A 56,450-nucleotide genomic window follows, 5' to 3' on the forward strand; every position below is an offset into this window, starting at 1 on the left:
CATCCGACATGGAACCATGACAAGCCTTATGACTGCCGCATGTTCTGAAAAAGAGTCAATATCTCTTGCTCATATAAAGAACTCCTTATATGTAAATCCATATGGAGCAGGCACTTACTATTTTTCAGGCCTTGGCGGACATGACCCGTCTGCGGATTCTGGCCCTTCTGCGCGAGATGGAACTATCCATCGGCGAGGTGGCGCAGGTGCTCGGGCAAAGTCAGCCCCGCGTGTCACGGCATGTTAAAATCCTTGCCGACGCAGGGCTGATTGAGCGTCGTAGGGAAGGAAGCTGGGTGTTTCTGACGCTAGGGACGCCGGAAATTCTTGAACCTGTATTCATGGCGTTGGATCGTTGGACTGTGAGGGAGCCGGCGGAAATCCGGGCAGATCGTATTCGCTTGCAGGCGATCCGGGATGTCCGCGCTATTGCAGCGGAAGACTGGTTTGAAACCCATGCCGCGGAGTGGGACGCATTGCGCTCTCTGCATGTGTCGGAACGGGAAGTCGAAACTGCGATTGTGAAGACGCTTTCAGCGTTTCCGATCGGGCGGCTCGTGGATATAGGCACCGGAACCGGCCGCATGATGGAGTTGCTGGGAGGGGGAGCCCAAACGGTCATTGGGTTTGATCGCAGTCCCGCCATGCTTCGTCTGGCCCGAACCAAACTGGCGGCGGCGGGTCTGGAGCAGGTCGATCTGCGCCAGGGAGATTTTCAGGCTCTTCCCTTGCCAGAGCACTCTGCGGATGTCGCGATCATGCATCAGGTTCTGCATTACGCGCAGCATCCGGCGGCAGCCATTGCAGAAGCCGCCCGTATTCTTGATGGAAACGGTCGATTGCTGATCGTCGATTTTGCGTCCCATAGCCGTGAAGAACTTCGCACGCGGGACGCGCATGTCCGCCTCGGCTTCACGGATGCCCAGATGGCAGCCTGGTTTCGTGCTGCTGGTTTGGTCCCTGCGGAGCCGGTTGCTCTTGAAGGCGAACTGACGGTCAAACTCTGGCTTGGCCAACGTCCTAACTGATCTCAAATATTGAACTAAGGAGCTGGCGTGATGGCCGCACAGACAGGGCCTCTGCCCGCAATTTCGTTCGAGTTTTTCCCTGCAAAGTCGGAGAAGGCAGCCGCGACGCTGTTGGAGAACGCAAAAACGCTTTCTGCTTTTGGCCCGCAGTTCATGTCCGTGACGTATGGGGCAGGCGGTTCAACACGGGACCGCACCTTGGCCACCCTGAAAGATATGGTTCGGGAAACTGGCGCGCCAATGGCTGGGCATCTGACCTGTGTGGGGGCCTCCAAGGAAGAGGTCGATGCCGTGGCCCGGGCATACTGGGATGCTGGTGTGAAGCACATAGTGGCCCTGCGTGGTGACCCGCCGCCGTCAGCCGGGGGCGTCTATGAGCCTCATCCGGAAGGTTACGCGGGGGCTGTGGATCTGGTGCGCGGACTGAAGGAAGTTGCGCCGTTCGAAATCTCCGTGGCGGCATACCCGGAAACACATCCTGCGGCACTTAGTCCGCAGTCGGATTTGGAGCATCTGCGGGCGAAAATTGATGCTGGCGCGGACCGGGCTCTAACGCAGTTTTTCTTTGAAGCGGACACATTCTTACGCTTCCGGGACCGGGCGGCTGCCGTTGGAATCGAGCAGCCGATTGTGCCGGGTATTCTCCCTGTTGGAAGTGCTGCACAGGCCTGGAAATTTGCCGAGATGTGCGGTGCAAACGTGCCGAGGTGGATGCGCGATCTGTTTGATGGGCTGGATGAGACGCCACAGACGCGGACGCTTGTGGCTGCGACCATTGCTGATCGTTTGTGTCAGACTTTGAGGGCCGAAGGTGTGGAGCAGTTCCATTTCTACACATTGAATCATGCAGATACAGCGTCCGCTCTCTGCCGCCTGCTCGGGCGTCGTCCCCTTTGAAGAGGCGGGGGCTGGATTTCCAGCCCAAACGGGGTGACAAAAGGGAATGACACGATTCCCGATCATTCTTCTCGACTACGATGGTACGCTGGCGGAAACGCAGCCGGCCATTCTTCGCAGCCTGAAAGAAGCCTTCGAGGCCAGTGGTTACGACAGTCCGTCCCCTGATGCTCTCAAGGCGGAACTGTCGAAGGGTGGGACGCTTCAGACGCTTTTTCAGGCTATCGTTCCGGACAGTGAAGACGAAGATGCCGGGGCATTTGTCCGGCATTACCGTGCCAGTTATCCAAGGGCCGATCAGGAAGAAACAGTTCTGTTCGATGGGGTGAAGCCGGTTCTGGAAGCTCTGAAGGGCAAAGGCGCAACGCTTGTTGTCCTGAGTAACAAGCATGCGCCGACAGTTCATAAAAGCATTGAGCGCTTTGGCCTGTCGCGCTGGTTCAGCGGCGTTATAGGCTCAGAGCCGCAATATCCCCATAAACCTGATCCCCGCGTCATGACGGATCGGGTGCGGCCTCTGTTCCCGGAAGCGGATTCTGCTGAATTCCTGATGGTAGGGGATACGCTGGCGGATCTGACCTTTGCCCGCAATACGGGTATCGCCTCCTGCTGGGCGAGTTATGGTCATGGTGCCGCGCAGCCCTGCATTGATCTCAGACCGGATTACCGGATTGATCGCGTTTCCGACCTTCTGAACGTCGTCAGCCTGTAACGGGGAAGCTCAGCCCTGGGAGGCTCAGCCCCTGGAAGGCTCAGCCCTTGGGGGCTGGGCCAATACTGCCGCGTTTCACGAGTTCTGTTTTGAGAATGACATTTTGACGGCCGTCCTGCTGCACTAGAAGGCGAACGGCTTCCGTGCCCTTTTGCTCATGGGGCTGGCGGATTGTGCTGAGATCTGCGGTCGCTGCGGCGGGAATATCGTCAAAACCAAAAATGGACACATTTTGCGGAATACTCAGCCCTGCCGCGCGAATGGTCTTCATGGCGCCGATAGCGACACGATCGCTCATCGCGAGGATCGCTGTGGGGCGTTCTGGCCGATTGATGAGAAAACGGGCGCCTTCTGCACCAGCCTCTTCGGAATTGATGGGAATTTCCCAGGCTGGAACAGTCTCGGGAGCAATCCCGGCTTCCTGAAGGGCAGTCAGGTATCCCTCCAGGCGCATGGCGATCGTACTGTGTGCGATGTTGGCCCGGCGTTTTGCTGTCAAGATACCAAAATAATCGTCATGAGCCGTCTTGAGAGACAGGATGCCAAAGCTGCGATGGCCAAGCTCCAGAAGTGTTTTGGCGGCTTTGTAGGCAGCATCCCGGTCATCAATGCCAACATACGGAATGCCATCAAGCCTTGGTTGATCGACGACAACCAGCGGGACATTGCGCTGCTGGGCCATCATGACGCAGCGGCTGTCTGGGGCGACGGAGTACAGGATGTATCCATCAACAGCAGCGTTGCCCAATGAAACCGGCGTATTCATGTTACGAAGGCTGCTGCCAGCGGAAATCAGCGCCAGATCGGTTTCGAGCTCGTTACAGCTTTTGGCCACGCCATTCAGAACGGTCAGGACGGCCGGGTCGGAGAAGGCGTAGGGGAGGTCTTCGCTGAAAAGAAATCCGAGCGCACCTGAATGTCCTGTCGCAAGCTGCTTGGCTGCCGGATCGGGGCCTGTGTAACCCATCTCCTGTGCCGCTGCGAAAATCTTCTCACGCAGCGCCGCAGACAGCTGACCGGGGCGAATATAGGCATTGGAGACTGTCGTGTGAGACACCCCGACCTGTGCTGCTACATCCTTGAGGGTAACTTTGCGGCGGCCGTGCTGACGGGTGGTTTTCATACGCTGTCCAATAATGAAAACGGATCTTTCACGCAATCCTGTGGGATATTGCGCTGATCCGTCAGGGCTAAGACCCTGAAAACAAATATTAGCCTGCGGAGGTCCATTCCGTCTTCACAATTACGACAGCACAATCCGGAAAGATCATTCTTTGGGTTTGGAGGTGGTGCTGGCCTTCTTGGCGGGGGGATCGAACATGGCACGGCATTTGGGGGTAAGCTGATCCAGCTTTTTCTTCATGCAGGCCGTGATCTTGGCTTCATTCGGGATGGCAAAGGTGCAGAGCCGAATGGCATCTCCCTGACAGGCCTGTTTCTGCTCGTCGCGTGTCGCAGCGTGGGCGGACCCAAGGACCAGTCCAACCATGCAGGTCAGTGTCATCAGGGAACGGATTGGATAGCAGGTCATGAGCCATCTCCTTTTTGATGTAAAAGCGTCCGGCAAGAGAAGCGGTTTCCAGTCTGAATACACGCCCGTCAAGAAAATGACAGAAATACATAAATAGACCGGAAACAGTCCTTTTTACACTGACCGCGGCAGGGGGCGAATAATACGGGCAAATCGTGCCCCATCCTGGGATGCTGCCTGAATACTCGCTTGGCGAAGTGGGGCTGCTGCAGACGGTGCCACGGCCTGGCCGTCCGGTCGAAGGGTCATCAGGAGCATTCGGGCGCGGGCCGCATCGGGTGTATCGGCCATGCAGTAACTGATGGCACGCGATTCACGCTGAGACTCAATCAGGCCGCTGCGCCGTAGCGTTCCCAGGTGCTGGCTCAGTGTCGGCTGTCCGATTCCCGTCATGCTTTCGATTTCGCTGACGGCATGCGGGCCATCCAGCAAAGCAGAGAGGATTGTCAGGCGTTGAGGTTGCGCGAGGACGCGCAACCATTCTGCAAGATTACGGCTTTCTTCGAGAGCAAGGAGGGTCATGAGCGGGGCCTTTTCGGTTGAAGGAACCAGCTTGGTCCAGCTTTCTGAACGGCTTCCTGTGTCTGGAGCGGGGGCGCAATAGCCGGTTCGCCCGGTTGCCATCCTTCAGGGGTCAGAATGTTTGACCGATCGACTTCCTGCAGGGCGCAGAGGACGCGCTGTAGTTCGGCAACGGAACGTCCGACGCTGGCGGGATAGGTGAGGATCGTGCGGATGATCCCTGTCGGATCAATAAAGAAAACCGACCGGACCGTGGCACTGTTCTGTGCCTGTAGATCCATCATGCCGTAAGCACGGGCCACTTCCATGGAAGGATCTTCCACGATCGGGAAGGGAACACGCACGTTGTACTGTTCTTCAATAGCGGACACCCACGCCAGATGTGAGGGCAGACTGTCTGCGGACAATCCGAGCAGAACACAGCCCCGTTCCCGGAAAGCGGGTTCCTGTCTGGAGAGGGTGATGAATTCGCTTGTGCAAACGGGAGTAAAGTCTGCCGGGTGGGCAAACAGCAGAACCCAGCGTCCGCGCAGGGCGCTCAGAACGAATTCACCGTGTGTCGTACGGGCAGTGAAATCCGGAGCTTCATCCCCGATGCGCAGGGTAGGGAAGGGAAGATCGTCAGTAATGGGGCCTGTCATGGTCCTGTTCCAGCTTGTCCGGGTCTTGACGTGTTATAGTTAATGACTTTATTAAACCAATAATAAGTTTTTTGGAAACGATAAACTCCAGAGGTGAAAACGTCATGCGCGATGCTGCCATTGAAGCTGCGACAGCCCAGATCAGGCGTGTGCAGAACGGTGAGGTTCCATCTCCTGTAGTTTGCACGTTCTTTGATGAAGCGACAAATACCGCCAGTCACGTCGTTCACTGCCCGGTGACGCGCCGTGCAGCCATTATCGACAGCGTGCTCGACTATGATGCCGCTGCCGGGCGCACATCCAACGGCTCTGCACAGGTGATTGTGGACTATGTCCGCCGCGAAGGGCTGACGGTGGACTGGCAGCTTGAGACCCATGCACACGCTGACCATCTGTCGGCAGCCCCATGGTTGCAGGAACAGCTTGGCGGAAAACTGGGAATTGGAGCGGACATTATTCGCGTCCAGAATGTTTTCGGCAAGATTTTCAATGCCGGAACACGTTTTGCTCGTGATGGGTCCCAGTTTGATCGACTGTTCAAGGACGGCGAGACTTTCTCGCTTGGTGAAATTCCCGTTACGGTTTTGCACGTCCCTGGTCACACACCCGCTGATATGGCGTTTGTTATCGGAAACTCCGCTTTTGTGGGGGATACGATTTTCATGCCAGATTTCGGGACGGCTCGTGCGGATTTTCCGGGGGGCGATGCCCGTGAGCTTTTCCAGTCCATTCGTCGTTTGTTGTCCCTGCCGCCAGAGACGCGCCTTTTTCTCTGTCATGACTACAAAGCACCCGGCCGCGATGACTATGCCTGGCTGACGACGGTTGCGCTGGAGCGCGAGTGCAACATCCATGTTCATGATGGCATCAGTGAAGACGAATTCGTGTCCATGCGTACAACGCGGGATGCCACACTTGCCATGCCCAAGCTGCTGATGCCGTCCGTACAGGTCAATATGCGTGGCGGCCATATGCCCGAGCCGGAAGCAGACGGCATCAGCTACATCAAAATTCCCGTCAACCGCCTCTGAGCGAACCCTGTTTTTCCAGTTTCATTATCACCGGAGAGGTTACAATGCCGACAAACCATATCACGGAACGCTATGCTGTTTCCCCTCAGGTCGCACCGCAGGACGTTGCTGTTCTGAAGAGTGAAGGCTTCCGCAGCATCATCTGTTTCCGCCCGGATGGTGAAGCCCCGGAACAGCCAGAAGCCAATCTGGTCGCTGAGGCTGCAAAAGCGGCGGATATGGCGTTTGTTACCATTCCGGTTAAGGCAGGGACTGTGCCTGATGACTCGCAGATTCAGGCAACCCGTGCAGCTTTGACATCCCTGCCAGCCCCAATTGTCGGGTATTGTCGCTCTGGCACCCGTGCTGCCCAGATCTGGGCTCTGGCAGAGGCTGGCTCTCGTCCGGCCAGTGACATTCTTGCGGATGCCGCGCGTGCAGGGATTGATCTGGGAGGGCTGAAGTCTCGTCTTGAGGCTGTGCCAGCGCCTTCCATGCCATCTCGTGAGGGGGCACGTCATTTTCAGGTTCTGGTCATTGGCGGTGGAGCCGGTGGTCTGTCTGTCGCGGCAAGCCTGCTCAAGCGCGATTCCGCTCTTGCGCTGGGTATTGTGGAGCCCTCCGAAGAACATTTCTATCAGCCGGGCTGGACGCTGGTGGGTGGCGGTGTCTTCAAGGCCGCGCAGACGCGCCGGCGTGAACAGGATCTGATTCCGAAGGGCGCGGTCTGGCTAAAGAATGCGGTAGAACTTTTCCGTCCGGAAGCGCGTGAGGTGGTTCTGGAGGACGGGACGGTTCTGTCTTATGATGCCTTGATCGTTGCAACCGGCATTTCCCTGAACTGGGATGCAATTCCGGGTCTTACGGAAACGTTGGGCAAGAACGGTGTCACGTCCAACTACCGCTATGATCTGGCGCCATACACCTGGCAACTCGTGGAGCAACTGAAGGGCGGCAAGGCTATCTTTACGCAGCCTCCGATGCCGATCAAATGTGCTGGTGCCCCGCAGAAAGCCATGTACCTGGCCTGTGACGCATGGCGCCGTCGGGGTGTTCTGAAAAGCATTTCGGTCGATTTCAATACAGCAACGCCAGGCCTGTTTGGTGTAAAGGAATTCGTTCCCGCCCTGATGAATTATGTGCGTGACTACGATATCGCTTTGCATCTTGGCTCCAAGCTGGTGGCAGTAAACGGGCCGGAGCGCATTGCCGTGTTCGAGCGTAAGACGGAAACCGGTGTTGATCGCGTGGAATGTGCGTTCGATATGCTGCATGTCGTCCCGCCACAGGTCTCCCCGAAAGTCGTGCGTGAAAGCGCCATCGCGGGCTCGGACGGGTTCGTGGAGGTCAATCCCGAAACATTGCAGCACGTCCGTTACCCGCAGATTTTTGCTCTTGGAGACGTGATCGGTACGTCCTGCGCCAAGACGGCGGCGGCTGTGCGTGTTCAGGCTCCTGTCGTGGCAACAAACGTACTGGCTTTCCTGAAGCGCAAGGATCCGGTTTCAGGATATGATGGGTATGGCGCGTGCCCGTTGACGGTGGAGAACGGCAAAATCGTGTTGGCTGAGTTCTCCTATGGGGGCAAGCTCGCTCCGACAATGCCGAAATGGCTGCTCAACGGTCAGAAGGCGACCCGTCTGGCCTGGTGGCTGAAGAAATACGTTATGCCCGCGCTGTACTGGAAGGGAATGCTCAAGGGGCATGAGCTTTTTGTCGCTCCCAAGCCCTTGAAGTCTAGTAAGAAATGATCGTTAGCCAGAGCAATGCATATCGCGATTGAACTGTTCTGTGGCGTCATTATCGGCTTCACGCTTGGATTGATTGGCGGGGGTGGGTCCATCCTCGCTGTGCCTCTGATGGTTTATGTAGTGGGGGTAAAAAATCCCCATGTCGCTATCGGAACCAGCGCTTTGGCGGTGGCTGTCAACGCGCTGGCCGGGTTGGTCAGTCATGCGCGACAAAGAACAGTCAAATGGCGGTGTGCGGCTGTTTTTGCACCATTTGGCGTAGTTGGTGCCCTGGTTGGCGCAGCTTTGGGGAAAGAGGTGGATGGCCAGAAACTGCTTCTGTGCTTTGCCATCCTGATGATTGTCGTGGGTGTCCTGATGCTCCGGGGGCGCCGCAATCCGGGAATTGCAGGAGCTGCCTGCAACCGCGACAACATGCCCAAAGTCATGGCCAGTGGGCTTGGGACAGGTCTTCTTTCCGGCTTTTTCGGTATTGGAGGTGGGTTCCTGATCGTTCCCTCTCTGGTCGCCTGTACAAGAATGCCTATTCTGAATGCGATTGGCACATCGCTGGTTGCAGTCGCGGCTTTTGGTGCAAGTACAGCCCTGAGTTACATGCTGTCAGGGTATGTTGACTGGGTTATGGCCGCTCTCTTTGTAATCGGAGGCGTTATAGGGAGTACGCTGGGAACGTCTGCGGCACGTCGTCTGGCCGGGGTGGGTAGTACCTTAACCACGTTCTTTGCTGGCGTTATCTTTGTCGTTGCGGCCTATATGATCTGGCGGAGTCTTGTCGCTCTTTGACTTACTGCAAAGAACGGTTTTGATGTTTGCCTGACCCAAAGCCTGTCCGACTGCATCGGGCAGGCTTTTTTTGTGGAAGCATCATGGGGTTGGTGAATTTCGCAATTTAATAAAGTTACCATAAATCATCGCTCGTTTAATCCGTTTCGAGAGATAGGTTTGTCGCAAAGAATTTGCGGGATCTGTGGCTACATCTCTGACCGGCATCCCATTGGCGTAGCGGTCTTTTCCGTGTTCCATTCCTGAACCGTTATGACATACTGCAAAGACTGTCAGAGCGGGGAGAGCGAATGGTGGCGGATGTTGGTCAGAGACTGCGGCTTGTTCGTGTCTCAAAAAATCTATCTCAGCGGGAACTGGCCAAGCGTACAGGTGTCACCAATTCTACAATTTCCCTGATCGAATCAGGCGATATGAATCCCTCAATCGGTACTCTGAAGCGCGTGCTTGATGGTATCCCTGTTACGCTAGGAGATTTTTTCAGCTTCCAGACTGAGGGGCAGGAGCAATACTTCTATGAGGCCAGTGATCTCACGGAAATCGGGCAGGGGGGCGTCTCATTGCGACAGGTTGGCAGCAACCTGTTCGGACGCTCGCTTCAGGTTCTGCATGAGCGCTACGAGCCTGACTCGGATACGGGTGTTGCCTATGCTCACGAGGGGGAAGAGGCAGGCGTTGTTATTCGCGGCCAGGTCGAAATCACTGTAGAAAATCAGACCCATATTCTGGGGCCGGGTGATGCCTACTATTTCGAGAGCCGCAAACCTCACAGGTTCCGCTGCATTGGTGAGGAGCCCTGCGAACTGATCAGCGCCTGCACGCCTCCGACGTTCTGAATAAAATACCCTGTCAGCTTGCCTGAAAAAGGTGGGAAAGACGCCGGGCTTGTCTCTCATGGAATGCTCACAATTTCATGAGGGGTGTTTTTTCCGAGAAACGCACCAATCTTAAGCCTTGTGAAAAGCCTCTCGATTTCGTTAAGGCTAGAGACAAGACCTTTTTTCAACAGGGAGGCCGGGTATGTCCCAGTCATCATCTTTAGCGGTAAAGGAAGTTTTTCCGCCGCATCTCGGAGATATGAGGGCAGGGCGTTCGCCTGGTCGACCCATCAATCTTCTGCTGAAAGACACGATTCTGACAGCAATTGCCACGGTCCTGACCGAAGAAGGGTATCAGGGCCTGACGATTGGTAAGGTGGCCAAGGCCGCAGGCGTCTCAACTGCAACCGTTTACCGGCGTTGGCCTACGAAGCAGGCCATGTTCTTTGACGCAATCCGTCAGTGGAAGACCAGCCTGACTCCCGATGTCGATACGGGAAGTTTTCTTGGAGACGTCGATCAGCTTGTAGAGGCACGTATCCGGTTTCTGGCGACACCACTTGGACGCACGTATGGCACCCTGCTGGGTGAGGCAGTTCACAACCCGGAATTCGGAACTGTCCTGCGCGAGGTCAGCATTGAGCCCGCTCGTCTGGAAATGCGCCGCTTTCTGGAGCGCGCAAGACAGCGTGGTGAAGATGGGTTCTGCTACCCGGCCGAGACGGTTCTGGACATGCTTCTCAGCACAATACACTTCCGCGCAATGGACACATTGTGGAACTGTCCGCTGGAAACAGAGGCCAATATCCGGGATATCAAGGGGCTGGTTCGCTGCATGATTGGAACCCGCCAGTAAGCGGGCTTTAATCATGTGCTTCCAGATCAGAAGTTACTTGAAATACGGCCACCGATAAACCGCGGGGTACCGGGGATATAGAAGTATGTTGTTGTCGCCATCCCGCCACTTTCGAAATACTGGCGGTTCAGGATGTTCGACGCGTAAACCGTAGCCTCCCAGTGCCCTGAAGCGGGGTGCAGGGTGGCGTGGGCGCCCAGCAGGAAATACGGCGGCAGGCGATAAAAGCCAGTTCCTCCAACTGCAATGGCCTGACTCCCCCGATAAGACCAGTCAGGCCCGATATCGAGGCCCAGCTTGTCTGTGAGGGGTTGCCGCCATTCGGCCTGGCCGTTCAGGGTCAGTTTGGGCTGACCGTTATCCACGCCTGCAAAATTATTGGTTATGGCTTTCCACACGCCGGTTTTGGCGTAATAGGCATTTGTTGCGGCGCGATTGACGTTCGGGAAATCCTGATAGTTGCCCCGCTGCCAGCCAATATTCTGCGTCACAAAGACGTGCCGCACAGGGTGCATTTCCAGCGTGCCCTCAAAACCCCAGCTCTCGGATTTTGGAACATTGGTAATCTCGCTAAGCGGACCATAATTCGGAATCAGAACTGTGCCGACGACCTGTTGCCCATGGAAATCATTGTAGAAGGCCGCGCCGTTCAGGCGCAGTTTTCCCGGAATCGGATCGCTTTTGAAGCCGACTTCGTGGGTCAGCACGGTTTCCGGCCCGAATGGGTCAAGCTGGGCTTGAATCTGGGTATTGTTTGCACTGAATCCGCCCGGTTTGAAGCCTTTGCTTAGCTTGTAATAAACCATGGTGCTTTGCAGCATCTGCCATGAGACGCCAACCTGTCCGGCAAACTGGGCCGAGGCCGTACTCTCAGGCTGAAAGATATGAGTCGATCGGCCGAAGATTTCCGATTTCAGACCTGTCAGTGAGCGATCATCAACTTCGTGGAGCAAGCCTCCGAACAGCGTCACGTTATGCGGCAGACGATAACTGATATGGCCAAACTCGGACGTGCTTTCCTGGTTCATCCCAAAGTTGGTGGACATCATGTAGCCGCGGGCGGAGTAATCCGTGTAATCGAACAGAAAGCGCTGTTTCATCCGGCTGCGCTGATAGAATGCGCCGACAACCCATTGCAGACGGCTGGACGGATCACGGGATGAGAGCCGCAGTTCCTGCGTAAACGCGTTGGCGCTAATAGTCCGATAAGTGTCGGCCTGTGAGGCAGATGTTCCGTCCTGATCCGTGTATTCGCCCTGACGTTCTGTTTCGAAGGCGCTGATGGATGTGATTTTGGCAAATCCCAGATCGCGGTCGATATGAAGATCCCAGCCCCAGAACTGATTATGCTCGCTGGGTTTGAGACTCCGTGGACGGCCAATAAGATCCGCGAACTGAGGCCGGAGAGACCATTGCGCCTGCTGCCGTCCCAGAGAGGGTAATCCCTGTGATCCAATCAGACGATGAACGGGAATCCCGGTCACGACTTCGCTGTCATCCTGAACGAAATGGCCGGATAGCAGAACTGTTGTTTTGCTATCCGGGCGCCAGCGAAGTTTTCCGCGTAAGGCCCAGGAGTCTGCATCCCCCAGGTGAGCACCCGTAACGGGATTGGTTTGCCATCCGCCACCTTGCCGGGTTTGCCCGGCCAGACGAAAATCCAGCCCTTTGGCCAGCGGGCCAGAGACATAGGCTTCGCTTCGACTGCGGGCGTAGGAAGCGATGTCTTCGCTGGCGCCATAATGCCAGGTGCTCGTCGGGTCTGCCGTGCGGAAGCGGACTTCACCGCCCGTGTCAGACTGTCCATGCGTGGTGCCGACCGGGCCCGGTGTAACCGTTGCATCTGCCAGATCGAACATCAGGCCGCTGGCCATGGTCGAAAAGGTAAATGGCACGTCATCGAAATAGGTTAGAACGGTTGGAATGTTGTTCTGGGTAAAGTCGTTGAAGCCCACGCCGCGAAGATAGAAGTTTGTGGAGGCTGTGCCGTTGATGGACTGAATCGTCAGATTGGGAGCAACACGCTCAACGTCGCGTAACGTTATAACACCGCGCTCGATCAGGCGCTCTGCGGTCAGGCGCGTATCGGCATCCGGCTGTTTCTGGGCGGCTTGAAAAGCAAAATCCGTTCTTCTGACGCTGACCTTGATGGTCTCGTCCGTGTGCGCCTCAAGGGCTTTGGGAGTGATGTGCCGGTGCGATTTCTGGCTGTGTGGAGGCGTCTCTGCGAAGGCGGACGTGGCGCTCAGAAGGCTGGCGCCGAGAAAAAGAACCCTGCGAAACGACATGGGAAAAGTAACTCTTCTGAAAGGGGAGATACCGGCACACGGCAGAAATTGTGGCTTTTATATCTCACCCGAAAGCCAGAGCAAGCAAACAGGGGGAAAAGAGTCCGCTTCGGCTTGATACGTTATGATATAACATAATACAAAGCTGCCGCTGATTATCTTTTTCGTCTGTTGAGGACTGCATGCTGCCTTTTGTGTCTGCCCGATCTTTCCTTGTGCTCCTTGGGTGCACGACCGCCCTTTGTGGTGCTGCTCATGCACAGGACGCAACGGCAGGGACAACGACTGCTGAAACTGAAACTTCCCGGTCCAGCTTCGGTCATTCCGACAATCAGCACGGAACGACAGTGACGGAGACAAGCCGGACGGGCGAAGATGATATTGTCGTCAACGCCCATCTGGAGCGCGCGCGTGACGCACTTCAGTCCTCTACGGGGGCGACTACCTATCGTTTCAGCCGTCAGGATATCGAAACCAATCCGGGTGGTGACAATGCACCGCTGACCTCTGTTCTGCTTCAGGCTCCGGGTGTCGCGCAGGACAGTTATGGTCAGATCCATATCCGTGGCGATCATAATGAAGTTCAGTTTCGTCTGGACGGTGTAGCACTGCCGGAAGGCATGAGTGTCTTCGGTCAGGCGCTGATGACCCGCTTTGCACATTCCATGTCCCTGACGACCGGCGCACTCCCCAGCGAGTACGGATTTCTTCAGGCTGGTGTGATCGATATCAACACCAAGAACGGCTATTCCGACCCAGGTGGCAGCATCTCCATCTACGGCGGTGCGCGCGACTATTTCTTCCCGTCACTTCAATATGGCGGTCACGAGGGCAAGTGGGACTGGTTCGCGACAGCTGATTATGTCCACAATCGTGTTGGCATTGAAAATACGACCCCCAGTTTCAACGCGATCCATGATCTGACCAATCAGTATCACTTCCTCGGCCACGCCCGTTACACGGTCGACGAGAATACCCGGATCAGCCTGACGGCAGGTGTTTCCAATGCTGAGTACCAGCTTCCGAACAATCCGGGTCAGCAGCGTCAGTTTGCCAACCCATCCTATCTTGGAAGCTCTTTGTCCCAGAACCAGTACGGTACAGGAGACAGCGGAAGCCTGAGCGAACATCAGAAAGAAATTACCGATTTTGGCATGCTGTCCCTTCAGAAGGATATGGGCCGTCTGAGCTTCCAGACGTCTGCCGTTCTGCGATACAGTTCCCTGCGATATTCGCCCGATCCTCTGGGTGATCTGGTTTATAACGGTATCGCCCAACGTGCGGCCCGTTCCGTTTTCTCAACAGGCACCCAGACGGATGCGACCTGGCAGGCGGCGAAGAACCATACCGTCCGCTTCGGCTATCAAATCTATGTCGAACGCAACACGTCCAAGTCTGACTCAACCGTTTACACACAGACGGGTGAAGACGACGACGGTAACGCCGTTTACTCCGGCGATACGGCGAACATTCATGAGGGTTCAGGCCGGACTGGCTGGATGTATGGACTGTATGCCCAGGATGAGTGGCGCCCGATCAAAAACCTGACCATCAATTATGGTCTGCGATTTGATGGTGTGGATGAATATACCCATTCAAAGCAGGTCAGCCCGCGCATCAATATCGTTTACAAGCCGTGGCATGGTGGAACCTTCCATGCGGGCTATTCCCGGTACTTCACGCCGCCGCCGTTCGAACTCGTGACCGGAACGGCCCTGTACAAATACACAGGCACCTCTGCGCAGCCTGCGAACTATAAGAACAGCACGGTCAAAGCTGAGCGCGACCATTACTTTGATGCTGGTTTTTCCCAGACGATCCTTCCGGGCTGGCATGCGTCGTTTGATGCCTACGTTAAACTGGCGAAGAACATGATCGACGAAGGACAGTTCGGCTCGCCGGTCATCTTGTCGGTATTCAATTACCGGCGTGGTCAGGTGCACGGATACGAGTTCTCAACGGATTACACACGCGGCCCATTCAGCGTGTACGGCAACTTCTCCTGGTCGCGCGCGATCGGCAAGGATGTGGTGTCCGGGGAGTGGAACTTCGATCCGGACGATCTGTCCTACATCAAGAAGCATTGGGTCCATCTGGATCATGACCAGCGCTGGACGGCGTCTGCGGGAACAAGCTACACGGCGTTCTACAAGACCGGCCATCCGCTGCGTCTGTCAGCGACAATGGTGTACGGAAGTGGCCTGAGAGCCGATGGGGCAACACCGAATGGTGCGTCGGTTCCGCAGTATGCGACGTTCAACCTGTCTCTGGTTCAGTCCTTCAAGGATCTGTTCCATGTTCCATTCTTGAAGCAGACGCAGCTTCGTCTTGATGTGACGAACTTGTTCGACAAGACCTACCTTCTGCGTGATGGCAGTGGCATTGGTGTTGGTGCGCCGCAATATGGTCTGCGTCGGACAATCCTGACGGGTATTGATCAGCGGTTCTGAATAATCAGAAGAGGCAGGCACGAAAGTGTCTGCCTCTTTTTTTGGCTTCCCGGCTATGAGCGGAATTTATTCCGCCACTTCGATATCCAGCACAAACGGATCATGCCGTATCCACGGTGGTCCGTTCAGATTGAGGATATGGGGAATTTGCGAAAGAGGAATGGCTTTGGAAAAATGCCATCCCTGAAAGAAATCACATCCCATAACGGCCAGGGCATCTGCCTGTTCGGCTGTTTCCACGCCTTCGGCAACCACAACGCGCCCCATGCTGTGGACGATATCAATCACGCCCCGAATAATGGCGGTGTCAATCCCACGTTCCGTCACACCTGCCGTAAAGACCCGATCAATTTTGACGTGGTCGAAGGTCACGGTGCGGAGATGGGTAAGAGACGCAAAACCGGTTCCGAAATCATCCAGAGAAATCTGGATACCGGCTCGGTGCAGGTTCTTCAGTTCGTCCAGAATGTGTTGGTTATGCATTCCGAAAAGGATTTTTTCGGTAATTTCGATGGTAATTTTTTCGGCAGGCACAGCATGGCGCTGCATTTCCCGAAATAGTCTTTCAGTGAAATTATAATCCCGGAAATCCTCTGACGTGACGTTGATGGCAACGCGTTCAAACGGGATCTTCTGTTTTGTCAGATGCTGAATGTCCGTCAGGGCCTGACGCAGCACAAAATCACCAATGGCAATGCTGAGTTCAGCATCTTCAAAAGCTTCATGAAAATAGTGCGGGCCAAGCAGACCCCGTTCGGGATGATCCCAACGTAGCAGGGCTTCAAAGGAAGGATGGCGTTTGTTGTCTCGGGGGAGCACGAGCTGATAAAAAAGCTTGAACTGCTTTTTCTTGAGAGCAAGCTGAATAGCCTTTCTCATGCGGGAGCGCCTTTCGGTCTTCTCCTTCATGAACTGGGCGTATTTCTTGATGCGGTTGCGTCCTTCAGCCTTGGCTTCGTAAAGTGCCAGATCCGCACATCGCAGGATCTCACGTCTCCGGCTGTCATTAAGGCGTGAAACGGCATAGCCCAGACTGGCGCTGCAATGATGCGTCAGGCCACCGCCCCTGAAACGAAAGCGCATCGTCTCAAGAATCTTCCTGAGCCGGATTTCAAATGTCTGCGGCTCATCTGATACCATGATGATGGCGAATTCATCGCCTCCAATACGCGCGATAAAGCAATCTGTTGCCTGAAAGGCTTTGAGTCTGTTGGCAATACGCTTGAGCAGCCGGTCGCCGGATTCATGGCCTGAGGTGTCGTTAATGGCCTTGAAAGTATCAATATCGAGAAGACACAGGCAGACATACCGATTGTCTGGATGATCGTAGGTGAAAAGATCTTTGAGGTATTGGGAGAATGATGTGCGATTGGGAATATGCGTCAGGAAGTCCGTATTAACTGCTACCTGAAGCTTCAGCTTGTTAGCCGTAAGTCGTTGTTCGGCATTTTTCCGGGCGGTAATGTCGAAGCGGATCGCAACGTAGTTTGTGACTTTTCCATTTGAAGCACGTCGCGGAACAATTGTTGTATCAACCCAGTAAAGCTGACCATTTTTCCGGCGGTTGCAGATTTCGCCATGCCAGACGTTACCCTGTGCAATCGTCTTGTACATTTTCTGGAAAAAGCTTGAATCGTGAATGCCGGAATGGAGCATTCGGTGATCCTGATTGATCAGTTCTTCTCGTGAATACCCGCTGATTTCAATAAACTTATCATTGGCAGAGAGGATCTGTCCGCGCGTATTGGTAACGGCCACAATAGCTGAGCAGTCCAGGGCGTGCAGAACAAAAGAATCATGTGCGCTTTCGGACCACGTTTGAAGTGATTCGAGGTAAGTTCCAAAATCAGGGGGGGGTATCACAAAGTCTGTCCCGCTTGTCCATACGATGCCAGTGTTGCGAGAAAACACTAACAAAACGCTAAAGAATAATTTCTATGGCTCTGTCTCTGACAAGAGGCCAGTGCAGTCAAAGTGGTTTGCCAGAAAGGTGAATCCTTTAGAGCAGAACAGTTTCAAATGCCAGAAACGCTTTACCCCATAGCCGTATCCTTTAGCCGTGCGGAGGAGGGCAGGGAGGTGTTGCTATTCGAGGGGGCAAGGTAATCCTGTAACTGCCTTGCCCGGATATAGCTGGTTGCAACAGCCTGTTTTGACGTCAGATTATATTGATAAAATGCGATGTGAGCGTGGAGAGCGCTGCTCCTGCTCTGAGGCTCTGTGTCTGGTGGCTGTCGTGTTTACAGTTCAGCCCATTGCCGCAGAAGGTTATGGTAGGTGGAGGTCAGGCCCAGAACTGCTGGGTGATCATCGGGCAATGCTTTGCGGGTTTCGATGATGGAGCAGTCAAAATCATACAACAAAGCGCGCTTTGTATCATCCCGAACCATAGATTGAGACCAGAAGAAGGACGCCCAGCGGCTTCCACGCGTAATACGATTGACGCTGTGCAGACTGGTGGAGGGATATACGACCATATCGCCCGCTGGCAGTTTGATGCTCTGCTGGCCATATGTGTCCTGAATGACGAGTTCTCCGCCATCATAATCTTCCGGGGAGGACAGGAATAGCGTGGAGGAAACATCTGTTCGAATGCGAAAGCCTGCCCCAGGAACGGGCCGGATGGCATTATCGACATGAGCATTGAAGTGCATTCCGGTATCGTACCGGTTGAAAAGGGGGGGATAAACCCGCAAGGGCAGGGCCGCACTGTTGAACGTCGGATTACGCCCCAAGGCGCGGAGAACGATTTCCCCTAACTCTCGGCATATGGCTGAATCTTGTGGAATTTGAAGGTTCAGTTTTGCTTTTGCAGACTGCTCTCCAGCCGTAACGCGGCCGTCCGTCCATTCTGCCGTCTTCAGGCGTTCACGGCAGTAGCGGACTTCCTCGCCGGACAGAACATTTGGAACGTGGATGAGCATGTTTCTGAAGTTTCCCTGTGGTGAAATCTGGCCCTTTACGGCCCAGTCCAAAATATTTTCTGTAAATAAGAATGACTCTCATTGTTGTTTTTAGAGCCCTTTGAAGATCCCCGCAATCCACAGCGTGTTTCATGTGTTTGTGTATCCGACGAAAAGCTCAGAGACGTAGGAAACGGATGGAAACCGTACGGAGTAGGATATATTCTGCTTCAGAGCGTTCGATTAAAAACACCTTTGAAAATATTGCGAATACGTTATTAGTCAGCCTACACTCCGGCACTTTTTTTGAGTGACTGGATCATCAAAATGCCTATCGTCCTGTCTCTGTGGCGTCGTTCCATAATCGCCCTGTCCTGCTCCTGCATCGGGAGTTTTATGGGGGCGGGCGCGATGGCCTCGGGAGTAGCTTCTGATGTGCCTACGGCAAGCCATGTGCTGCATCCGATTGCCTTCAGCGATGAAGTCAAAACGCGGCAGACCCTTGTAGCTGTTGCGCTGGGACGGGAACCGGCCGATCTTGTGATTCACAATGCTCGGGTACTGAATGTCTATACTCTGAGTTGGGAAGACGGGCAGGATATTGCTATCGCCCGCAAACGCATTGCATGGGTTGGGCCAGCCGGGCAGTGGAAGGGCCATGCGTCTTCGGTGTTTGATGCCAAGGGCCTTCCGGCAGTACCGGGCTTTGGAGAGTCCCATAAGCACATCGAAAGCTCGATGTTGTCCCCGGAATGGGAGGCGGCTCTTGTTATTCCCCTTGGAAATACCTGGACGACCGAGGGCTCACATGAATTTGCCAATGTGAGCGGCGTGCATAACGTGGAGTTCTGGCTAACGCCTGAACGGCTCGGAAGCCCACTGAAAATCTTTCCTGCTTTGGGATCGGCTACGCCGCCTTCCGCTTTTGAACAGGGTGGGGGCAGCTACGCCTATCAGGAAATTGCGGACAATATTCGCAACAATCCACGGGTTCAGGGACTGGATGAGGTCATGGACTGGCCTGCGGTATCCAACCCTGCACACCCCGGGCATCAGCGTATTTGGGAGAACATTCAGGCGACGTTTGATAATCGTGGGGTGATCGACGGTCACGGTGCCGGTTTGTGGGATATGGATACGATCAACGCTTTTGCGGGCGCGGGTCTGTCCAGCGATCATGAAACCCGGTTGCCGCAGGAGGCCTGGAACAAGCTTCAGCACGGTTTGTTCCTGCAATTGCGGGATGATAATATTGAGCGGGCTATCCCCTATTTCGTTAATAAGGGACTGAAAAGCTGGAGCAATGTTTCCCTTGTCACGGATGATCGGAATGTTGCGGATACCCTGAAGCAGGGGACGATGGACTATCATATCCGGCTGGCCATCAAGATGGGCGCTCCGGTAGAAGCCGCTTATGCCATGGCGAGCTTATATCCGGCGCAGCACGGCCATATGGACCAGATTGTCGGATCAATCACGCCGGGTCGCTATGCCGATGTGGTTCTTTTGTCGTCCGTCCGAGATGTCAAAATTAAATATGTTTTTGCGAATGGAAAGCTGGCGGCTCAGGATGGGACGTATCTTTTTCCCGTTCCTAAAATCACATGGCCGTCCTGGGCCTCTGATACCATTCATATTGGCAGGAAGCTGACGGCAAAGGATTTTGAAATCCTTGCCCCTCAAGGCAGAACGACACACGTCACAGCCGCCATCCAGGCACCGTTTTATACTGACCCCGTGCAGAAGACCGCGACTTTATCCGTTGTGAACGGAGTTGTTCAGCGCGATATTGCCCATGACATCATCAAAGTCGCGACTGTGGATCGCTACATGGGGCAGGGACGTCTGGGAAAGATGTTCTGGACGGGCAATGGCCCAAAGACGCCAGACAGTGCGATTGCGACATCTGTTTCTCATGATCTGCATAATATCACCGTCATGGGGACGAGTGACGAAGCCATGGCGCTAGCCGTCAATCGCATTGCCGAACTTAAAGGAGGCATCGTGATGGTGTCTCACGGCAAGATTCTGGCAGAAATGCAGTTGGAAATTGCAGGTCTGATGACGAGCCGGTCCATCCCGGATGCAGCGGCCAGCATGGAAAATGTCTATGCCAAAGCGGATACTCTGGAATGGATTGGAACGCCGGGATATCCGCGGAGACTTCTGATATCCATGATTACATGCAGTCCCTTCACATGGCGGCTGGTTGTTCCCTATCCGGGTAATCCCAGCGGGCTTGTGCTTCTTCAGACGGGGCAGACGATGCCGACGGTCTGGTAAGGTATGAGGAAGGTTCGCAGCCTGGGACGGTTTTTCAGGACTGTTCTTTGCAGCTTGCTCATTGTGACCCTTTTCGGGTTGGCCTCTGTTGCTGAGGCTGACCCTGAATCCATGACGAGAGTTCTGGTGTCATTGGATCGACCTGATGCGGCCACCGTCATGATCGATATGGATCTGACAGTTCTGCTTGGTGATCCCGCTCGTTATTATGCCTTGGCAATCGGAAAAGGGCCGCAACACGAGGCAGAAGTGCAGCATGTCGCTGCTCTTATTACCCGTGTTCTGCCCCTTTTTGCAGGATCGAAACCGTTACATCTCTCGTTTGTAAAGTACGGCTTCTCTCAGAAAAGTCAGGCAGAATACATGGATCTGGCAGCAGACAAGCCTGCGCATTTCCAGTTTGATGTTGCGCTACCTCCGGAGGGAGGGGCTTTACAGCTTCGGATACCGCTGGGCGCCCAGATTGATTACCCTGTTGCATACACGCTCCAACTTCCTGAGCGACATTTTACACAGACCCGGTGGATGGATGCGGGACAACATGAAAGTCTGTCCTTCGAGTATCGTGGCAAACTTCCTACTCATCACGCTGATCAATCTGCCAGTTTTGATCCAGATACGTTGGCGTGGTGGCAACAGCTTCCGATTTATCTCAAGCTGGGCTTCAGGCACATTGTTCCTGAAGGAACGGATCATATCCTGTTCGTTCTCGGGCTTTTCTTTCTTGGGATTAGTTGGCGGAAACTGCTTTCACAGACCACGGTCTTCACCGTTGCGCACGCGACAACACTGTTTCTTTCGACCTATGGGATTTTCGAGCTTCCAAGTCGTTTTGTAGAACCTGCGATTGCGCTGTCTATTTCATTTGTTGGGTTGGAAAATGTCTTCAGCCCCCGGTTGGGCATAATGCGGCTTTTGGTGGTTTTTGCGTTCGGGCTCATTCATGGCTTCGGCTTTGCCAGCAGTCTGAGCGAAGTGCCTTTCCCCAAGCGTGATTTTATTGGTGCCCTTTTAGGGTTCAATCTGGGGGTCGATGCAGGGCAGCTTTTTATCATCCTGCTTGCGACATTGGCGGTGGGCTGGTTCAGAAAGCGCCCATGGTTCAGAAGCCGTATTGCGATACCTGGCTCGCTTGTGATTGCCGCTATCGGTCTGTTCTGGGCAGGACAACGCATTCTTGCGTATAACCTATTGTTTTGAAGTATTTCTCGAGGACATACGGGCCACTGGCGTGGTGCCTCAGGCGTAGGAACGATCTATCACGGACACAGTGTAAACTGATCCGACAGTCAATCCCGGTATATTGAGGTGAGATTGTTGAAAGCTTGGCCCCAGCCCATTTACACACTTAACAGCAGATAGCACTCGCACTGAAGTGGTCAAAATGAGCTTCTCATTCTGTGTGAGGAACTCAGTTTTTAGCTGAATACCTTGGTGTCCCGTACGGGATTCGAACCCGTGTTGCCGCCGTGAAAGGGCGGTGTCCTAGGCCTCTAGACGAACGGGACTGGAGGCGTGAGCGGGTGTATAAGGGGGTTCCGGACCCCCGTCAAGCGGCTGAAACGTCAGAAATGAAAAAAGTTAGATTTTTTCTTTCCTGCCAGGTTTCGACCCTCAAATGTCCCGCCAGATGCAGAAGCGGCATTGCTCGATCTTCCAGAAGGGGCACGAAGGGTTTGTCTCCTGCACGGAAGACGAGCGCCTTCAGTCGGGTCCCTCCGTCCTCACCCTGGAACATCAGACGCAGCGTATTACCGTCTTTGCCGATCCGATCGCTTTTGACGCATCGTACATTGCTGATCGCCAGAACGGGCTCCTCGTTACCTGGTCCAAAAGGAGCCAGTCGCTCAAGCTGGGAGGCAACTTCAAGCGAAGCACCGCGCAGGGTTAGAACACCGTCGATGCGCAGCGCTTCCTGTACAGGGAGCGCGTGTGCTTCGGAAAGAGTGGTATCCAGAAAGTCATGGAATGCTGGAGCATTGTCGCTTGTCAGGGAAAAGCCTGCTGCCATGGCATGACCGCCACCTGTGACCAGCAGACCGGATTGCCGTGCCGTAATGATGGCATTTCCAATATCGAGGCCCGGTACGGAGCGGGCAGAGCCTTTAATGATGCCATCTGTATAAGCCCCCACAAGGGCAGGGCGATTAAAGCGTTCCTTCAAACGTCCGGCGACAATACCTACAACGCCGGGATGCCATGTTTCCCCATGCAGAAAGATAACGGCGTGCCCGTCTTCTATTTGCTGCTCGGCCTGCTCCATGGCCTGCGCCAGAATACCGGCTTCAACTGTTTGACGCTGTCGATTGACGCTGTCGAGCTCATCCGCCAGCGCTCGGGCTTCAATGACGTCGTCAGACAGAAGAAGGCGCAGACCCAGATTGGCTTTCGCAATCCGGCCACCCGCGTTGATCCGTGGGCCAAGTGCGAAACCGCAGGCCATGGCACTGGCTTCTTCCTTGACGCCAGCGACGGAAGACAGGGTTGCCAGACCGAGCCGTTCCCCACGGCCCATGACGCGCAGTCCCTGCATGACCAGAGCGCGGTTCAGGCCGGTCAGAGGCATCACGTCACAGATGGTGGCGAGGGCTGCGAGGTCGAGGCGTTTGAGAAGGTCAGGCGGCTGACGCCCGTCTGTGAACCAGCCTTCCTGACGGAGGAGGCGCACTGTGGCGACCATTGTCAGAAACGCGACGGCGGTGGCGCAGATTGATCCCAGACCGGAGGTGCAGTCCAGTCGGTTGGGGTTTACGACAAGACCTTTGGGAAGAATGGAACCATCCGGTTTGTGATGGTCCAGAACGATGACGTCGGTCTGACCGTGGAAGCCGTTCAGAATGTCGATGGCGGCTGTTCCACAGTCGATGCAGACCAGAAGGGTCGCACCGTCAGCGACAAGCTTTTCCAGAGCGGTTGTATTGGGGCCGTAACCCTCGGTCATCCGATCGGGAATATGGGTGCTGACTGTGCAGCCCATTTCACGAAGCGTATCGCAGACCAGTGCAGTCCCGCAGGCCCCATCGACGTCATAGTCGCCGAAAAGGCCCACATGCTCATGCTTGCGAACAGCTTCGGCCAATCTGGATGCGGTAGCATCCATATCCTGCAGGCAGGATGGATCGGGCATGAGATCGCGGAGACGTGGGTCCAAAAAAGAAGCAGCTTCCGTGGCGGAAACGCCACGGGCTGTCAGGATACGGGCCAGAAGTTCCGGAATGGCCGCACGCTGGGCCAGACCGAGGGCGAGGCGGTTATCCGCCTCTGCCAGACGTGGATCGCGCCAGATCCACCGACGGTTGCCTGCGCTGCGGGATACTCCGAGGACCAGGCCCGTATCGTCTTCTAACATGCTACTCCATTCAGGATGGTCGATTTGTCTTCAGGCTGAAGTCGTGATGGCTCTCAATATAGCGAACTGTGCCTGATTTTGAACGCATGACAATCGAATGCGTCTTTGCGCGCGTCGGACCGATACGCTCGACACCTTTCAGCAGGGAACCAGTGGTAACGCCTGTAGCGCTAAACAAAACGTGACCGGCGGCCATGTCGTGCAGTCCAAGAAGGCGCGTCGGATCTTTGCCATCGGCCATTTCACGGGCGCGTTCACGCTGTGCATCGTCTTCAAACAGCAGGCGGCCCTGCATCTGACCATTCATGCAGCGGATTGCTGCGGCGGCCAGCACGCCTTCGGGCGCACCGCCTGAACCAGCATAAAGATCCACACCGCCACCATCGATACAGGTTGCGATTGCAGCAGCGACGTCACCATCGCTCAGAAGCTGAACGCGGGCACCGGCCTGACGGGCACGGGCAATCAGTTCTTCGTGGCGCTCACGGTCCAGCGTACAGAGGACGAGGTCTGACACGTCGCGCTTCTTGGCCTTCGCAAGACTGCGCAGGTTCTCTTCGATGGAAGAGTCCAGATTGACGACATCCTCCGGCAGATCCGGTCCGACGACAATCTTTTCCATGTAGATGTCTGGGGCATGCAGGAACTTGCCGCGCTCGGCGAGAGCAACCACTGTAATGGCATTCGGCAGGCTCTTGGCGCAGAGGTTTGTGCCCTCAAGCGGATCAACCGCGATGTCCATGGCTGGGCCGCCGGAGCCGACCTTTTCACCGATATAGAGCATCGGTGCTTCGTCCATTTCGCCTTCGCCAATGGTGACGACGCCATCAATGGCGACCGTATCAAAGGCGGCGCGCATGGCCTGAACGGCCGCACCATCGGCGTCGTTCTTCAGGCCACGGCCTGTCCAGCGGTCAGAGGCAATGGCGGCCGCTTCCGTGACGCGGACAAGTTCCAGCGCCAGGTTGCGGTCGGTAACGCGGTAAGGAAGAACACTTGTGGGATCGATCACTGGAGAGAATCCTCGATCTTGAGCACTAAAGGAGCCCCATTAACAACTGGGAGCGCGGAAAGTGCTGTTATAGCTGCAGAAATAGCCTTTTCTGGGGCCTGATGCGTCACCAGGGCCAGATGTGCACGTCCCGCCGCAGCGTCATGTTGCGAGACAAAATGCACGGAAACATCATGGTCACGGAGAACGGATGTCAGATCGGCCATGACACCAGAACGATCTTCCACATCCAGACGGATATAGAATGCGCTCTTCAATTCCCCGAGACTTGTGCAGGACACAGGTGCCGGAGCACTTTTGACGCCCCAGACCGGGAGGTTTGCCCCGCGGGCGAGGTCGATCAGGTCCGCAACCACGGCGCTTGCCGTTGGACCTTCGCCAGCGCCACGGCCGGAAATTGTGATGGGACCGCTGAACGGCCCCTGTGTGGTGACGGCATTGAAGACCCCTTCCACGGCGGCAATGGCTGCCTTGGCAGGGACGAGGCAGGGACGGACCCACGCTTCGATCCCATTATCCCCGGTGGCGCGAGCCATACCGAGCAGTTTGATACGGTATCCCAGTTCATTGGCGAACGTCAGGTCCGAGGCTGTCACATCTCGGATACCGTGGACGGGGAGGGTGTCGAAAACGATGGGCTGGAAGGCAATCCCGGCAAGAATGGCCAGTTTGTGAGCCGTGTCCCAACCATCAACATCCGTGGAAGGCTCTGCTTCTGCGTATCCCTTGGCCTGTGCTTCTGTCAGGACGTCCCCGAAATCGCGCCCGGTCGTGCGCATTTCCGTGAGGATGTAGTTGCAGGTGCCATTCAGGATGCCACCCACGCTATCCAGACGATCAGCTGCTAGTCCTTCGCGGACGAGCTTGATGGCCGGGATTCCGCCAGCGACCGCAGCCTCAAAGAACAGCGGCGCAGCATTTTCGGCAGAGAGACGCGTCAGTTCCGAGCCATGCAGTGCAACGAGTGCCTTGTTGGCTGTCACAACCGGGATACCGCGTGTCAGGGCCGTTTCTACCATGTCGCGTGCCGGGCCTTCGGAACCGCCGATCAGTTCAACAACAACGTCGATCTCGGGGTCCTGTGCGACGGACACGGCTTTGTCATGCCAGCGCATGCCAGACAGATCGACGCCACGGTCTTTGTCCCGGCTGCGCGCCGTGATCGCGACCACTTCGATCGGCCGACCGGCCCGGGCCGTAATCGTTTCGGCATTCTTCTGAAGAAGACGAATGACGCCGACACCGACAGTCCCTAGTCCGGCCAGTCCGATCCGCAGTGGTTTCACGATGATGCAGCTCCAAGAAGATCAGCGGTCGATGCACCGGCACCGTGCCGGCTCATGAAGCTCTTGATGGCCCGCGTCGCCTGACGCAGCCGCTGAGTATTTTCGACAAGTCCGATCCGGACGAACCCTTCGCCATATTCGCCAAAGCCGAGGCCGGGTGCGACGGCCACGCCAGCTTCTTTCAGCAGGAGCTTGGAAAATTCCACGCTTCCCATGTCAGCGAAAGCGGGGGGAATAGGGGCCCATGCGAACATGGATCCGGCGGGGGCAGGAACATCCCAGCCCGCAGAGCTCAGGCCGCGCAGCAGAACGTCCCGGCGATCCTTGTACATGGCGCGGATGTCGGACACGTAATCCTGCGGACCATTCAAAGCCGCGACCGAGGCCACCTGAATTGGCGTGAAGGCACCGTAGTCCAGATAGGACTTGATACGCGTCAGGGCCTGAATCAGCTTCGGGTTGCCAACGGCAAAACCCATGCGCCAGCCCGCCATGGAATATGTCTTGGACATGGAGGTGAACTCCACGGCCACATCCTTCGCGCCTGGTACAGCCAGCAGGGATGGCGGTGGTTCATCCGCATTGAAGTAAATCTCGCTATAGGCGAGGTCCGACAGGATCCAGATGTTTTCCCGGCGCGCGAAAGCCACGATTTCCTTGTAGAAATCGAGATTGGCAACAAAGGCCGTCGGGTTGGACGGAAAGTTGACGATCAGCGCGGTTGGCTTCGGAACGGAGTGGCGTACGGCACGGTCCAGCGCACGCAGCATGTCCTCATCCGGTGTGGCCGGAATGGAGCGGACGGACGCGCCTGCGATGATGAACCCGAACTGATGGATAGGGTAGGACGGGTTCGGCACCAGGATCGTGTCACCGGGGCTGGTGATGGCAGCGGCCAAATTGGCCAGACCTTCCTTGGACCCCAGCGTTGCGATGACTTCCGTTTCTGGATCGACGGAGACATTGAAGCGGCGCTCATAGTAGTTCGCCATGGCGCGACGCAGACCGGGGATACCACGACTGACGGAATAGCCATGCGCGCGCGGGTCACCGACGGTTTCGACAAGCTTCTGCACGACATGAGCCGGCGGAGCGCTGTCCGGATTTCCCATGCCGAGATCAATGATGTCCTCACCGGCCGCTCGCGCGGCAGCCTTGGCCTTGTTCACTTCAGCGAACACATAGGGCGGCAGGCGGCGGATGCGGTGGAACTCTTCGGTCATGACCAGCTCAGGGTAAGAAGATTACGGGAAGAGGCACGATAGACAGGTTTTTCTGTAAGAGGAACAGTCCTTTAAGACATGTTCCTGTCAGACCTGATCAGCCGCCATTCCTGACGCGAACACCGTTGCCGATGGCCTCGGCGCGCAGGACAATGGCCGAAGCCGGGACGCCTCGCTGGATAAGCGCATTGGCTACTGTACGGGCGCGCAAAAGTCCGAGCGCAATTTCACGGCCCTGATCGGCCGTAGACAGACCTGCATCCGCACTCATGGCCGCACCAAAGCCAAGAATCGTAATTTTCTGATCCCCGCGTTGGGAAATGATTCGCTGATAGTCGCTTGAAGGGTCCCCTACGACGTGATCTGTCGAAGGTTGAAAGCGGATCAGCGTGCCTTCCGGGGTGGAGGTATCGATGTCCGGGCGGAGAGGACCCGTCAGATTGGCATCTCGGGGAAGATCAAAGCCTGGAAACTGTGGCGGCGGTGGTGGAAGCGCGCCGATCTGCGGAAACTCTCCTGGAGGCGTTGGCGGAATTGCTGCAGCAACCACTGGCGGAAGTTCGGCCTCTGGCGTGGTTGGCTGTGGCGTTTTTGATGGGGTGGCAGGCTTGGTGGCAGGCGCAGGAGTTCCCGGAGCTGCTCCTGGAGCCGCATCGACAGGAAGTGTTGTGTCCGCTGGCTGTCCAACTGACGTCATGGTCAGGTTGTTCTGCTCTTCCGGTTCAGTCCCGGTCGGATTGACGGCCGACGGTGCAGTTTTCGGCGGCGGTGGCGGTATGGTGGGAAGTGTGCCCTGAGCCGCGCTCTCGCGCTGGGCCAGATTGCGCTGGGCTTCCAGCTGCATTGTCAGGTTAACGCGCGCCTCGGGGGACGGCATTTCCGGATTTTGAGCGGGGGTACGACCAACATGTGGGTATGGCAGGTTCTGTCCCGGCGGGGGCGGACGCAGTTTGGCGATCTCGCCGCCCTCAAAATTATGCCACCATCCAGCCGGAACATCGACGGCGTCCTGATGCTGGCAGGCGGTAAAGAGGGGCGCGGCCAGCAGCAGCATGAACGGGATCTTTCCCGCATTTCTGCGCGTTACCGCTTTCCCGGGATGCGTCATGTTCCCTGAACCCACTGTGCCGTTCCTGCCTTCGTCAAATCTCTGAACAGCGCGGAGACTAGCGGTTCGTGATCGGGATGGCGAGACTTCGTCTTTCCCGGACTTGGCATGAAGGCAAACGAAGCGCAGGATAGGGGGATGAAGACGCACGATGGATCTGGAAACGACATGGACATCACCAGAATGACCCTTACCCGTCTGGACGACGAGCCCGATGCCCCAGAGGCCCCGGAAGACGACAACAAGACGCTGAACAGCCCGATCAGCGAACTCGAAAGCCGCCTGTTCGACCAGCGCAAGGTTCTGATCTTTGGTGGGATCAACGACAAGATCGCGCGTGACGTCACGGGACGCCTGCTGGCGCTTGCCGGGTCGTCCGACAAGCCGATCGACGTCTATGTGAACTCCCCAGGCGGCCATGTAGAAAGTGGCGACACGATCCATGACATGATCCGCTTTGTGGATTCGATTGCGCCTATCAACATGATTGGCACGGGCTGGGTCGCCTCCGCCGGTGCGCTGATCTATGCGGCGGGCCGTCCGGAACGTCGCGTTTGCCTGCCGAATACACGCTTCCTTCTTCATCAGCCGATGGGTGGTGTGCGTGGTCCGGCAACGGATATCGACATTGAGGCCCGCGAGATCATCAAGATGCGCGAGCGTCTGAACCGGATTTTCGCCAAGGAAACCGGACAGACCTATGAAAAGGTCGCCAAGGATACGGACCGCAACTACTGGATGTCCGCAAAGGAAGCGATTGAATACGGTCTAGTGAACCGTATCATCCACTCCGCGACCGATCTGAAGTAAAACGACAAGCTCCAAGGGGCACGGCGTGTCGCAGGGCACGCCGCGAAAATATCATGAAAAGCCTGGCTGACATCTATTCCCACCTTCCCGACGCACCGTCGGAGAAGACGCTTGAACGCGTCGATTACGAAGCGCGTCACTGGAGCAGCCCGATCAAGGGACCTCTCAAGCCGGGAACGGAAGAGCACAAGAAGGCTGTCGCGCAGATGTTCCGCGACACGTTCAATCCATACAAACCATCTGTCATCGACTGGCCGGAACTGGACCCGGAGACGCTGCATCGCATCACGTCCCTGCCAATCTGGGATATTGCGGTACAGACCGAGGGCAAGGCCCGTCTGCGGATGGCAGCCTATGCTGCGATGATTGATGACCCGGACATGAAGGACGCCTTGTCCCGCAATGCCTGGGAAGAAAACCGGCACAAGGAAGTTCTGAGCAAGCTGGTCGAAGCCTATAAAATTCCGATGGCGCCGGAGCCTCCCTATGTGGAGCCGAAGGATACGGAATGGGCTTACCTGGTCACAGGTTTTTCCGAATGCGTGGACAGCTTTTTCGCATTCGGTTTGTTCGCGCTGGCTGAACGCGCCGGTCTGTTCCCAATGGAACTGATCGAGACGTTTGAGCCGGTCATGCAGGAAGAGTGCCGTCATATTCTGCTTTTCGCCAACTGGCTCGCATGGCATCGCGCCACCATGCCGTTCTGGAAACGTCCTTGGTTTGAACTGCGCGTCATTGGCGTCTGGATCTTCCTAGCCTACGAGCGCATGGGACTAGCCCGTTCCATTGACGACAATGGCGAGGAGCATACGCAGGACAACAATTTCACGGTAACTGGCGCCAAGGACATGACGAATATTGACATCAAGGTTCCTGAGCTGATGCAGCTCTGCCTTGATGAGAATGATCGTCGTTTTGCTGGTTACGATCCGCGCCTGCTGCGTCCGACGACAACGCCAGCAATTGCAAAAGTCATTATCAAGGGTGCTCATCTCTGGGAGCGCCTGCGCGGCGGACGAAAAGCTGTCGCTGAATGATGGGGTAATCAGGCTTGGGGGAGGCATAATTATGCTTCCCCCGAGAGTTCTATAAGTAATGTAGTTCGTTAATATATCATCAAATAATACTTAAAAAGTATAAGTTATCGTTGATTCTTGTTGAAGAACATTGTCCTCTTATTGACCTTTTTTCAAAATAAAGCTTCGTCATGTCCTAGAGGAGGCATGGGAAGATTTTATGAAGAAAAACTCTTCGCACGAGCACGACCTGCAACTCCGGCAGGATCTGGACAGGCTTACTCTGATGCTCGATGCCAGTGTGGACTGCATCAAGCTTCTCTCCTGCGACGGAACCCTTCTGCGTATGAACAGATCGGGTTGTGAGGCTTTAGGCTTGGAGCATGGCAAGACCACGTTTGGCATGAAATGGCTTGAGTTGCTTCCGCAAGATGTTCGGGCCCGTGGGCGACGTGCGCTTTCTCGAGCAAGGCAAGGATTCAAGGCATCATTTTCTGGTCGGAGCGAACTCCCGGGCCTGAAAACTGTCTATTGGGATAATATTTTAACGCCTGTGATGGGAGCAGAGGGCACGATCATAGCTATTCTCTGCCTTTCCAGAGACGTAACGCGCCAGAGAGAGGCTGAACGGAAACTGCGTATTGCTTCCGAGAATGATGCCCTGACGGGGCTTCCTAACAGACGAATGTTCAAGAAACATTCCGCTCTTATGCTGAGGAAAAGGAGCAGAGGAGAAGAAGTCGGTTTGCTGCTTCTGGATGTTGATTACTTCAAGCAGATCAATGACGCTTTTGGGCATGATGCAGGGGATTTTGTTCTGAAGGCAATCGCAGCGCGCCTGGAATCTGTGCGCCTTCCAACAGAATGTATTGCCAGATTGGGAGGCGATGAATTCGCCCTTCTGGCACGCAAAACCTCCAATGAACTGGCTTTAGAGCAGATCGGTGCACGAATTCATGCAAGTCTTGAAGAACCCGTTCATTATCGAGGCAGGATCTTTCAAATCGGTCTGAGTATTGGTGGAGCGATATCTTCGTCCCGGCTGAAAGAGATTAGCACTCTTTTCAAAGCCAGTGACACGGCTCTGTATCAGGTCAAATCCTCAGGGCGAGGTGGTTTGATAATTTTTAGTGAAAACCCGCGGGAATACGGTTTGGAGAGTTCTGGAGGAGTTTTGCAGGCTTAACGAAGAAAGAGGCTCTTGAGAGAGCCCCTTTCTTTAAGAAGTTCAGTCTTCAGAGGTGTCATCTGCCGCGTCTGGGCCCACCATCAGGGCGTCAGCCACGACGCCTGCGTCAGCACGGATACGGCGTTCGATTTCACCAGACATCTCCGGGTGTTCCCGGAGGAACTGCTTGGCGTTTTCGCGGCCCTGTCCAATGCGCTGGCTGTCGAAGGAGAACCATGCGCCGGATTTCTCGACGATATTGGCTTTCACACCGAGATCAAGCAGTTCGCCCATCTTGCTGATGCCTTCGCCATACATGATGTCGAATTCGACCTGACGGAACGGAGGCGCCATCTTGTTCTTGACGACCTTTACGCGCGTCTGGTTACCGACAACTTCATCCTTGTCCTTGATAGACCCGATACGGCGAATATCAAGTCGGATGGAAGAGTAGAATTTCAGCGCATTGCCGCCCGTCGTTGTTTCCGGGTTGCCGAACATCACGCCAATTTTCATGCGGATCTGATTGAGGAAAATGACCAGCGTGTTGGAACGCGCCACTGTCCCTGTCAGCTTACGCAGGGCCTGGCTCATGAGGCGGGCATGCAGACCAACATGACTGTCGCCCATATCCCCCTCCAGTTCCGCACGGGGAACCAGAGCAGCCACAGAGTCAACAACGAGAACATCTACAGCGCCGGAACGAACCAGCGTATCGCAGATTTCAAGGGCTTGCTCACCTGCATCCGGCTGGCTCAGAAGAAGCTCATCAATGTTGACGCCAAGCTTGCGGGCATAGCCGGGGTCAAGCGCATGTTCGGCGTCAATGAAGGCAACTGTTCCGCCTTTTTTCTGGGCTTCTGCCAGAACATGCAGGGCGAGTGTCGTCTTGCCGGAGCTTTCCGGACCATAGATTTCGACGATACGCCCACGTGGCATGCCACCAATGCCAAGGGCGATATCAAGCCCCAGAGAACCGGTTGAAATAACGTCGGCCTGCTCTTTCGGACGCTGGCCCATGCGCATGATGGACCCTTTGCCGAATGCGCGCTCGATCTGGCTGAGTGCGCCCTCAAGCGCCTTGGTCTTGTCCATTCAATCCTCGTAATCGCTCATGGCTGGCAAAGAGGAACACGATAGACCGCACATTCTTTGCCGCATAGGGCAGATTTCAGTCGGTAAGCGTGTCGTGTTCACAAATGTTCTGGTGCTCATATTATGGTTCATGCCGGTTTCGCCAAGAGGGGAGGTGCGGGAAAGGCAAGATTTTTATTCTGCCGGAGTACTCCGGCTGCCTGGCCTTTTAAGTTTCCAGACATAGGCAATGATCGCGGCGACCACTTTGAAATGCTCCGCCGGAATTTCGCTTTCAAGAGGAAGAGGAAACAGCGCACGCGCCAAGGGCGGGTTGGAGACGACCGGGACACGATGATCCTGCGCCATCTCCCTGATACGAGCGGCAAGGTCATCCATTCCTTTGGCGACAATTCGGGGCGCGCTGGATTTTCCCTTTTCGTAAACGAGCGCTACCGAATAATGGGTGGGGTTCGTCACGACGACTGTTGCGTTTTTGACGGCTTCCATCATGCGCTGTTTGGCCCGTCTGGCTCGAAGGGCCTTGAGTTGCCCCTTGATGTGAGGATCGCCCTCCGTGTTCCGATATTCTTCTTTTAGTTCTTCCCGGCTCATCTTGAGCTTGGCGGTGTGGCGGAAGCGCATCCAGAAAATATCCCCGCCCGCAATGACAAGTTGTGCCAGAGCCATGCTGATGGCGCCGCTGAAACCCAGATGAGCAATTTTTGTCAGGATGGCCGCTGTAGTCAGACCCGTCATACTGCGCGCATCGGGAATGATGCCTTTGGCAAGGTGCCAGAGGACTGCCGTAAAAATAAGCAGCTTGATAACGGCCTTGAATGTATCCGGCAGAGTACCGCCACCAAGGATGCGTGTCAGACCGGCCATAGGTGAAACACGGGACATCTTAGGGAGGAGTGAGGCGGGATGAATCAGAAAGCCCGTTTGTAAAAAACCTGCTGCCAACGTGAGTCCTGTGACCAGACCAGCGACGGGAATAGCCAGTTTCAGCCCCGCGACAATGGAATGTTCTGTAGCGACCAGAAGACCGTCCTGAACCATGGAAACAGTCCCGGCATTGGCCATCAGGCTCTGCATGCTACGGACAAAATCCGTCACTAGAAAAGGCAGAAGTGTAAAAACACCCAGTATTCCGGCCATCAGGACGATGAAACTCATGGCTTCACGGGAGAGAACAATCTGGCCATCATCCCGGGCTTTCTGAAGCCGTTGTTGGGACGGGGCTTCTGTTCTGTCTTCTGCGTCTGCCATGGATTACAGACCCGGCAGAGCGCGCAGCACGTCAAAGGCCTGTCCTTGCCAGACGGTCAGCATGGCCTGCAGCGTCAGTCCAAGAAGGGCAATTCCTCCTAGCATCTGGAGAGGATTAGCGGCATTATAGATTTGTAGAGCAGGAAGAAGACGCGTCATGATGCCAAGCATCATTTCCCAGATCAGGGAAAGGATGAGAAAGGGCGCGCTGAGTTCTAGTCCGAGTGCAAAGGCCTTGCCGGTCATTTGAATGACGCTGTGTGCTGCATCTCCGAGGATTGGCCAATGATCAATGGCAGTCTGGTCCATAAGGGCACCCCCGGGGGGAATGAGGTCATAACTGCCAATCATTGCCCTAACCGGGAAGATATAGGCTCCGGTGATCAGAAGCATCAGGGGCGCAAGAAGGTTCATGAATCTGGCCGGAGCTGAACTGCTTGATCCAAGATCCGGATCCGGCTGGAGAACGCTGGAAATACCGATAAACATGGCGATCATCTGGCCTGCGATAGGAAGGGCCATGGTGATGAGTCGGGCCAGCCAGCCGATCAGAACGCCGGCAAAGAGTTCAACCGCAATCATCCCGCTCAACCCCAAAGGCCCCAGAGCATCAAGCCTGCCCATATCAAGCAGAGGAGCAACGAGAGGCAGGACCAGAAAGGTCAGCGTCAGGGCAATGCCAGCCCGGACCATCATGGGCAAAGACTGTTCCCCAAGTCCCGGCATGACCATGACCGTTGCTCCCGTACGGGACAGAACGAGCAGGAAAGCGAGGGCCCATTCCGTCAGCGCAGGTCCAGCGAGGTCCGCAGGCAAAAACGTGGGAGTCATGTCGTGCCGACGAGAATGAGCTGGTCAAAAAGATGGCGTGTGAATGTCAGGAGTGTTGCTGTCATGAATGACCCTGCCATCATCATGACAGCGCCAATGGCAATGACCTTTGGGACGAAGGACAGTGTGCTTTCATTGAGTTGCGTAACCGCCTGCACAAGAGAGACCAGCAATCCAACCACAAGAGCCGTGAGCAGGGCGGGGGCACTCAACTTGAGGGCAACGATGAACGTCTGCTCAAGAATGGCGCCGAGATCGATCGCCTGCATGGCTCAGATCGTCATTTTCATGACGTCCTGATACGCTTGCACCATCCGGTCCCGGATGACGGTTGACGTCTGGAGCGCGAGTTGAGCGTTGGAAACGGCTGTGACGATTTGGGTCATGTCTCCCCCACCGTTCAGGCCGACGGCTGACTGGGCTTCCGCGTCATGGCCCGTGGCAATGACGCTCTTGACCGCCTGTGACATGACAGAGCCAAAATCATTGCCGGATGTGCCGTCGGGAACATCGTCCGTCACACTAGTCTGGAGGCTGTTCTGCAAACTTTGGGCGTAGGCGCTATGGGCCTGGGAAAGGGATGTGATCATGGATTACTTCAGAAGATCGAGCGTGCGCGACAGCATGGTGCGCGAGCTCTGCATCGTATTGAGGTTGGCTTCGTAGGACCGTTCCGCCTCGCGCATGTCCATCATCTCCACCATGGAATCCACGTTGGAAATCTTGACGTAGCCCTTTGCATCCGCTGCTGGATGAGACGGGTCATATTTCGTCTGGAAGTCTGACATGTCCTGGCCGATGTCATGGACATCGACGGAGGATACGCCCGTGTCATCGTCGATATGCTCTGAAAAAGTAATCGTCTTGCGACGATAGGGATCGGCGCCGGGCGTTGAGCCGGTCGTATCCTGATTGGCCAGATTTTCAGCGACGACACGAAGGCGCTGGGCCTGTGCGTCCATGCCGCTGGCGGAGATGCCAATGGTATTCGAGAGGTTCATGTGTCAGGGCGCCTTATTTACCAAGAACCGTCTGGAACATGCTCATGTATTTTCCATAAATATTGACCGCGAGGTGCTGTTGATCGTTGACGTCAGCCACCTGTTCCATCTGCTGGTCGAGGGAAACCTGGTTTCCATCCAGCGAACTTTCGGAGTCCACTTCCCGCACGGACGTATCAGAGGTGCTGACCCCGAAATGACCGGGCTGTGTCGCAACGGGCGTGATGTCGAACTGGCCCAATGCCGCCTCGAAGGGAGAGACATCCTTGGGTTTGTAGTCGGGTGTGTCTGCATTGGCTATGTTGCCTGCCAGAACCTGTTGACGGGCCTGTAGCCAGTTCAGGCGATCCTGACCCAAGGCAAACAGGTTGGTTCCACTGGTTGAGGTGGTGTCTGTGTTGCGCATTGGTGCAGTTTTCCTCCCTGCGGTGCCGGATAGCAGCTCGACAGGAGGGATCATGGACGAAACAGCTTAATAAATGGTTGATGGTGGTTCCGATTCTGGAGGATCGGGTGGCTGCGTGATGAGAATTTGAGAAAGAATGGCGCGGTATTAGGCGTCTATTAATCTTTGCCCTGCATCATTCCTTTCAAAGTGAAGGAAACCTGATGCCATGACCTTGCATGACGGTCTGACTGCCTGTTCAGCGCTAATGTTCGTAATTGTGCTGCTTGTCTGCCTTAAGCCTCTGTTGAAGCTCGTTTCGCCGCAGCGTAGCGGTCAGAAAGGCGGGACTGCGGCATTGTCGCTGGTTGGACAGATGGCTTTGGATCGGACGCGACGTCTTTCGGTCGTGCGCTATGGCAGTCGTGAAGTTCTGGTTTTAACAGGCGGGACACAGGACGTTCTGTTGGAATGGCAGAATGAGGGCGCAGCATTTACGTCCGCTCTGGAGGATGCCTCGTGAAGCGTTGGGTCCTTTTTCTTGTTTTGGCGCTGCCTTGGCTCATTCCTCATCTGGCTCATGCCCAGGCAGTGAGTATTGATCTGGGGCAGTCTGGCGGAGCTGGGACGACCAGCCGTCTGGTGCAGCTCAGTGCGCTCATCACCGTTCTGTCCCTTGCTCCCAGTCTTCTGGTCATGGTCACGGCTTTTACCCGGATTGTGATTGTGCTGTCCCTGCTGCGAAGTGCGCTGGGGGCGCAGGGTACGCCGCCGAATACGGTTCTTATCGGGTTAGCTCTTTTTCTAACGCTCTTCGTGATGCAGCCGACGCTTCAGAAATCCTGGGATACTGGTGTGGCGCCAATGATGGCGGGGCAGGTTGGGGAAATGGAAGGACTGAGCAAGGTGGCGCAGCCGTTCCATGACTTTATGGCTGCGACGGCACGACCGGCCGATATTTCAACTTTTCTGAATATCGCTCATGAAAAGCCGTCGGAAAAGCTGGTCGATACACCTTGGCGGGTGCTGGTTCCGGCCTTCATGATCGGCGAATTGCGTCGTGGTTTTGAAATGGGTTTTTTGTTATATCTGCCATTTCTGGTCATCGACCTCGTCGTTTCGAGTGTTCTGATGAGCCTTGGCATGATGATGCTCCCCCCCAGTACCGTGTCCCTACCGTTCAAACTGATCTTTTTCGTGATCGTGGACGGCTGGTCACTTGTGGCGGGGAGTTTGGTGCGAAGTTTTACCGGGTAATGTCAGTTTGTGGTGCCAGCGGACAGACCAGCACCACGTGGGTCGGTGTTACCGTGGCAGGCGCTACCGCTTGCGCAGGTAATTGCATTGACACGGCCTGAGCCGGAATGGGCAATCTCTGCCCCTTGAGCAACAGCCCGTGCAGCTTCACCGACGGCGTCGGCTGCATCATTCTGGCCGGATGCTGCGATCGCTGCGCGGAGACCGCGACGATCCCGTAGGATGGCAGCGGCCAGGAGTGGGCGAGGCGTTGAAGCTGGAGAGGCCCCCAGAACAATCCCGGTATTGCCAGCGATACGGCCCGTACCGAACAGATTATTCTCGCTCAAACTACAAGCGACAGCCATGCCGTTGCGATCTGTTACGGCGAAAGATGTGGAAGCCGGGAGGGGCGGGAGGGAGCCGCCATTGCTTTTGCCGCTCTCCAGCGCAGCCTGTGCTGCTGCAATATCCGTGGCACCCGAAGCGCGCCAGGCAGCAACAGTCCCCTGAGCGGAAGCGCCGGTTGTGTAGCGAATTGCAGCGCCTAGTCCACCATCGGCAGGGGGTGCCAGAAAGGCTGCCGTAAGGCCATTGGTCTGGGTCGTCAGAGCGACGGTCTGGATGGGGAGGGTCTTGCGAAGGTCTTCGTCGTTGACGCGTCCACCGGCTTTCTGGGCAGCCGTTGCATAAACGTCAGCCAGTGCGCCGTTGTAGAGGTCGCCGACGCCTGCAGAGCGGATGCGTTCGAGAAAGCCTGCGAGGCGTTGCTGGATCAGGCTGTCACCTGCGGTTACCGTTCCGGCCTCACCGCGGCCGAAGATTGCGCGCGCGCTCTCATCTGCCAGGAGGGCTGTCCGGACAACTGACAGGTCGGAGGCCAGCGCACGGCTAACGGTGACGCCATTGCTGGCAAGATTCATTGCCGGCGCGATCAGATCATTGAACTCAACAGAGCCATACTGATGCTGGATCAGATAGAGGCCGCGCAGCATAGCGGGCGTAGAGGCTGGTCGGTCTCCGCCAGAACTTGTGCCGGGAAGCGGAAGAAAACTGACACTTTCCGCGGCGGCATTCGGGCGGGAAACAATGCAGGCCCCACCGCCGCCAAAAGAAGCGCGGGACGGGAGTGTGACACCTAGGGCGAGAGCTGTTGCAACGGCTGCATCAGCCGCATTGCCACTGCGAGCCAGAACGTCATGCCCGACCAGAGCTGCCTGGGGTTCGTCAGCGACGACCGTTCCGATACTTCCTGTCAGGGCAGGAGCCGCAGCAGGGCCAACGAGAGAACTGATACCTGGAATGCTGGAACATGCTGACAGGAGGAGCCCCGAGGCTACCGAGGCCAGAAGGATGGAGGCACGGCGTGCTTTGACGGTGCCGTGGATGGAAATCTGGTTTCGACGGTGCGCCACCTGGCGTTTCTCCACTCTCTGGTCTTGGGTCCGGCAAACGAGTTGCTTCGAAAAGGAAACAGCTCTGACGTTCAGTTTTTTCCAGTCATAACGGGTATTGCGCTCTTGTGGGAGAGGCCTTGGCTGCTTCTCTTTGTGACAGTCTTTCTTTAATCATGAGCTGCCGTTACGGTGCCACGACGTCTGCCAATCTGGAGCTGCCCGTGAAACATCCTTTGCTCGCAACGGCTTTTGCCGCTTTTTCCATGTTTTCTCTGAGTGGAAACGTGGCAGGAGCTGCGCCTACAAGCCAGCCGGAGACCTTCACGCCTGCGCAACGCACCGAAGTTGTTCAGATCCTGCGGCAGGCTCTCAAAGAAGATCCATCCATTCTGACGGATGCGATCAGCTCCCTCCGGGAAAAGGCGGAACGACAAAAACAGGATTCGGCACTCGAGGCTGTGCGGGCTCATCTGCATGATCTTCAGACCGCGCCGGATTATGCAGTGCGAGGTAATCCGAAAGGAAAGATCACGGTTGTAGAATTCTATGATCCGCGCTGTTCCTACTGCCGCGCCATGATCCCGGAAGTTGACCGTTTCCTGGCACGTCACCCGGACGTCCGGCTGGTTGAAAAGGTCATTCCTGTTCTGGGAAGTGGAAGTGTTCTGGATACACGCGCTATTTTCGCCGCCAGTGCGCAGGGAAAATACGGCGTTATGCGTCAGGCGCTCATGGAAGACACGACCAAACCGACCATGGAGCGTGTCATGGAACTGGCCAAGGCGAATGGGCTGGATGCTGATCGGCTCAAGACGGACATGAGTTCGACCGCGACTGTCGCACTGATTACGACCAATCTGGAGCAGGGGCGTGCCATTGGGCTTGATGGAACCCCGACCTTTATTTTCGGTTCGGCAGCCATTGCGCCTGGGGCATTGAGTGCTGATCAAATGGATGCATTTCTGGAGCAGGCTCGAAAGTCCTGATTCCAGTCATAGGATATGCCCCGCCAAGTTTCTGAAATTATACCTGCTGTAGGTATTTGCAGCAGGTGAATTCTTGATTGGCGGGTTTTTCTTGAAGATAATCTGTGTAATCTTTCATCATATACCTCAGGTTCCGGCTTTAAGACGTCATTTGAGGTTTTGACCGAAACAGAATGCTCCTCTGGTACAGCCCTGATGGCAGACAAAAAGACCCGCGAAGCAAGGAGCGACTTCGCATTGAATTTACCGTTCAATTCTAGGAACAGTAAAGAGAAACAGCCGTTTTCTGAGAGAGACGGGGATGCTTCGCATCTCGAGCGCGTCTTCTTCTGGCGGTGTATATTCAAATTTCTGGTGTCTCGCACGGCTCGGATGTTGGCCCGGGCTTTTCCTGCGGGGCCGTCCCATGTGCCAAAGCATTTGCAAGCTGCATTTGATTATTATCGTCTGCGTATTTTGGCGCTTTTCCTCCCGTTCTTTCTTTTTGCTCAATTCTTCAGCGCGGCAGTCGCGGGTGTCTGTCTGTGGTCAGTAGATCGCGAAGCAGCCCTTATGCTCGCGGTCTGTGTCGAGAGTCTTGTAGGTATATGGAGTTTTTCCAAATGGTCCTTCCTCGCTAGCTTCTACAAGCCTGTGCTCAGAAATAGATCTGTTTTGAAGGGAGCAGCATGTGGCGAAAAAATTGAGTATGCTTGGACCTATGCGCAGATTGCCAGATCGCTCAGGCTGCTGAATGGCGCCCTGGGTGTGGTCTGGGGATGGTTTCTGGTCTGTGTTTTTAATCTTCCAAGTGAACGCATTCATATTCTTGCAGTGATCGTCTGTACGGGGCTTTTTGCGCCTCTGTTACTGTGTTCGGTTGTTAGTGGAGCCGTTGAAGCTCTGACACTTCCTGTCGTCGCGGCAGCCTGTCTGGTGATGGCGCAGCATTTCTGTGGCGCGCTGGCATTTACCATTCTTTCGATTTTCCTTGAAATAATAGTCTGCGGTTTGTTCGTGATTGGGGGCAGCCATCTGGCCCGTTATCTATTGCAACGGCTTCTTCTGGACCGCATCGAGCAGCGGGAGCGAAACGAGATCATCAGCATGATGACCCGTGGCTCCGACAGTCATACCGGTGACTGGATTTGGGTCACGGATGCGGATGGCTGCGTGCAGGCGCCGTCCGATGGTTTTTGCGTACTTCTGAAGCGGTCCGCTGAAGAAATTGCAGGGTTACCGCTTGTTGATCTTCTGGCCTTGCCTGTGATTCAACCGGGCCGGCCTTTGCCTTGGATCGACGGGCAGCCCATGTCTGACTCCTTGCATTTTGGTCATTGCCTCGCCAACAGGCTGGCCTTCAGGGATCTCTGCATACCGGTCAATTCCGGTGGAGAAACGGCCTGGTGGCTTATGACCGGCCATCCGGTGTTCAGGCAGGGTGTTTTTCAGGGATATCGCGGGATTGGCGCTGATATTACGAGACAACGCAGGACAAGAATCCTTTACGCAGCGCGGATCCGGCATGATGAATTTGACGGGCCTTCCAAACCGTCTGGCGTTTTGTGAAAAGTTGCAAGCCAGACTGCTTGAAAAAATGACTCAGCCTTCTTTGTGCAGTCTCATGTTGCTGTCAGTGGATACACTCTTGCATGACGGTGTGGAGACGCACGATAGCGTTTTGCGGGATGTCCTGTTTTCCGAAATCGGGAAACGTTTTTTACATTTCACCAAAGAAAAATTCGGTATCGCGGCGCGTTACGGGATAACGGAATTTGCGTTTTTCCCGATTACCCGGGGACCTGTTTCTTTCGGGCCAGAAAACGCGAAGCTGATGGCTCTAGAACTGGTCGCGTTGCTCGAACAGCCCCTCATCCTGAATGACGGGATGAGTCTTGCCGCCAGAGTGGCGGTCGGGATTTCTCCGGTTCCCTGCAAGGGGCAAAGTCTTGAGACTTTGCTCGAAGCTGCCGACATGGCTCTGCATGATGCAAAAGAAAAACCCTGCAACCGGTATTCCTTTTATGAACGCCTCACACAGGAAGAGGAAGAGCGCCAGCGGGCACTGCTTCAGGATGTGAAGCAGGCTATTCAGAACAAGACATTCTCGCTCGTGTACCAGCCTGTAGTGGATGCCCAGACGGGAGAGATCAATGGTTTTGAAGCTCTGTCCCGGTGGAGTGGTTCTCGACATGGACCGCTTTCCATTGAAAGGCTTATCGGCCTGATCGAGTTCTCCGGACAGGGGAGCGAATTTGATTTCTGGGTTCTTGAAACGGCATGCAAGGCAGCAGTGGACTGGCCGTCTCACCTCTGGGTTGCCGTCAACATGATGGCCTCACGCTTTTCTCAACCCCATGTGGCTGAACGGATTCTGGCGGTTCTCTCACATGCAGGTCTGGACCCGGGACGTTTGCAGATCGAAGTGACGGAAATGCTCGATTTGCGCCCTGATCCTGCCGTTTATCACGCCTTCCAGTTGCTGGACCAGCAGGGCGTCAGATTGGTTCTGGATGATTTTGGTACCGGCTTCTCCGCGCTCAGCTATCTGCGTTTGTTCCCGTTCTCCAAGATTAAGCTCGATACCATTTTCGTGCAGGATCTCTTTCAGGACTCCCGGAGCGCAGCCATCGTGCGCAACACGATTGAACTGGCAGTGGATCTGGGTATCGCCGTAACGGCAGAAGGGGTATCCTCTCTGGAGCATTACCGCTTTTTGCAAGCGCAGGGATGCAACGAGGTGCAAGGGTATTTCCTTGGCCGTCCATGTCCTGCGGAAGATCTGGTTTGGGATCCCCTTCCTCTATGTTCTTTTACGCAGGTTTGAGACAGTCCTCTTTGATCGACCGGGTCAGCAAGGTCACGCACGTCTGATGAAACAGAATTTTCTGTCTGCCTCTGAGGGGCATGCGCTCTGGCTGTCCAAACCTCATGCCATGGGACGGCCGGCTCTGATGGGCATCCTGAATGTTACGCCGGACTCATTTTCGGATGGAGGTCTTTTTCAGTCTCCTGAGACAGCGCTGGCTCATGCCCGGGAGATGCTGGCGGATGGTGCAGACATTGTGGATATCGGTGCGGAATCCACACGCCCTGGCTTTCGGTCAGTCCCGGCAGATGAGGAATGGGCCCGGCTCGAGCCCGTCCTTGGCAGACTTGTTCCAGAAGGAGTGCCTCTGTCGGTTGACACGACGAAATCTGTCGTGGCCCGTAAGGCTTTGCAGGGCGGTGTACGGCTTATCAATGATGTCTGGGGCTTCCATTCAGACCCGGATATGCCGTTCGTGATTGCGGACAGCGGAGCCAGCGCTGTTATCATGCACAATCGCTATGAGGTCGATGACCAGCTTGATCTGCTGGCAGACTGGCGGCGTTTTTTCGATCACTCTCTGGAACTTGCCGAAAAAGCCGGTCTGGCGAGGAAGCGCCTCATTCTTGACCCCGGGGTAGGGTTTGGAAAGACGCAGGAGCAGAATGTTCAGGCTATCGCGTCTCTTGGCGTTCTGAAGACGGAGTACGAACTCCCGATCCTGCTTGGTCTCTCCCGGAAATCCCTGTTTGGGTATCTGCTGGGGCGACCGATAGAAGACCGTCTGGCTGGAACATTGGCAGCTAATCTGGTTGGGGCAGATCTGGGGGCCGATATCCTGCGCGTTCACGATATCAGAGAACATTCTGACGCTCTTTCTATCCGGCGCGTTCTCAAGGAGGCTGTATGATTTCGGCGCCTTTGACGTCCGTCTTCGTACGGGATCTGTGCCTCTTCGGGTATCATGGCGTTCTGCCGGAAGAGAACCGTATCGGGCAGAGATTTATTGTCGATATCGAAATCCGGGCTGATCTGTCAGGCGCGATTGCTGAGGATGATTACAGACAGGCGGTCTGTTACGGCACGCTCTGTGAGATCGCAGCGGAAAGTGTCACCGGCACGCCAATGGACCTGATCGAGGCTTTGGCGGGACGGATTGCGGATAACATTCTGAAGCGCCTGGACCGTGTTGAAGTGGTTCTTGTAACCGTTCACAAACCATCCGCTCCGGTGCCTTATCCGGTGTCTGAAACAGCCGCTACCGTGACGCGGCATAGGCGTCATGAGGTCGCGTTCTCGCTGGGCGCCAATCTGGGCCCGCGCGAAGCGACCCTCAATGCGGCTCTGGACCGTCTGTCCATGGAAGGTGGTCTGGAGATCACGGATGTGTCTTCCTTTTACGACAGTGCTCCATGGGGCGGGATTGATCAGCCTGCTTTCGTCAATCTCTGTGCCATAGGACATACGACGCTGTCTCCTCATGCCCTGCTCAGGGTCTGCAAGGTCATTGAGGGTGATCTGGGACGCATTCCGGGGATGCGATGGGGCGCCAGGGCCGTCGATATCGACGTTCTGTATTATGATGAACGTAGTCTGTCCGATCGTATTCTGACGGTTCCACATCGGCACCTGTTTGAACGCGCCTTCGTCCTCGAACCTTTGGCTGAAATTGCTGCGAACCATGTCATCGGTGGACGCCGGGTGGCAGACGCGCTAGCAGTCCTGCCTCGCACCAGCGGAGATGTGACCCGGCGTGATCCGGATTGCACCGCGTCGGGGAACAAAGGAGCCTGAAACCCGCCATGACCGATCTGAACGCCACTGCCGTGACCGCCTGCAAGGACGATCAGCGACCGCTGGGCGCTTTGTCGCGGCCTGCAGATGCGGAAGAGCGGCTTGCCAATGCCGTCCGGACCATTCTGGAAGCCGTGGGCGAAAACCCGGAGCGTGAAGGCTTGCAGGATACGCCGCAACGTGTGGCCAAGATGTATCTGGAAGTTTTCGGTGGCCTGTATGAAGATCCGCGGGAGCATCTGAAGACGCAGTTTTCCGCAGATCAGCATCATGCTGCGGTGATTGTGAAGGATATTCGCTTCCACTCCATGTGTGAGCATCATCTGCTCCCGGTGCATGGCAAGGCTCATGTGGCCTATTTGCCAGCGGGTGGCCGCCTGACAGGTCTCAGCAAGCTGGCGCGTGTGGTGGAAGGTTTTGCCCGTCGCCCACAGCTTCAGGAGCGTATGACCGATCAGGTTGCTCAGGCCATGGAAGATGTTCTGGCGCCGGAAGCCGTTCTGGTCGTAATCGAGGCCGAGCATATGTGCATGAGTATGCGTGGCGTTCGCTCACCCGGCTCTACGACCGTGACAACCGTGGCTCGTGGAACATGGAAGCACGATCATGCCGCGCGGATGGAAATTCTGTCGCTCCTGCGCGGCTGAAAATTTCAGAAGTCTGAAATGCTCTTGTCAGCCCGGTTCCACCAGCACTTCTGTGGGGACCGGCTGACTTTCGGCAGATAGAATGCCGGATCACCCGTCAGACGTACGGTGTTGGTCGGCGTTTCTTCCAGTTCCAATGCGTGAACACGCAGGGCCGCCCCTTGATCCGCTAGAATGGCCGTCAGTTTGGCGAGCAGAAGAGCGGCCATAACTTCGGTTGTCGGGTCGCCGGGCGTGACAACGATCTTGCGGGCACGCTCAGGTTCATGATCCCGGAACCATGCCAGAAGCGGATCATGCTCCGAAAGCTGAAGAGCATGATCGAGGCTGTTATCCACAAAATCATGCCAGCGCGTTTTGGCATCTGCAAATGGCAGGATCATATTCTGATGACCGTCCAGACGCGTATCTTCAACGGGCCTGAGTGTCACCTTCACATATTCATTGTGGCCGTGCGGAATGGCGCATTTCTCGCTGCTTCCGGTGATCAGCCGATGGCCCATGCAGAAACGGCGGGTGAAGACGAGTTCTGCCGTCATGCTTTGCTCTCGCAGTATCGACGCCAGCCTTCCGCACGAAGTTCACAGGCCGGGCAGGTACCGCAGCCATAGCCCCAGGCGTGATGATGGGTCCGGTCTCCCATGTAGCACGAGTGGCTTTCATGGTTGATCAGATCAACGAGCGTCTTGCCGCCAAGTTCTTCTGTCAGATCCCAGGTCTGTGCCTTGTCGATCCACATCAGAGGTGTGTGAAGAACGAAACGCTGGTCCATGCCGAGATTGAGCGCGACCTGAAGGGCCTTGATCGTATCGTCCCGGCAGTCCGGATAGCCCGAATAGTCGGTTTCACATACGCCAGTGACGATGTGCTTGACGTTCCGGCGATAGGCGAGGGCTGCCGCGAAAGTCAGAAAAATCAGGTTGCGGCCCGGTACGAAAGTATTCGGCAGACCGCTTTCGCTGAAACCGATTTCGGCTTCGCGTGTCAGGGCCGTTTCGGACAAAGCGCCGAGGGAGGCGAGATCAATCGTGTGATCTTCGCCAAGACGCGCCTTCCACTCCGGGGAATGCTCGGCCATTCGAGCGCGGAGTGTGTCCCGACATTCGAGTTCTACGAGATGGCGCTGACCATATGCATATCCAACGGTTTCGACACGGTCGAAGCGTGATAGTGCCCAGGCCAGACACGTTGCGGAATCCTGGCCGCCGGAAAACAGAACGAGTGCGGCGTTGCTCATGGGATTCCGATCAGTTTGTGAGTTTGCAGCGACAGGCGCCAGCGAGGGTGCGCGAGACAGTAAGCCACCGCAGCCTGTGTATTTTCCAGTCGTGCAGGACCATCCATAGGCTGAAGCCAGAAATGCTGGAACGACAGGCTATCGAACATTTCAGGCGGAAGTTCGGTCTGTGGATAGACGAGCTTCAGTTCCGCACCGCTGGTCTGAACAAGAGGGCCACCCGGCTTGGGGCTGACGCAGACCCAGTCGATCCCATCAGGCGCAGCAATTGTGCCGTTCGTCTCTACGGCGATTTCGAACCCATTGGCCTTAACGGCGGCAATCAGTTCCGCATCCAGTTGTAGAAGTGGTTCACCACCCGTGAAGACGACGTAACGTCGGCCACTTTCGTCCGCAGCACTTTTCCAGCACTGCTCAATGGTTTCGGCCAGATCGGCAGCGGTCTTGAAGCGGCCACCGCCTTCACCATCCACTCCAATAAAGTCCGTATCGCAGAAGCGGCAGGCCGCCGTCTCGCGGTCCTGCTCCCGGCCTGACCACAGGTTGCACCCGGCAAACCGGCAGAACACGGACGCACGACCCGTCTGCGCACCCTCTCCCTGGAGAGTTACGAACATTTCCTTCACAGCATAAGACATGACCGCAGCATGTCGGCGAGGATGACGCCAGATGCAAGGGAAAACATTCTTTTATGCGTCAGGATGTGTTTCCACTGCCACGCAGGGGTGGGCAGAACCCTCTTTCATGGTAGGGAGAGGCTCATGGAAGACAGCAACTCCCGTACTCCCATACTTGATCTCTCGCCACAGAGAGGATTCGGCCGTGTGCGGGCCGCCCTGAATGACCTGAAGGCGGGTATGCGGCTGCTGCCGCTTGCGCTTGCGCTGGGTTGGCTGGATATCAAACTGCGGTATCGCGGCTCGATCCTTGGGCCATTCTGGCTGACGCTCTCAACGGCCATCATGGTTGCGGCCATGGGGGTCGTCTATGGCTATCTCTTTCATATGGATCTGCCGCATTATCTGCCGTTCCTGTCCCTTTCAATGGTGCTCTGGGGATATATCAGCGGTGTCATTAACGATGCTGCGACAGTCTTTACGCAGAGTACGTCTCTCTTCCATGCAAGGCGCATCCCGGCTACGCTTCCGGTTATCCGGCTTGTCGTCCGTAATGTGCTGACGTTTCTGCACAATGTTGTGGTAGTTGCTGTCGTGTTCGGCATTTACCATGTCTGGCCAAAGCAGAGCTGGAGCCTCCTGGTAAGCCTGCCACTCTGGTTTCTGGATAGCTTTGCCATCATTTTGCTGATTGGCATGTTGGGTGCCCGCTTCCGGGACATCGCGCCAATTATGGCTTCGATCCTTCAGATTTTCTTCTTCGTTACGCCCGTGATCTGGAAGCCGGATCTCATCTATGTAGGGCGTCAGTATCTGTTGCTGGATCCCTTCTATCCCATTCTCGAAATCGTGCGCGCCCCCCTGATGGGAGAAGATGTGCGCTCATCCTTGTGGATTGCAGCAATTGCTCAGGGCGTTCTGTTGTGGGGGCTGGCTGCGGCCCTGTTCTGCCGGATGCGCGCCCGTATCCCTTACTGGATCTGACCTATGCCCAGCATCGCTATTGATCGGCTTCAGATCGATTTCCCACTTTATCATGGTCAGAGCCGCTCGCTGAAAAAGCATGTCGGCAACACGATCTCCAGCCTGCGTCCAGGTTCACCGGCAGCTCACCTCATGCAGGATGGGCGTGAACGCACCGTAGTGAGTGTTCTGCGGGACGTCAGCTTTGTTTTGAAATCCGGAGAACGGCTTGGGCTGATCGGCAGGAACGGTGCGGGCAAAACTACGCTTCTGCGTGCGATGGCTGGTATTTACGAACCGGTTGGTGGCCGTGTGAGGCTGGAAGGGTCTATCGGCACACTTCTGGATGCCAGCCTCGGCATGAATATGGAACTGACGGGGCGGGAGAATATACGCCTCTACGGTCTGCATGCTGGACTATCCAAGTCGGAAATCAGCCAGATTGACCGGGACGTGCAGGATTTTGCGGACTTGGGTTCGTATATGGATATGCCTGTAAAAACTTATAGTTCGGGCATGACAGTTCGTTTGGCTTTTGGTCTGGCAACGGCTGTGAAGCCGCAGATTTTGCTGATGGATGAATGGTTTTTAGCAGGTGATGGCGCTTTCATGAACAAAGCGCAGGAGCGTCTTGAGGCCATGGTCCAGCATGCGGATATTCTGGTGATTTCTACTCACCAGCCAGATGTGATGCGTAAATGGTGCACGCGGGTTATCTGGCTGGAAGATGGCCGGATCCGGATGGATGGAACGCCAGACGAAGTGCTGGATGTTTATCTTACGGCCTGACCCAGTCTTTTTTTAAGCGGTGACATCCAGTTCATGATTGCTGCTGGATTTGGAAGATGTCCCGCCAGTCGTCGTTTCAGAAACGATGTTTCCCGAAGAATCAGTGACCGTCGTTGTGACGGATCCGTCAGCGTTGGTTGTGGTCGTCGTTGTCTCCTGAGTGGAGGACGTTGAAGACGAGCTCTGGCTGCTTATAGTGCTGTACAGAGACGGCATGGCAGATGCGCCAACGGAAGAAATGCTTGAAGACATGATGCATCCTTGAGGGAAAAAAATTGGAGGCATCAGTGTCGTACGGCAGAGTTAATGCATCCTTACCAAAGCCGTATCGCGTCAGAACGAAGGGCAACGGTTTGTAACGGCGGAATGATAAGGAAAACCTAATTCAATCAGGTTTTATGGAATGTTTTGAGTTTTTTTTGGGGAAGTTTTTAGGCCACTCTTTAAAGAGAGTGGCGCGAGTGACGGGGCTCGAACCCGCGACCTCCGGCGTGACAGGCCGGCGCTCTAACCAACTGAGCTACACCCGCAAACCGCTTTTCAGCGATTTTTGGACCGTCCGTTCGGGGCCGTGTTGGCGTCCTCTCGGTCGGTGGCGGTGATTTACCAATCTCCCGGGGGGGTGACAAGAGGCTTTTTTCAAAAAAATGCTTTTCGAACAAAAAAAGTCACTTGCGGGAGAATTTGCTCCTGCGGGAGAAGTGTCATGGTTTGCAACAATGAAAAGCAGGATGACAAGCGGTATGCGAGCATGGGGGCAGGGTGCCGTTATCGGAATGCTGATGTCAGGACTGGCAGCCTGTGCGCCAACAGGGCCACTTCAGTGTAAAATTTATACGAGCGGCGTGATGCCTATCATCAACCGCTCTGGCTCTCCTGTTGTTCGAGCAGGTATCAATGGCCATCCGGTGGCTCTCATTGTTGATACCGGTGCTATGGTATCCCTGATCGGAACATCTCATATTGATCCTTTGGGACTAGAGGTTCTGGGAGCGTTTGGAAGCATCCAGGGTGTTGGAGGTGGAGAACTCAGTCAGGCTGTAAAAATTGACAGTCTGGAAATGGGTCCGTCCAAAGCGACAAATTTTGCTGCTATCGCGGCTGGAAAATTTGGAGCATCCATCAACGGTCTTCCGATCGTAGGATTATTTGGAAACGATTTTCTCAGCAATTACGACACGATCATTGATATTCCTGATCATGTCGTTCGCTTGGTCAGGACGGAAGATTGCCCAAGTCCGACCCCCGGTTGGGGAGAAAAAATTCACACCATTCATGTTACTCATGACCCGTCCAGATATTTGAGGACAATGCTGGAGGTCAAAATTAATGGCCATGCGGCGGATGCAACTCTAGATACCGGTTCCACCAATACGCTTATTACAATGAGCACAGCTCGTCATGCCGGCGTAACACGTGAGATGCTAAAGCAGGATCCTGTTAGCTTGGCATGGGGCGTGACCCACGATCCTTTGAAAGCGTATCATCACCTTTTTTCAACACTCGAAGTCGGTGACATCGTTTTTCATAATGTCCGACTGACTGTTGTTGATGACATTCCTGAGGGAGATGTCCTGCTTGGCAGTGATTTTATGCGGCATTATCGCTTGTGGATTGGACGGGGAAGCAAGTTATACGCCCAACATGACACGGACATTCCACCTAACGACCCAGACAGGCAGGCGGCGGAATAGATTGTCGTCAATCCAGAGCTTTTTCTCTGTGGAGTGTTAACAGAGTGTCAATCAGTTCCCACTAAACACGTCCCTACGTTCGCAGGTCATGCACTTGTGGAAGGTGGGGAGTTGTTATGGCTGGGCAATCTGGAATGTTTTCCTCTCATGTGACCGTACGTTCTGAAAGTAGCGTTGCCTCCGGAGTTTTTTTCTGGGGGGCGGCACTCTTACCCGTACTGGCTCTAACAGGAGTAACATTTTGGCAAATTATGACTGTGTCTAAAGGGATGTCTGCATCCACGGGCGTCATAGAAGTGCTACCGAATGGGCTCCTTTTACTTGTTCTTCTGCTAGCCACTGCCCTGCTGTTTTTTAGAATATTCAAGCCTGCGAGTGCTTTGTCACAGGCTGCACAGGTGCTTGCTGGAGAAGATGCTCTTCCATCAGGGAAAGTACTTCCCGAACTTCTCGCGATACAAGATCGTCTAAAACGCGTACAGATTGACCTTCTTGCTAGTAATAGAGATACCACAGAAGCGCGCAAGGCTCTCTCACAGGCAGAAGAAAAGTCTGAAAGTGAAAGAAAAAATGCGCAAGAGGAAATAGATTCCCTTGAAAAATTCACAGATACTTTGGGTGTAGCATTAAGCAAGCTTCGAGCAGGGTGTCTGGATTATCGAATAGAAGAGGTGTTCCAGGGTCGATACGAGCGGCTACGACTAGATTTTAACACCACGGTTGAAGAGTTTCAGAAGATATTTATGTCTCTGAATGACAGCGTTAGTACGATCTCTTCTGGGTCAGCAGAAATTGCTTCGGCTGCAGATGATCTTGCGCGTAGGACCGAGCAACAGGTCAGTCGCCTTGAAGAAACAACGCTGTCTGTAGGCGCTGTGACAGAGGCGGTCAAAAAAACTGCTGAATCTGCAACTCATGCAAGTGCTGTAGCGCGGCAAACTGTCGAACAGGCAGAAAGCTCAGGAGAGGTCATGGCCGCAGCAACGGCCGCTATGCTGGATATTCAGGGATCGTCAAAACAAATTGGTCAAATTCTTGGATTGCTAGACGATATTACTTTTCAGACAAATCTTCTGGCCTTGAATGCAGGTGTGGAAGCTGCCCGTGCTGGAGAGGCTGGTAGAGGCTTTGCTGTTGTCGCAACAGAAGTAAGGGCTTTGGCACAGAGATCAGCGGACGCAGCCAAAGATATTAAGAGTCTCATTACATCGAGTACGCAGCAGATTAGTAAAGGTACAGTCCTTGTTCAGGAAACTGGAGAGGCAATGAAAAAAATTGTGGGTAATGTAGGCGAAATTAGTTTTCTTATTAGTGAAATTGCGACTACAGCACAAAAACAAGCCAATAATCTCTCTGAAATTAGTTCTTCTGTAAGTCAGATGGACCAGAATACGCAGCAAAACGCAGCAATGGTCGAAGAAGCAACCGCCGCTAGCCACAACCTTAGCGCAGAAGCTGCTGAATTGCTTCAGATTGTTCATCATTTTCATTTGTGTGAAAAGGACAATTATTTCATTCAGGGTGAAACTGATTTTCATAATTCCTTGTCGCCTCAGAATTTATCTGCGGAAACTTATCAGACTTCAGATGAAGGATGGGAGGAGTTTCGGTAATGAAAATTTTTTACTTACCTGAAGTTCTTGATACCGCTGCTGCCCCAGACCTTCTGGAAAATTTAAAAATGTTATCAGAAGACATTCTACTGGATGGTAGAGAAGTAAAACGGTTGGGTGGTCGATGTCTTGAGATACTACTGTCTGCTCGAAAAACAGCACTTTCCAAGGGTAAGAATTTTAAGATTCAAAATCTTTCTCATGAAATGGAAAAGTCTTTGGTTTTAATGGGAGCCAAAAGAATTTTAGATGAGGAGACAACATAATGAATATTCTTATCGTTGACGACTCTCGAACAATTCGAAAACTGTTGAGTGATACGTTAGAAGCTGTAGGTCATACTGTTTGTCAGGCAGAGGATGGCATTGATGCCCTTGATGCTTTGGAGAAATTCTCTCCGGAGATTATTATTACTGATCTTAATATGCCGAGAATGGATGGCCTCGAATTGGTAAAGAAGTTGCGGCATATAAATACAACAAAATTTCTTCCTATTCTTTTTCTGACGACTGAAGGCAGTTCAGAAATGAAAGAAAAAGGAAGACAGGCTGGTGCAACTGGCTGGCTAGTAAAGCCATTTGATAGAAGTCGTCTTCTGAATACTATAGAGCGCGTATCGTCATGAGTAATTATGTCAAAGATGATGATCTTGAAAATATACGTCAGATTTTTTTTGAAGAATGTGCAGAGCAATTAAGCCTTCTTGAGGAAGAGCTTTCTTCTCTTGAGGAAACGGCAGAAGTAAGTGAGAAAATTAATACGATTTTCCGAGCAGTTCATTCCATTAAGGGGGGAGCGGGAGCTTTTGGAATGGAAAAGCTCGTTCGGTTCTCTCATCTTTTCGAAGCAGTACTAGAAAAATTCCGTTCGGGGGAGTGCGTGGTTAACTCCGTATCGATTGCTATTTTTTTGAAAGCTGCAGATGTATTAACTGATATCGTATCGTTTTATCGAGATGGAACCGATTTATCAGTTCAAGACAATGTGAGCGAAGAATTAAATGGTTATTTAGAAAAGATAGAAAAATATAATGATAATTCAGAAGATATAAATAGCTTTTGTTTCAGTCCGATAAAAATTAATCTTGAAGAAGAAAACACCTTTTATATACAAATTATTCCAGAATTTTTTTTCTATGAAAATGGAGATGACATCCGGAACATACTATTTTTTTTAGAGAAAAAGGGAACAATTTTAGTTGAAATTAATTCACTAAATATTCCTTGTCTAGACACGTTTGAAACAAACAAAACCTATTCAATATGGAATGTTGAAATAAAAACAACATATGATAAAAGTGAGGTCGAAGAAATATTTGATTGGTCTGGAAATAGCATAAAAGTAAATTTTTTAGATTGTGAAAAATTTTTAGAAGAAAAAAACAAAGATTGTACTTTTTTAAATGAGGAAAAAAAAGAACCTATACTAGGAAAATCTTTGCAAATTTCGCATAAAGAAAATGCAACAATTAGGATTGATACTAAGAGGGTCGATAGTTTGGTTGACCTTTTAAGTGAAATTGTAATTAACCAAGGCGCTATTCGAGCGCAAATGAAAATAAATGATATTCGGCCCGGTTCTCCTTTGGATATTGCTATTTCTGATTTAGAGCAACTCACTCACGAGTTGCAGGAAAATGTAATGGCAATGCGTGCACACCCCATTAAAATGGTTTTTCAACGTATGGGGCGCATTGTGCGCGAGACAAGTCGAGTTGCTAACAAACAAGTAGCATTGCACCTTGAAGGTGAAGATACTGAAGTCGATCGTTCGATTTTGGAAAAATTATCTGATCCATTAACGCATATGGTGCGGAATGCCATAGATCATGGACTTGAAAGTACAAATATTCGTACGATTTCTGGTAAATCATCAGAAGGTAACTTATTTCTGCGTGCATTTCACCGCTCTGGACGGATAATCATTGAAGTTGAAGATGACGGATCTGGCTTAAATTGTGATAAAATTTATAGAAAAGCTATTTCAAAAGGAATAATAAATAGTAAATCTATAATGGAAAAAGAAGAAATTCAAAATCTTATTTTTTCTCCTGGATTTTCTACGGTTGAAAGTGTTTCTGATATTTCAGGAAGAGGGGTAGGAATGGATATTGTTAAAAAATCTATTTCCGATATGGGGGGAAGAATTTCTATTTCTTCAGAAAAAAATGAAGGAACTTTATTCTCAATTTCTCTTCCATTAACATTGTCGGTTGTGGAAGGATTAATTTTCAGGAGTCAAAATCAAAATTTTATTGTTCCTGTTTCTAGCGTTGTGGAAGCATTACTTTTTCAAAAAAATAAAATTTTTGAAATTTCTCAAGGAATATGGGGATATCCTTATAGAGATCAGTACATACCAATTTTCTACAGTGGAAAAGTAATAAATAAAGATTTTATAAACGGATATAATAATTCTTGTATAATAGTTGAAAATGAAAAAAGAGAAAAAATTGCTCTTATTGTCGATGAAATTATTGATCAATCTAGATTTGTAGTTAAGTCGATAGAAAAAAATTATAAAAAAGTATCAGAATTTTCATCGGCTACCATTTTAGGTGACGGAGAAGTCGCTCTAATCGTCGATGTTGATTTTTTAATTGAAATTTTTTCAAGTAAAAACTACAATAAATTGTCTAATTTTGGAGAGCAATAATGGAAAAATATTTAATTTTTACATCTTATGATCAGGAATATGCAATTGATATTGGGGTAGTTCGAGAAATTAGGAATTGGACCCAATCTACGATTATTCCTTCATCTCCAGCCTATGTAGAGGGAATTATTAATATCCGCGGAACGGTAATTCCTTTAGTTGATTTTTGTAAAAAAATAAATCTAGACAGAGAAGAGGCGGAAAAAAAAGCTATGATAATAGTAGAAAATGAAAATAAAACCATATCTTTTTCTGTTAAAAATGTTTTAGATATTATAGATTATAATAAGTATGATATAAAATCCCTACCTGAAGTATCTCAATGCGATATTTATAACTTTGTTGATGGGATAATCTCGTTCGATGAGCGTGTGATATTTAGGCTAAATATATCTTTTTTGATTAGAGATTGTTTGAATTGACCGAAAAATATGAAAAAATATCTAGGCAATCTTTGAAAATTATTTCGCAGATTGCGTATGATGTTTCGGGTATTATTTTAAGTGAAAAAAAAGAAGATCTTATTTTTTCACGCTTAAATAAGAGATTACGAGAAAATAAGCTATCAAGTTTTGAAGAATACTGTATTTTGATTCAATCAAATCCTGATGAACGTCTACAGATGATAGCATCTTTAACAACTAATGTTACGGCGTTTTATAGAGAAAGGCATCATTTTCAATATTTATCAAAATTGATAAAAAGCACATTCATTAACAGAATAAAAAATGGTGAGGAGCTGCGTATATGGTCAGCTGCCTGTTCAAGCGGTGAAGAGGCTTATTCAGCTGCGATGACTGTTGCTGACGTTCTTACGACGCTTCCAATTGCAAGGATAAAAATTCTTGGCACTGACATTGATAATAGCATGCTGGGTCTCTCCAGGAAGGGGATCTACTCCATAGAAGAAAAAGATTCTATTCCTTTAGAAATATTTAATAAATTCTGTATAGAGAAACAAAATCAGTTCACCTTCAAAAAGGAAATATTAGAAAAATTAAGGTTTAAATCGCTAAATCTTATAGCTGAATGGCCGTTTGAATCGAAATTTCATGCTATATTTTGTCGAAATGTTGCAATTTACTTCGATAAAGTGACGAGAGAAAAATTATGGTCACGCTTGGCCAAAAGGCTGCATGTCGGGGGAGAATTATATATTGGTCATTCAGAAAGAATTTCAAATCCGGATGTACTTGGTCTGCGACCTGTCGGCCTGAATTCATATAAGAAAGTAAAATAATGGTTGAGGAGTATAGTATTTATAATAATATAATTTCAGTGCTGGTCGTAGATGATTCTTTGACGAGCCGCGCGCTGATAATGCTTGCTCTTAAACGAGATCCTAGAATCAAAGTTGTTGGAACTGCTGGTACGCCGCTGGAAGCCAAAGATTTGATTTTGAAACTCAAGCCGGATGTCTTGACGCTGGATGTTGAAATGCCAGGCATGAACGGTTTGCAGTTCCTTGAAAAAATTATGCGCCTCAGACCTATGCCTGTTGTCATGGTGTCCAGTCTCATGGCGCCCCGAAGTGCAATGACTGACATGGCCTGTCGACTAGGAGCAGTAGAATGTTTCTCCAAGTCTTCCGGGATGCAGGGGGAAGCTGTTTTTGCCGGTTTGGCAGACGCTGTTGTCCGCGCCGCGGTTCAAACCGGGAAATCTCATTCAGGTAAGAGCCAAGGTCATTCGGTTGTGTCTGATACGATCGTCGCGATCGGTGCTTCTACTGGGGGCGTGGAAGCTCTTGGGGAAGTTCTTGGAAGTTTTCCGGAGGATTGTCCTCCAACGATCATTGTGCAGCATATGCCGCAGCAGTTTTCCAATAATTTTGCACGTCGCCTTAATGCCATTTCGCGACCCGATGTCTCCCTTGTCACGGATGGATGTAAATTGATCAGAGGAAAAGTGCTTATTGCGCCTGGGGGCGAGGCGCACACTGAAGTGAGCCGTACTGGACGTGTCTCACCTTATAGTTGCCACCTTGTGTCCGGCCCTCCGCTTAATGGACATAGGCCATCTGTGG

56 protein-coding genes, 2 tRNA genes and 1 riboswitch (2 of these 59 only partly in view) are annotated in these 56,450 nt (G+C 53.6%); of the genes, 32 read left to right on the plus strand and 26 right to left on the minus strand.

Features of this window, described 5'->3' with window-relative positions; translation table 11 throughout:
* Positions 1–34, minus strand: a riboswitch (cobalamin riboswitch) (it extends 170 nt beyond the left edge of the window).
* Positions 35–101: 67 nt separating this feature from the next.
* The 3 genes from HKD32_RS00720 to HKD32_RS00730 are packed head-to-tail and all read left to right on the plus strand — an operon-like array spanning position 102 to position 2,637.
* A complete protein-coding gene (locus HKD32_RS00720; protein WP_061932839.1) occupies positions 102–1,028 on the plus strand; it encodes an ArsR/SmtB family transcription factor in 927 nt (308 codons plus the stop codon).
* Positions 1,029–1,058: 30 nt separating this feature from the next.
* On the plus strand, positions 1,059–1,925 hold the full coding sequence (gene metF, locus HKD32_RS00725) for a methylenetetrahydrofolate reductase [NAD(P)H] (protein WP_061932838.1): 867 nt from the start codon (positions 1,059–1,061) through the stop codon (positions 1,923–1,925).
* A 46-nt stretch (positions 1,926–1,971) separates the two neighbouring features.
* Positions 1,972–2,637 carry an HAD family hydrolase gene (locus HKD32_RS00730; RefSeq protein ID WP_061932836.1) on the plus strand — a complete coding sequence of 222 codons (666 nt, stop codon included), beginning with the start codon at positions 1,972–1,974 and terminating at the stop codon, positions 2,635–2,637.
* Between the two features lie 40 nt (positions 2,638–2,677).
* On the opposite strand, the gene HKD32_RS00735 is transcribed toward HKD32_RS00730, so the two are convergent.
* From HKD32_RS00735 to HKD32_RS00750, 4 genes are all read right to left on the minus strand, one after another.
* Positions 2,678–3,760 (minus strand): LacI family DNA-binding transcriptional regulator, encoded by a 1,083-nt coding sequence (locus tag HKD32_RS00735; protein ID WP_061932930.1) that lies wholly within the window; start codon positions 3,758–3,760, stop codon positions 2,678–2,680.
* A 144-nt stretch (positions 3,761–3,904) separates the two neighbouring features.
* Entirely contained in the window at positions 3,905–4,168 is a 264-nt protein-coding gene (locus HKD32_RS00740; RefSeq protein ID WP_061932834.1) for a hypothetical protein, read from the minus strand.
* A gap of 114 nt (positions 4,169–4,282) precedes the next feature.
* Positions 4,283–4,690 carry an ArsR/SmtB family transcription factor gene (locus HKD32_RS00745; RefSeq protein ID WP_061932831.1) on the minus strand — a complete coding sequence of 136 codons (408 nt, stop codon included), beginning with the start codon at positions 4,688–4,690 and terminating at the stop codon, positions 4,283–4,285.
* Positions 4,687–5,331, minus strand: coding sequence for a peroxiredoxin (locus HKD32_RS00750; RefSeq protein WP_061932829.1), 645 nt, complete (start codon positions 5,329–5,331; stop codon positions 4,687–4,689). The genes HKD32_RS00745 and HKD32_RS00750 overlap by 4 nt, the downstream gene beginning before the upstream one ends.
* Before the next feature lie 104 nt (positions 5,332–5,435).
* Between HKD32_RS00750 and HKD32_RS00755 the strand changes: the two genes are divergently transcribed.
* The 5 genes from HKD32_RS00755 (at position 5,436) to HKD32_RS00775 (ending at position 10,549) form a co-directional block, all read left to right on the plus strand.
* Positions 5,436–6,362 (plus strand): MBL fold metallo-hydrolase, encoded by a 927-nt coding sequence (locus tag HKD32_RS00755; RefSeq protein ID WP_061932827.1) that lies wholly within the window; start codon positions 5,436–5,438, stop codon positions 6,360–6,362.
* Positions 6,363–6,406: 44 nt separating this feature from the next.
* Positions 6,407–8,092, plus strand: a complete 1,686-nt coding sequence (locus HKD32_RS00760) for a bifunctional protein tyrosine phosphatase family protein/NAD(P)/FAD-dependent oxidoreductase (protein WP_194257343.1) — start codon at positions 6,407–6,409, stop codon at positions 8,090–8,092.
* Positions 8,093–8,107: 15 nt separating this feature from the next.
* Positions 8,108–8,875: a sulfite exporter TauE/SafE family protein gene (locus HKD32_RS00765; RefSeq protein WP_194257344.1), complete on the plus strand. Its 768-nt coding sequence runs from the start codon at positions 8,108–8,110 to the stop codon at positions 8,873–8,875.
* A 290-nt stretch (positions 8,876–9,165) separates the two neighbouring features.
* Entirely contained in the window at positions 9,166–9,711 is a 546-nt protein-coding gene (locus HKD32_RS00770) for a cupin domain-containing protein (RefSeq protein WP_010500766.1), read from the plus strand.
* A gap of 184 nt (positions 9,712–9,895) precedes the next feature.
* Complete coding sequence (locus tag HKD32_RS00775) at positions 9,896–10,549, plus strand: TetR/AcrR family transcriptional regulator (RefSeq protein WP_010500769.1); 654 nt, start codon at positions 9,896–9,898, stop codon at positions 10,547–10,549.
* 26 nt (positions 10,550–10,575) lie between these two features.
* Here HKD32_RS00775 and HKD32_RS00780 read toward each other — a convergent pair whose 3' ends face one another.
* Entirely contained in the window at positions 10,576–12,837 is a 2,262-nt protein-coding gene (locus tag HKD32_RS00780) for a TonB-dependent receptor (RefSeq protein WP_194257345.1), read from the minus strand.
* Positions 12,838–13,019: 182 nt separating this feature from the next.
* Here HKD32_RS00780 and HKD32_RS00785 point away from each other — a divergent pair, with 182 nt between their 5' ends.
* Entirely contained in the window at positions 13,020–15,287 is a 2,268-nt protein-coding gene (locus HKD32_RS00785) for a TonB-dependent receptor (protein ID WP_194257346.1), read from the plus strand.
* A 66-nt stretch (positions 15,288–15,353) separates the two neighbouring features.
* On the opposite strand, the gene HKD32_RS00790 is transcribed toward HKD32_RS00785, so the two are convergent.
* Positions 15,354–17,045 (minus strand): putative bifunctional diguanylate cyclase/phosphodiesterase, encoded by a 1,692-nt coding sequence (locus tag HKD32_RS00790; protein WP_226993302.1) that lies wholly within the window; start codon positions 17,043–17,045, stop codon positions 15,354–15,356.
* A 482-nt stretch (positions 17,046–17,527) separates the two neighbouring features.
* Entirely contained in the window at positions 17,528–18,211 is a 684-nt protein-coding gene (locus HKD32_RS00795; protein WP_010500776.1) for a Fe2+-dependent dioxygenase, read from the minus strand.
* Between the two features lie 306 nt (positions 18,212–18,517).
* On the opposite strand from HKD32_RS00795, the gene HKD32_RS00800 reads away from it, so the two are divergent.
* Together HKD32_RS00800 and HKD32_RS00805 are read left to right on the plus strand one after the other, a co-directional pair.
* Positions 18,518–20,473: an adenine deaminase gene (locus HKD32_RS00800; RefSeq protein WP_061932817.1), complete on the plus strand. Its 1,956-nt coding sequence runs from the start codon at positions 18,518–18,520 to the stop codon at positions 20,471–20,473.
* Between the two features lie 63 nt (positions 20,474–20,536).
* On the plus strand, positions 20,537–21,673 hold the full coding sequence (locus HKD32_RS00805; protein WP_234781810.1) for a HupE/UreJ family protein: 1,137 nt from the start codon (positions 20,537–20,539) through the stop codon (positions 21,671–21,673).
* Positions 21,674–21,905: 232 nt separating this feature from the next.
* Here HKD32_RS00805 and HKD32_RS00810 read toward each other — a convergent pair.
* The 6 genes from HKD32_RS00810 to HKD32_RS00835 all read right to left on the minus strand — a co-directional run bounded on the left by HKD32_RS00810 (position 21,906) and on the right by HKD32_RS00835 (position 28,601).
* A tRNA-Glu gene (locus tag HKD32_RS00810) sits at positions 21,906–21,981 on the minus strand.
* Between the two features lie 41 nt (positions 21,982–22,022).
* Positions 22,023–23,822: a single-stranded-DNA-specific exonuclease RecJ gene (recJ, locus tag HKD32_RS00815; protein WP_061932813.1), complete on the minus strand. Its 1,800-nt coding sequence runs from the start codon at positions 23,820–23,822 to the stop codon at positions 22,023–22,025.
* 10 nt (positions 23,823–23,832) lie between these two features.
* Entirely contained in the window at positions 23,833–24,834 is a 1,002-nt protein-coding gene (gene glpX, locus HKD32_RS00820; protein ID WP_061932812.1) for a class II fructose-bisphosphatase, read from the minus strand.
* Complete coding sequence (locus tag HKD32_RS00825; protein ID WP_061932810.1) at positions 24,831–26,120, minus strand: homoserine dehydrogenase; 1,290 nt, start codon at positions 26,118–26,120, stop codon at positions 24,831–24,833. The genes glpX and HKD32_RS00825 overlap by 4 nt, the downstream gene beginning before the upstream one ends.
* Positions 26,117–27,343: an LL-diaminopimelate aminotransferase gene (locus tag HKD32_RS00830; RefSeq protein WP_010500783.1), complete on the minus strand. Its 1,227-nt coding sequence runs from the start codon at positions 27,341–27,343 to the stop codon at positions 26,117–26,119. The genes HKD32_RS00825 and HKD32_RS00830 overlap by 4 nt, the downstream gene beginning before the upstream one ends.
* A 97-nt stretch (positions 27,344–27,440) precedes the next feature.
* A complete protein-coding gene (locus tag HKD32_RS00835) occupies positions 27,441–28,601 on the minus strand; it encodes a hypothetical protein (protein WP_234781807.1) in 1,161 nt (386 codons plus the stop codon).
* A gap of 18 nt (positions 28,602–28,619) precedes the next feature.
* Between HKD32_RS00835 and HKD32_RS00840 the strand changes: the two genes are divergently transcribed.
* The 3 genes from HKD32_RS00840 (at position 28,620) to HKD32_RS00850 (ending at position 31,463) form a co-directional block, all read left to right on the plus strand.
* Positions 28,620–29,261, plus strand: coding sequence for an ATP-dependent Clp protease proteolytic subunit (locus HKD32_RS00840; protein WP_026017357.1), 642 nt, complete (start codon positions 28,620–28,622; stop codon positions 29,259–29,261).
* 53 nt (positions 29,262–29,314) lie between these two features.
* A complete protein-coding gene (locus HKD32_RS00845; RefSeq protein WP_010500788.1) occupies positions 29,315–30,298 on the plus strand; it encodes a ferritin family protein in 984 nt (327 codons plus the stop codon).
* 199 nt (positions 30,299–30,497) lie between these two features.
* Positions 30,498–31,463 (plus strand): GGDEF domain-containing protein, encoded by a 966-nt coding sequence (locus HKD32_RS00850; RefSeq protein WP_194257347.1) that lies wholly within the window; start codon positions 30,498–30,500, stop codon positions 31,461–31,463.
* Positions 31,464–31,505: 42 nt separating this feature from the next.
* On the opposite strand, the gene recA is transcribed toward HKD32_RS00850, so the two are convergent.
* The 7 genes from recA to HKD32_RS00885 all read right to left on the minus strand — a co-directional run bounded on the left by recA (position 31,506) and on the right by HKD32_RS00885 (position 36,029).
* Positions 31,506–32,540: a recombinase RecA gene (gene recA, locus HKD32_RS00855; protein WP_010500791.1), complete on the minus strand. Its 1,035-nt coding sequence runs from the start codon at positions 32,538–32,540 to the stop codon at positions 31,506–31,508.
* A gap of 174 nt (positions 32,541–32,714) precedes the next feature.
* Positions 32,715–33,791 carry an EscU/YscU/HrcU family type III secretion system export apparatus switch protein gene (locus tag HKD32_RS00860; RefSeq protein ID WP_194257348.1) on the minus strand — a complete coding sequence of 359 codons (1,077 nt, stop codon included), beginning with the start codon at positions 33,789–33,791 and terminating at the stop codon, positions 32,715–32,717.
* A 3-nt stretch (positions 33,792–33,794) separates the two neighbouring features.
* Positions 33,795–34,622, minus strand: coding sequence for a flagellar biosynthetic protein FliR (locus HKD32_RS00865; protein WP_061932802.1), 828 nt, complete (start codon positions 34,620–34,622; stop codon positions 33,795–33,797).
* Positions 34,619–34,891 (minus strand): flagellar biosynthetic protein FliQ, encoded by a 273-nt coding sequence (locus HKD32_RS00870; RefSeq protein WP_007284585.1) that lies wholly within the window; start codon positions 34,889–34,891, stop codon positions 34,619–34,621. Before HKD32_RS00870 ends, HKD32_RS00865 begins: the two co-directional genes overlap by 4 nt.
* A 3-nt stretch (positions 34,892–34,894) precedes the next feature.
* Entirely contained in the window at positions 34,895–35,212 is a 318-nt protein-coding gene (locus HKD32_RS00875) for a flagellar hook-basal body complex protein FliE (protein WP_061932800.1), read from the minus strand.
* 3 nt (positions 35,213–35,215) lie between these two features.
* Positions 35,216–35,623 (minus strand): flagellar basal body rod protein FlgC, encoded by a 408-nt coding sequence (flgC, locus tag HKD32_RS00880; protein WP_023944765.1) that lies wholly within the window; start codon positions 35,621–35,623, stop codon positions 35,216–35,218.
* 13 nt (positions 35,624–35,636) lie between these two features.
* A complete protein-coding gene (locus HKD32_RS00885; protein ID WP_061932798.1) occupies positions 35,637–36,029 on the minus strand; it encodes a flagellar basal body rod protein FlgB in 393 nt (130 codons plus the stop codon).
* A gap of 208 nt (positions 36,030–36,237) precedes the next feature.
* Here HKD32_RS00885 and HKD32_RS00890 point away from each other — a divergent pair, with 208 nt between their 5' ends.
* A complete protein-coding gene (locus tag HKD32_RS00890) occupies positions 36,238–36,531 on the plus strand; it encodes a flagellar biosynthetic protein FliO (RefSeq protein WP_061932797.1) in 294 nt (97 codons plus the stop codon).
* Positions 36,528–37,265, plus strand: a complete 738-nt coding sequence (gene fliP, locus HKD32_RS00895) for a flagellar type III secretion system pore protein FliP (RefSeq protein ID WP_061932795.1) — start codon at positions 36,528–36,530, stop codon at positions 37,263–37,265. The genes HKD32_RS00890 and fliP overlap by 4 nt, the downstream gene beginning before the upstream one ends.
* 2 nt (positions 37,266–37,267) lie before the next feature.
* On the opposite strand, the gene HKD32_RS00900 is transcribed toward fliP, so the two are convergent.
* Positions 37,268–38,659 carry a gamma-glutamyltransferase gene (locus HKD32_RS00900; protein ID WP_194257349.1) on the minus strand — a complete coding sequence of 464 codons (1,392 nt, stop codon included), beginning with the start codon at positions 38,657–38,659 and terminating at the stop codon, positions 37,268–37,270.
* Positions 38,660–38,811: 152 nt separating this feature from the next.
* Between HKD32_RS00900 and HKD32_RS00905 the strand changes: the two genes are divergently transcribed.
* The 6 genes from HKD32_RS00905 (at position 38,812) to folE (ending at position 44,856) form a co-directional block, all read left to right on the plus strand.
* Positions 38,812–39,627, plus strand: a complete 816-nt coding sequence (locus tag HKD32_RS00905; RefSeq protein WP_194257513.1) for a DsbA family protein — start codon at positions 38,812–38,814, stop codon at positions 39,625–39,627.
* Positions 39,628–40,281: 654 nt separating this feature from the next.
* A complete protein-coding gene (locus tag HKD32_RS15125; RefSeq protein WP_228118677.1) occupies positions 40,282–41,175 on the plus strand; it encodes a PAS domain-containing protein in 894 nt (297 codons plus the stop codon).
* Positions 41,135–42,433 carry a putative bifunctional diguanylate cyclase/phosphodiesterase gene (locus HKD32_RS15130; protein WP_228118727.1) on the plus strand — a complete coding sequence of 433 codons (1,299 nt, stop codon included), beginning with the start codon at positions 41,135–41,137 and terminating at the stop codon, positions 42,431–42,433. The genes HKD32_RS15125 and HKD32_RS15130 overlap by 41 nt, the downstream gene beginning before the upstream one ends.
* A gap of 46 nt (positions 42,434–42,479) precedes the next feature.
* Positions 42,480–43,325 (plus strand): dihydropteroate synthase, encoded by an 846-nt coding sequence (folP, locus tag HKD32_RS00915; RefSeq protein WP_194257350.1) that lies wholly within the window; start codon positions 42,480–42,482, stop codon positions 43,323–43,325.
* Complete coding sequence (gene folK / locus HKD32_RS00920) at positions 43,322–44,209, plus strand: 2-amino-4-hydroxy-6-hydroxymethyldihydropteridine diphosphokinase (protein ID WP_194257351.1); 888 nt, start codon at positions 43,322–43,324, stop codon at positions 44,207–44,209. Before folP ends, folK begins: the two co-directional genes overlap by 4 nt.
* 8 nt (positions 44,210–44,217) lie before the next feature.
* Positions 44,218–44,856: a GTP cyclohydrolase I FolE gene (gene folE / locus HKD32_RS00925; RefSeq protein ID WP_228118678.1), complete on the plus strand. Its 639-nt coding sequence runs from the start codon at positions 44,218–44,220 to the stop codon at positions 44,854–44,856.
* Between the two features lie 5 nt (positions 44,857–44,861).
* Here the strand turns inward: folE and HKD32_RS00930 are convergent, their stop codons facing one another.
* The 3 genes from HKD32_RS00930 to queE are packed head-to-tail and all read right to left on the minus strand — an operon-like array spanning position 44,862 to position 46,731.
* Entirely contained in the window at positions 44,862–45,395 is a 534-nt protein-coding gene (locus tag HKD32_RS00930) for a 6-carboxytetrahydropterin synthase (RefSeq protein WP_194257352.1), read from the minus strand.
* Positions 45,392–46,093 (minus strand): 7-cyano-7-deazaguanine synthase QueC, encoded by a 702-nt coding sequence (queC, locus tag HKD32_RS00935; RefSeq protein WP_062023040.1) that lies wholly within the window; start codon positions 46,091–46,093, stop codon positions 45,392–45,394. The genes HKD32_RS00930 and queC overlap by 4 nt, the downstream gene beginning before the upstream one ends.
* Entirely contained in the window at positions 46,090–46,731 is a 642-nt protein-coding gene (queE, locus tag HKD32_RS00940; RefSeq protein WP_062023036.1) for a 7-carboxy-7-deazaguanine synthase, read from the minus strand. Before queE ends, queC begins: the two co-directional genes overlap by 4 nt.
* Before the next feature lie 123 nt (positions 46,732–46,854).
* Here queE and HKD32_RS00945 point away from each other — a divergent pair, with 123 nt between their 5' ends.
* Complete coding sequence (locus HKD32_RS00945) at positions 46,855–47,694, plus strand: ABC transporter permease (RefSeq protein WP_062016855.1); 840 nt, start codon at positions 46,855–46,857, stop codon at positions 47,692–47,694.
* Between the two features lie 3 nt (positions 47,695–47,697).
* Positions 47,698–48,462, plus strand: a complete 765-nt coding sequence (locus HKD32_RS00950; RefSeq protein WP_061932782.1) for an ABC transporter ATP-binding protein — start codon at positions 47,698–47,700, stop codon at positions 48,460–48,462.
* Between the two features lie 12 nt (positions 48,463–48,474).
* On the opposite strand, the gene HKD32_RS00955 is transcribed toward HKD32_RS00950, so the two are convergent.
* Positions 48,475–48,714: a hypothetical protein gene (locus HKD32_RS00955; RefSeq protein ID WP_061932780.1), complete on the minus strand. Its 240-nt coding sequence runs from the start codon at positions 48,712–48,714 to the stop codon at positions 48,475–48,477.
* Between the two features lie 201 nt (positions 48,715–48,915).
* Positions 48,916–48,992, minus strand: a tRNA-Asp gene (locus HKD32_RS00960).
* A gap of 201 nt (positions 48,993–49,193) precedes the next feature.
* Here HKD32_RS00960 and HKD32_RS00965 point away from each other — a divergent pair.
* The 8 genes from HKD32_RS00965 to HKD32_RS01000 all read left to right on the plus strand — a co-directional run.
* Positions 49,194–50,156, plus strand: coding sequence for a retropepsin-like aspartic protease family protein (locus HKD32_RS00965; RefSeq protein WP_061932925.1), 963 nt, complete (start codon positions 49,194–49,196; stop codon positions 50,154–50,156).
* A 116-nt stretch (positions 50,157–50,272) separates the two neighbouring features.
* Positions 50,273–51,769 carry a methyl-accepting chemotaxis protein gene (locus HKD32_RS00970; RefSeq protein ID WP_228118679.1) on the plus strand — a complete coding sequence of 499 codons (1,497 nt, stop codon included), beginning with the start codon at positions 50,273–50,275 and terminating at the stop codon, positions 51,767–51,769.
* The gene (locus HKD32_RS00975) at positions 51,769–52,035 is read left to right on the plus strand and encodes an STAS domain-containing protein (protein WP_061932776.1); all 267 of its coding nucleotides are present in this window, start codon (positions 51,769–51,771) and stop codon (positions 52,033–52,035) included. The genes HKD32_RS00970 and HKD32_RS00975 overlap by 1 nt, the downstream gene beginning before the upstream one ends.
* On the plus strand, positions 52,035–52,394 hold the full coding sequence (locus HKD32_RS00980) for a response regulator (RefSeq protein ID WP_061932774.1): 360 nt from the start codon (positions 52,035–52,037) through the stop codon (positions 52,392–52,394). The genes HKD32_RS00975 and HKD32_RS00980 overlap by 1 nt, the downstream gene beginning before the upstream one ends.
* The gene (locus tag HKD32_RS00985; protein WP_061932772.1) at positions 52,391–54,424 is read left to right on the plus strand and encodes a chemotaxis protein CheA; all 2,034 of its coding nucleotides are present in this window, start codon (positions 52,391–52,393) and stop codon (positions 54,422–54,424) included. The genes HKD32_RS00980 and HKD32_RS00985 overlap by 4 nt, the downstream gene beginning before the upstream one ends.
* Positions 54,424–54,846, plus strand: a complete 423-nt coding sequence (locus HKD32_RS00990) for a chemotaxis protein CheW (RefSeq protein WP_061932770.1) — start codon at positions 54,424–54,426, stop codon at positions 54,844–54,846. Before HKD32_RS00985 ends, HKD32_RS00990 begins: the two co-directional genes overlap by 1 nt.
* Positions 54,843–55,664: a CheR family methyltransferase gene (locus HKD32_RS00995; RefSeq protein ID WP_061932768.1), complete on the plus strand. Its 822-nt coding sequence runs from the start codon at positions 54,843–54,845 to the stop codon at positions 55,662–55,664. Before HKD32_RS00990 ends, HKD32_RS00995 begins: the two co-directional genes overlap by 4 nt.
* Positions 55,664–56,450: the 5' portion of a protein-glutamate methylesterase/protein-glutamine glutaminase gene (locus tag HKD32_RS01000; protein WP_194257353.1), read on the plus strand. It continues 272 nt past the right edge of the window; the window shows 787 of its 1,059 coding nt (coding positions 1–787); the start codon lies at positions 55,664–55,666; its stop codon lies beyond the right edge, outside the window. Before HKD32_RS00995 ends, HKD32_RS01000 begins: the two co-directional genes overlap by 1 nt.

It is taken from the genome of Gluconobacter japonicus, from assembly GCF_015244665.1.
GTDB classification, from domain to species: Bacteria; Pseudomonadota; Alphaproteobacteria; order Acetobacterales; family Acetobacteraceae; genus Gluconobacter; species Gluconobacter japonicus.

Bases quoted from the DNA above. Each gene is read 5' to 3' on its own strand.
- HKD32_RS00720 (WP_061932839.1), top strand. From the start codon at position 102: ATGGAGCAGGCACTTACTATTTTTCAGGCCTTGGCGGACATGACCCGT.
- metF (WP_061932838.1), top strand. From the start codon at position 1,059: ATGGCCGCACAGACAGGGCCTCTGCCCGCAATTTCGTTCGAGTTTTTC.
- HKD32_RS00730 (WP_061932836.1), top strand. From the start codon at position 1,972: ATGACACGATTCCCGATCATTCTTCTCGACTACGATGGTACGCTGGCG.
- HKD32_RS00735 (WP_061932930.1), bottom strand. From the start codon at position 3,760: ATGAAAACCACCCGTCAGCACGGCCGCCGCAAAGTTACCCTCAAGGAT.
- HKD32_RS00740 (WP_061932834.1), bottom strand. From the start codon at position 4,168: ATGACCTGCTATCCAATCCGTTCCCTGATGACACTGACCTGCATGGTT.
- HKD32_RS00745 (WP_061932831.1), bottom strand. From the start codon at position 4,690: ATGACCCTCCTTGCTCTCGAAGAAAGCCGTAATCTTGCAGAATGGTTG.
- HKD32_RS00750 (WP_061932829.1), bottom strand. From the start codon at position 5,331: ATGACAGGCCCCATTACTGACGATCTTCCCTTCCCTACCCTGCGCATC.
- HKD32_RS00755 (WP_061932827.1), top strand. From the start codon at position 5,436: ATGCGCGATGCTGCCATTGAAGCTGCGACAGCCCAGATCAGGCGTGTG.
- HKD32_RS00760 (WP_194257343.1), top strand. From the start codon at position 6,407: ATGCCGACAAACCATATCACGGAACGCTATGCTGTTTCCCCTCAGGTC.
- HKD32_RS00765 (WP_194257344.1), top strand. From the start codon at position 8,108: ATGCATATCGCGATTGAACTGTTCTGTGGCGTCATTATCGGCTTCACG.
- HKD32_RS00770 (WP_010500766.1), top strand. From the start codon at position 9,166: ATGGTGGCGGATGTTGGTCAGAGACTGCGGCTTGTTCGTGTCTCAAAA.
- HKD32_RS00775 (WP_010500769.1), top strand. From the start codon at position 9,896: ATGTCCCAGTCATCATCTTTAGCGGTAAAGGAAGTTTTTCCGCCGCAT.
- HKD32_RS00780 (WP_194257345.1), bottom strand. From the start codon at position 12,837: ATGTCGTTTCGCAGGGTTCTTTTTCTCGGCGCCAGCCTTCTGAGCGCC.
- HKD32_RS00785 (WP_194257346.1), top strand. From the start codon at position 13,020: ATGCTGCCTTTTGTGTCTGCCCGATCTTTCCTTGTGCTCCTTGGGTGC.
- HKD32_RS00795 (WP_010500776.1), bottom strand. From the start codon at position 18,211: ATGCTCATCCACGTTCCAAATGTTCTGTCCGGCGAGGAAGTCCGCTAC.
- HKD32_RS00800 (WP_061932817.1), top strand. From the start codon at position 18,518: ATGCCTATCGTCCTGTCTCTGTGGCGTCGTTCCATAATCGCCCTGTCC.
- recJ (WP_061932813.1), bottom strand. From the start codon at position 23,822: ATGTTAGAAGACGATACGGGCCTGGTCCTCGGAGTATCCCGCAGCGCA.
- HKD32_RS00830 (WP_010500783.1), bottom strand. From the start codon at position 27,343: ATGACCGAAGAGTTCCACCGCATCCGCCGCCTGCCGCCCTATGTGTTC.
- HKD32_RS00840 (WP_026017357.1), top strand. From the start codon at position 28,620: ATGGACATCACCAGAATGACCCTTACCCGTCTGGACGACGAGCCCGAT.
- HKD32_RS00845 (WP_010500788.1), top strand. From the start codon at position 29,315: ATGAAAAGCCTGGCTGACATCTATTCCCACCTTCCCGACGCACCGTCG.
- HKD32_RS00850 (WP_194257347.1), top strand. From the start codon at position 30,498: ATGAAGAAAAACTCTTCGCACGAGCACGACCTGCAACTCCGGCAGGAT.
- recA (WP_010500791.1), bottom strand. From the start codon at position 32,540: ATGGACAAGACCAAGGCGCTTGAGGGCGCACTCAGCCAGATCGAGCGC.
- HKD32_RS00860 (WP_194257348.1), bottom strand. From the start codon at position 33,791: ATGGCAGACGCAGAAGACAGAACAGAAGCCCCGTCCCAACAACGGCTT.
- HKD32_RS00865 (WP_061932802.1), bottom strand. From the start codon at position 34,622: ATGACTCCCACGTTTTTGCCTGCGGACCTCGCTGGACCTGCGCTGACG.
- HKD32_RS00870 (WP_007284585.1), bottom strand. From the start codon at position 34,891: ATGCAGGCGATCGATCTCGGCGCCATTCTTGAGCAGACGTTCATCGTT.
- HKD32_RS00875 (WP_061932800.1), bottom strand. From the start codon at position 35,212: ATGATCACATCCCTTTCCCAGGCCCATAGCGCCTACGCCCAAAGTTTG.
- flgC (WP_023944765.1), bottom strand. From the start codon at position 35,623: ATGAACCTCTCGAATACCATTGGCATCTCCGCCAGCGGCATGGACGCA.
- HKD32_RS00885 (WP_061932798.1), bottom strand. From the start codon at position 36,029: ATGCGCAACACAGACACCACCTCAACCAGTGGAACCAACCTGTTTGCC.
- HKD32_RS00890 (WP_061932797.1), top strand. From the start codon at position 36,238: ATGACCTTGCATGACGGTCTGACTGCCTGTTCAGCGCTAATGTTCGTA.
- HKD32_RS15130 (WP_228118727.1), top strand. From the start codon at position 41,135: ATGAATTTGACGGGCCTTCCAAACCGTCTGGCGTTTTGTGAAAAGTTG.
- folP (WP_194257350.1), top strand. From the start codon at position 42,480: ATGAAACAGAATTTTCTGTCTGCCTCTGAGGGGCATGCGCTCTGGCTG.
- folK (WP_194257351.1), top strand. From the start codon at position 43,322: ATGATTTCGGCGCCTTTGACGTCCGTCTTCGTACGGGATCTGTGCCTC.
- folE (WP_228118678.1), top strand. From the start codon at position 44,218: ATGACCGATCTGAACGCCACTGCCGTGACCGCCTGCAAGGACGATCAG.
- HKD32_RS00930 (WP_194257352.1), bottom strand. From the start codon at position 45,395: ATGACGGCAGAACTCGTCTTCACCCGCCGTTTCTGCATGGGCCATCGG.
- queC (WP_062023040.1), bottom strand. From the start codon at position 46,093: ATGAGCAACGCCGCACTCGTTCTGTTTTCCGGCGGCCAGGATTCCGCA.
- queE (WP_062023036.1), bottom strand. From the start codon at position 46,731: ATGTCTTATGCTGTGAAGGAAATGTTCGTAACTCTCCAGGGAGAGGGT.
- HKD32_RS00945 (WP_062016855.1), top strand. From the start codon at position 46,855: ATGGAAGACAGCAACTCCCGTACTCCCATACTTGATCTCTCGCCACAG.
- HKD32_RS00950 (WP_061932782.1), top strand. From the start codon at position 47,698: ATGCCCAGCATCGCTATTGATCGGCTTCAGATCGATTTCCCACTTTAT.
- HKD32_RS00955 (WP_061932780.1), bottom strand. From the start codon at position 48,714: ATGTCTTCAAGCATTTCTTCCGTTGGCGCATCTGCCATGCCGTCTCTG.
- HKD32_RS00965 (WP_061932925.1), top strand. From the start codon at position 49,194: ATGACAAGCGGTATGCGAGCATGGGGGCAGGGTGCCGTTATCGGAATG.
- HKD32_RS00970 (WP_228118679.1), top strand. From the start codon at position 50,273: ATGGCTGGGCAATCTGGAATGTTTTCCTCTCATGTGACCGTACGTTCT.
- HKD32_RS00975 (WP_061932776.1), top strand. From the start codon at position 51,769: ATGAAAATTTTTTACTTACCTGAAGTTCTTGATACCGCTGCTGCCCCA.
- HKD32_RS00980 (WP_061932774.1), top strand. From the start codon at position 52,035: ATGAATATTCTTATCGTTGACGACTCTCGAACAATTCGAAAACTGTTG.
- HKD32_RS00985 (WP_061932772.1), top strand. From the start codon at position 52,391: ATGAGTAATTATGTCAAAGATGATGATCTTGAAAATATACGTCAGATT.
- HKD32_RS00990 (WP_061932770.1), top strand. From the start codon at position 54,424: ATGGAAAAATATTTAATTTTTACATCTTATGATCAGGAATATGCAATT.